Raw genomic sequence first — 52170 nt, 5'->3', positions numbered from 1 at the left:
ACCACCTCTGCCGCAGCACGATGGCGCCGCGGTCATCATGACCCACGAGGTGGAACGAGTTCTTGCCGATATCGATGCCGATCACGGCGATCGCTGCGTTGAGTTTCTGAGACATGGCGTGCTCCTCGTCTTGAGCGCCCCTTGCCAGTTTCTCGTACTGGCAGGGCCGGAGCACGGCCGGACCATTCCATTAGCGGACATTTGCACCTTTGAATTTATTTTTGAGTAACGAACCGATTGTACAACCTAATGTTGTGAGAGGGAGAGGCGAATGCTTTGCTTCGAGGTTTGGAGGAATGGTGAAAAGCTAACGACGGCGGGTGTGTCTGAAGGCGTGGTGTCCGTCATTTTGCACTGGGTAGGCAAAGGACCGGACGCTTCATCAATCGCAGCTTCGTCAGCGGAAGCTATCCCGGGGATTGAGTGTGCGGTGGGTGGAATTGAAGGCGTTACTTCAGTCGACTGGTACGAAACGGATCAGTTGAAGATCGGCGACGAACTCAGGGTACGTTTAATATCGTCCGATCAGTCCGACTCACCAATTCGATCACAAATGGCCCCGCGTGGTAACCCGGATTGGGTCAGAAAACATCGCTCAGAATGATTTCTGATATTAGCCCAAACGGGTTTGAGTTCAGGAAGTGGGCGGGGGAGTTCGACAAGTGGCGGGAAAGCGATCTAAAGCGCCTGAAACGTCGGCAGATGTTCGCGGCATGCCCTTGTCGTGGTTCAATGCCGAGATAAAGCGCTGCTTACAAGGATATGAGACTGGCGGAACTAGCCAAGGGCGTAAAGCCTTCTTCAAGCGTTTAATCTGGACCGAGGCAGAACGCGAACGCAATCACAGCATCGTGGCTCCACGCCGCCGGTTTGGATCATAGTTTTCTCGAAAGGTCTTTCCGAGGAGAATGGGTTCTCGATTATTTCCGTTTATGTGAAGGTTTTCGGACCTCACGCGATGTCCGACTTGGGTCCGGAATGCGTATCAAAGCTGAAGTCCCCAACCACTCCGGATTTAGGGTCACGCCCTGGTTGCCGGTTCCGGCGCTGCGTGATGCCGCTCACGGTGCAGCGTGGTGATGGCGTCCATGATGGCATCCATCGTTTAGCCATTGGAGGACGGACATGGATCAGGCCAAGCGGTTGAAACCGGGCGCCATCGCTTTTACGATCTTCTGGGTCGGCGCAATGCTGTGGTGGAGCGGCGAGCACCATCCCGCCAACATCGTCATTCTGACCATCTGCGGCACCATTGCGGGCTACCTCTGGTATCTCGCGATGCGCCTGACGTTTCAACGCCTGCGCCCGTTTCCGCTGAGTGGCGATCACGGCGCCGGCAGGGACACGACGTGATGACGTGCGTGACCGGCCGGTGACGCCTTCGTCGATTGCTGCTGATTTCCCTCGTACATGATGGACCGGGCAGGTTGGCCATGCGAGCTCTCGCCGTTCTTGCTCTCACCGTTCTTGCATCCGTCTTGATTTCGTCGACGGCCTTTGCCGCGACATCAGAAAGATTCGGCCGGGGCGGCTGGTACAGGGATTTCCAGCCGGAGATCGAGCGCGCCAATTCCAGCGGCGAACTGTTTCGCATCAAGGGCCACTGCCAGTCGAACTGCACGTTGTTCCTGGGCCTGCGCAACGTCTGCGTCGAGCGCAACGCGACGCTGTTGTTCCACGCCGGTCACGACCGCCAGCGCAATATCCATGCGGGCTCCACGCAGCGGATGTTGAGCGCCTACAATGAGAAGCTGCGCAAGTATCTCATCGACAATCACTATATGGACACGCTGGCGTTTCACACCATTCCGGGCAGCACGATCGTCGACCGCTTCGGCTACCGGGAATGTCCGCGCCAGTAGAAGCTCACCGCGATCAGCCCGCATCCCACTTCACCGGCAGGTTGAGCAACCCGCGAAACGCCCAGCCACCGATCTTAACCGGTTCGCGCTCATCCAGCCTCAGGTTCTTCAGCCGCGCAAACGCACTCGGCAGCGCGACGTCGGCCACCATGGCGCGCGAGGCGAACGCGCCGGCGCAGTAATGCGGACCGGCGCCGAAGGCGATGCTCTTCTGGGTATCGCGGGTGATGTCGAACCGATCCGGCTCGGCAAAGCAGGCCTCGTCGCGATTGGCCGAGCCGAACATGAAGAACACGCGGTCTTCCGGCTCGAAGTCGATGCCGCCATATGACCATGGCTTTGCCACCCGGCGCGGCGACATCTGGATCGGCGCGATCCAGCGCGCATACTCCTCGAACGCGTCGAGCCACTTTGCCTTGCCGTCCTGAACCAGCGCGAGTTGTTCGGGATGGGTCAGCAGCGCCCACGTCGCGCCGGCAATCGCATCGCGCGGCTCGTTCTGCCCGCCCGAAATCGCAAGCTTGATGTTGGCGCGGATGCTTTCCATGTTCTGACCTGATGCCAGCAGCACGCTCAGGATCGAGGTGTTCGGGCGTTGCTTCACCACCGGAATCATGTCGTCGATCGCGGCATCGATGCCCGCGGTCGCCGCATGGCAGCGCGCCTCGACTTCCTTGTTGCCGGTGTAATTGGCGATGCCGTCGATCATCGCCTGCGACCACGCGTCCATGTCCTGGTAGCGCATGTTGGTCAGCCCGGTGACGTCCTTCAGGCATTCGGCCGACAGCGGCAGCGCCAGCGCCTTGCAGAGATCGGCTTCGCCTTGCGGCGCCAGCTCGTCGAGGATGCGGTCGGCATGGGCCTGAAACTGGCGGACCCAGGTGTCGCGCACCGTGCGCGGCGACACGGCGGGAAACATCGCCTGCCGCTCGCTCATGTGCGCATCGCCATCCTTGCGCATCATGTTGTGGCCCATCAGCACGTTCATTAGCCCGTTCGGCTGGTGCGAGGAGAACACGTCGATGCGCTTCTCCTGGGTGAAGATGTCGCCGCGGCGGGTGAACACGGTGGAGCCGAGCTGCGGCACGAACGCGATCGGCGCTTCCTTGCGCATCTGCGCAAGCGCGGGATAGGGGTCGGCCCAGAAGCTCGGTACGTCGATGTCGAAATGCGGGGCGTTGGACATGATGCGCTCACACAGCCCGGTAACCGCCGTCGACCATCACGATCGATCCGGAGACGTAGGCCGAAAGATCAGAGGCAAGGAAGATCGCGGGGCCGACGATGTCTTCCGCGGTGCCGGCGCGTCCCAACGGGGTGTGGTCCATGAATGTCTTCACCAGGTCGGGATTGTTGGCGCGGGCATTGGCGTTCAGCGGCGTCGCGATGAAGCCCGGGCCGATCGCGTTGACGCGGACGCCTTCCTTGCCGAGTTCGGCGGCGAGCGCCTTGGTGAAGCCGAGCACGCCGTGCTTGGAAGCTGTATAGGCCGGCGAACTCGGCGTGCGCACATGCACAAAGGACTGGATCGAGCCGATATTGACGATGCGTCCCTTGCTGGCGCGCAGGGCTGCGAGGAACGCATGCGTCACGTTGAAAACGCCCGTGAGGTTGATCGCGATGATGTCTTCCCAGTCGTTGATCACGGCCTCTGCCGCGCCCAGCATGCCGTTGCGGCGGACGATGCCGGCATTGTTGACCAGGATCGAGACCTGCCCGACCTTGTCGGCGATCTGCCTCGCCATCGCGACGCAGTCCTCGCGTCTGGCGACATCGAGCACAAAGCTGTCCGCACTGCCGCCGGCGTCGCGGATCTCCTTCGCGGCCTCGGCTGCCGCCTTCTCGTCCCTGTCGAGCAGGACGACCCGCGCACCCTCGCGGGCATAGCCGACCGCGATGGCGCGCCCGATGCCGGAGCCTGCACCGGTGATGACGGCGATGTGATTCTGGAGAAGGGGCATGTGGCGTTTCCTCTGCTTTTGATTTTGGCGGAGGATAGCAAGCGCTGCAGAGGGCACAAGGTGGTCAGGGCCGCGGTTTTGTAGGTTGGGCAAAGCGACTTGTCCGCCGTAGCTCGAAGAGCGAAGGCGGAAGCGTGCCATGCCGCTCGAAGCAAGAAAGGTGGGCACAGCGCTTGTGCGCCTTTGCCCACCTTACGCAACTACAGCGGCACTTACAGCTTGCAGGTAATGTAGCCCGGATGGAGCGCAGCGCAATCCGGGGACTGGCGTCACGCGCAGGTTCAAAGGCGCAAAGCGTGATGGAATGGCTTAGCGAAATCCCCGCGCGCTGTTATGATTCAGGCCCGGCAGCGGGCGATGCCAAAAGGAGACGAAGCATGATGCACACAGCAACCTCAAGGCGCGGGCTGAGCCTGCGCGGCCGCGCCGGCGCCGTGCTGAGCATGCTGTGCGCGGTAGCCGCATTGTCGTTTCCATCGGGCGGATCGCCGGCCGCCGCGCCGATTGCGGTGGCGGTAGCGGATTTCGATTATTTCGACGCCTCCGGCGAGGTCGCGGACCAGAGCGCGGAGCATCTCGCGCGTGTGGCATCGTTTGCAAAATTGCTGCGCGATAATTTGGCGGCCCAGGGCGATTATCGCGTGGTGACGATCGAATGCCGCGATCAACCCTGCACCGCGACCAGGATGTCGCAGGATGTTTTCATCGCCGCCGCGCGCCGGGCCGGCGCCCGGCTGGTCGTCTATGGCGGCATCCGCAAGATGAGCACGCTGGTGCAATGGGGCGAAATCCAGCTGCTCGATCTCGAAGCCGAGAAATTGTTGATGCAGCGAACGGTGACGTTCCGCGGCGACAACGATGCCGCCTATCGCCATGCGGCGAATTTCGTTGGCGATCAATTGAAGGAAACCATGCCGAAGCCGTAAGGGTTCGTAGGATGGGTAGAGCGCAGCGAAACCCATCAATCGGCTCGCGAGGAAGCGATGGGTATCGCTTCGCTCCAGCCGTCCTACGCCTTCGCCAGCGACGCGACAGCTTCGATCTCGATCAGCATTTTCGGATCGGGCAGCGCCTGCACCACGCAGGTGGTGCGGGCGGGATAGGGCGCGGGCCCGAAGGCGGAGGCATACAGCACGTTCATCGTGGCGACGTCGGAGGCGCGCGTCAGCAGCACGTTGACCTTGACGAGATCGCGAAACGTCGCGCCGGCCTCGCCGAGCACGCGCTTGATGTTGGCGACGACGAAGCCGAACTGCGCCTCGAAACCATCGGCGAGCGCGCCGTTGTCGTCAAAACCCGGAATGCCCGAGACGAACAGCAGGTCGCCTGTGCGCGTGGCGAAGGAGAGCGGCGGGGACTTGATGCCGGCGGGCGGCGCGAAGTGCTGGATCGGGGCCATGGGACACCTTCATGAATGGTTCGGGTGCGTTGAGCCTACAGCATGATCCGGAAAAGTGGATCCCGGTTTTCCGAAAAGATCATGCTCCAATCAAAGAGTTAGAGCGGGATGACGATTCGAAGAAGCGTCATCCCGCTCTAACGCGCCGCTGCCCCGCTGGAAAGGCAGCGGCGCTGGGCTTACGACCCGCCGATAGCTTTGAAGGTCCCGCTTGTCAGTCCAATTCGCTGGACACGAAATAGCGCGACGCGCGCCTCGTTGAAGTAATGCAGTTCACAGTCCGGCTTTTTTTGTTCGTGCATCGTGATGAAATTGTGTCGGACGCGCGGCGCGGGATGCCGTGCGCCGTGTATCGCGCAAACGCCCGAATACACTTTGCCCCTTGCGCCGATCGGTTACAATCCGTTAGTTGCTATTCAATCAGCACTGCAGAGCCCGCCCGACACTTTTCGATTTGCGATACCTCCGGAGATACGATCCATGAAAATGCCATCCGCCATTCGCGCCACCCTGCTTGCGTTTGCGGCCCTGACCGGCGTCACGTTGTCCTCCGCCGCGCGCGCCGACGAGGGTTTTGTGCAGCTCACGATCTACAAGGCGGGATGGATCATCGGCGGATCCGGTGGCGGCGGCGTCTTGAATTTCCACGGGCGCCGTTATCCGCTGTCGACCGGCGGCCTCGACTACGGCCTGGTGTTCGGCGGCTCGAAGACGGTGCTGCGCGGCCGCGTCAGCAACATCTATCGCCCCTCCGACGTCTACGGCGCGGCCGGCGCGGGGCTTGCGGTGGGCCGCGGCGCGCGCGCGATCGTGCTGACCAACCAGAAGGGCGCGGTGCTGGAATTGACCGGCCACCAGGTGGGATTGATGGCGAACGCGGATCTCAGCGGATTAGCGATCACGATGCGGTAGCACTTGCAGGGTGGGTTAGCCGAAGGCGTAACTCACCGCAGTCGATCCGCAAAGACGGCGGATTACGCTATGCTAATCCGCCCTACGGCTGCGGATCAAAATGGTGGACGCTCGCCGATGAACCGCGAACAATTGGCCGCGGCCTACACGTCACCTGGCCGCCACTATCACAACCTCACGCATATCGAAGACTGTCTCGGTGCGCTCGCGCGCGTGGAAAATCTTTCGCCGCTCGATCGCGAAATTCTGTCCGCCGCGATCTGGTGGCACGATGTCGTCTACGACGCGACCCGCGCGGACAATGAAGAGCTGAGCGCGCAGCTAGCCGAACGGCATCTTCGCGAGGACCTTCGTCAGGAGGTCGGCCGCCTGATCCGTCTGACAAAGACGCACGACGTGCAGCCTGACGATCGCCTTGGCGCCATCCTGATCTCGATCGACCTCAGCATCCTGGGTGCGGAGCCCGCGCGATACGACGCGTATGCTGCGGCGATCCGGCGGGAGTTCATCCATGTGCCGGAGCGCGACTATCGCGCCGGCCGCGCCAAGGTGCTCGGCCAGTTCGCCGCGCGGCCGGTCATCTTTCCCGATGCGGCCTTTGCCGCGAGATATGACCGGCAGGCCCGCGAAAACCTCGCGCGCGAACTGGCTTCGTTGCGCGGATAGCGCCGTCGATTACCTCACCCCCATAAAATCCCGCTTGCCGATCTCGACGCCGTTGTGGCGCAGAATGCCGTGGGCGGTGGCGGCGTGAAAATAGAAATTCGGAAACGCAAAATTGACGAGATATTGCTGGCCCTTCATCGTCATGGTGTTGTTCGGGCCGATCGGGAAGGTCACGTCGCGGACGTCGCCCCCTTCGAACTGCGCCGGCTTGAACGACTTCACATAGTCGGTCGCCTTCGCGATCCGCTGCTGCAGCTCCTCAAAACTCTTTTCGGTATCGGGCGTCTGTGGCACCTCGCTGCCGGTGAGGCGCGCGCAGGTCTTTGCGGCGAAATCGCAAGCCGTCTGCACCTGCCGCGTCAGCGGATACATGTCCGGATAAAGCCGTGCATTGAGCAGCACCTCGGGTTGGATGTTCTTCGCCTTGCAATGTGCTTCCGCCTTGGTGAGCAAGCCGGAAAGGCTGCCGAGAATCTGCAGGAAGGCGGGCACGGTGGCGTCGTGGAAAGACATATGATGCTCTTTTCGTGATGTGGAATAACACCTCAGGACGATGAGGTGTTTTGCGAGATGGGGAGGCGAGCGAGGAAATACAACCGTCCAGCGCCGGACCCGTAGCCCGGATGGAGCGAAGCGCAGTCCGGGAAAGTTTATCCGCGCGGCAAGAACCCCGGATTTCGCTGCGCTGCATCCGGGCTACGACAGTTGCCTACCGCGCCGCCGGCATCACCATGCCGGCGGGCTGCGCCTGCACGCCGGGCCCGCGCATCCGCGCCAGCAATTCCGCCGTCGGCCAGGAATCCGCCGGCAAGCCGTATTTCACCTGCATCGCCTTCACCGCCGTGCGGCTCAACTGCCCCATCACGCCGTCGACCTTGCCGACATTGAAGCCCGCGCGCACCAAGAGCTGCTGCAGCTCCTTCAGCTCATTGAACGGCAGTTGCGCGACCGGCACGGATGGCTGCCGCATCGGCGCGGCGCCGGCGATGCGGCTCGCGAGATAGCCCGCGGTGGTCGAATAGATCAGCGAGTTGTTCCACTCGGTGTAGGCGGCGAAGTTCGCATACGCCAGGAACGCGGGCCCGGTGCGGCCCATCGGCAGCAGCAGCGAGGCCGGCATGTCGTCGTTCGGCAACGGTCGTCCATCAGGATAGGTGACGCCGAGCTGCGCGAACTTTGCGCGCGGCAGTTTGATGGTGAGATCAGCCTGGTCCCACGGGAAATTCGCTGGCGGACGCACTTCCTGCAGCCAGGGCTCGCCGCGCCGCCATTTCAATCCGTTGGCAATGTAGTTCGCGGTCGAGCCGATCACGTCGGGTGCGCTGCGCAGCATGTCGCGGTGGCCGTCGCCATCATAGTCCACCGCATAGTTGAAATAATGCGTCGGCAAAAATTGCGCCTGGCCGAGCTCGCCGGCCCATGAGCCGATCATCTCAGCTGGCTTGAGATCGCCGCGGTCGATGATTTTCAAGGCGGCGATGGTCTCCTTCTGGAACATCTCCGAGCGGCGGCAGTCATAGGCCAGCGACACCAGCGACGGCAGGGTATGCAGCTTGCCCAGCTCGGCGCCAAAACTGCTCTCCAGCCCCCAGAACGCGGCGATCACCGCTGATGGTACGCCATATTCCTTCTCGGCGCGGTTGAACGCCGCCGCATGCATCCGGATTCTCGCCTGCGCATTTTTTGCCGCGCCATCGGACGCCCTGTTTCGTGCGAATTCGGTGAACACCTGACCGAATACGCGCTGGCCGCGGTCGCGGTTGACGATGCTTTGGTCGTAGGTGAGGTAGGGTGCGGCCTCGGCAAGCGCGCGCTGCGAGACGCCCTCGGCCACGGCCTGCTGCTTGAGGTCGGCGAGGAAGCGGTCGAACGGCATGCCGTTGTGACAGGCCGCCGCACGGGGCGAGCGCGGAGCGGCGGTCGGCGGCTGCCCCGGTACGACAGCCGGCCGGGCGGGTGCGGGCCTGACAGGAGCGGGGGCCGGTTGGGCGATGGCGAGGGATGACAGTGTCAGGGACGCCGCGGCAGCAAGCAGGAGTCTGTAAAGCGGCATCAATGTCACCGGCCCCATCATGAATCCGAAGGGCCAAGCTTTAGACTGTCGGAGCCGATTAGCCAACGGGCCGGCCGGTCCCGTAGCCCGGATGAGCGAAGCGACATCCGGGGGCGGTGGTCCCGCATATCGCTGCGCTCATGCGGGCCACGGCTCCACTACGGCCTCCCACCTCGGAGCAATCCGGCCCGCAAGCCCCGCCACGCGCATAGGAGCCTGCCGTATCAACCTGATCTCGCAGGCTGTTCCAACCGTTCATCCCCGTGTAGGCTTGGGCCGCACTGCCGGGCCGGCATCATAAGGCCATCGTCCATATGGGGCGGGCAGATAAAGAGGGAGATTGCGGGATCCATGACGGAACTCCGATATCTGGCGCCTGATACGCTTGACGAAGCGATTGGCGCATTTGCGAAAGCCGGCAGCGCCGCGCGCATCCTGGCCGGCGGCACCGACCTGCTGGTGCAGATGCGATCCGGCGTGCTGAGGCCCGGCGTGATCGTCGACATCAAGAAAATCCCCGAGATGACCGCGGTCGAGCAGACGGCCGATGGCGGCTTCCGCATCGGCGCCGCCGTTTCCGGCATGGCGCTCGCGGAACACAAGACGTTCGGCAAGGTCTGGCCCGGCGTGCTCGAGGCCGTCAAGCTGATCGGTTCCAAGCAGGTGCAGGGCCGCGCCTCCGCCGGTGGCAATCTCTGCAACGGTTCGCCCGCCGGCGACAGCGTGCCCGCGATGGTCGCGGCCGGCGCCATCGTCACCGTGCAGGGCCCGGACGGCCGTCGCGAGATGAAGGTCGAGGACGTGCCGGCCGGTCCCGGCCGCACCAACTTAAAGCCCGGCGAGATCCTTGTGAGTTTTGCGTTACCGCCGCGTCCGCCCGGATCGAGTGACGCTTACTTGCGCATGATCCCGCGCACCGAGATGGACATCGCCGTCGTCGGCGTCGGCGTCAGCCTGACGATCAAGGACGGCACCGTCACTGCCGCCCGTGTCGGCTTGGGCGCTGTAGCACCGACCGTGCTGCTGGTCGAAGACGCCGCAAAAGCGCTGATCGGCTCCAAGCTCGATGACGCCGCGCTCGCGAAAGCAGCCAGCGCCTGTTCCGCCGCCTGCCGTCCAATCGACGACAAGCGCGGCACCATCGCCTACCGCACCAGGGTGGCCGGCGTGCTGCTCAAGCGCACCGCCGCGATCGCCGCCAAACGCGCTACAGGGAAATAAGCTTCATGGCCAAAGTTCACGTCACGACCACCATCAACGGCGAGCCGATGGAATTCCTCTGCGAGCCCGGCGACACCATGCTCGACGCCTTGCGCGGAACCTTGAATCTCACCGGCTCCAAGGAAGGCTGCGCCTCCGGCGATTGCGGCGCCTGCTCGATCACGCTCGACGATCGGCTGATCTGTTCCTGCCTGATGCTCGCGGTCGAATCGCAAGATCACGAAATCCGCACCATCGAGGGCCTCGCGAACGGCGAGCATCTGCATCCGCTGCAGCAGAAATTTCTCGAAATGGCGGCGTTACAGTGCGGCATCTGCACATCGGGTATGCTGGTCGCTTCCGACGCGCTTTTGAAGAAAAACCCTGACCCGAGCGAGGAGGAAGTTCGCTTCTGGCTCGCCGGCAATCTCTGCCGGTGCACCGGCTATGACAAGATCGTCCGCGCGGTGATGGAAACCGCCCAGGAACTTCAAAATCAAGAAATGCGCGCGCAATAAATTGCGGGAGACAACCCAATGAACCTCGTCACCAACAACAAGTGGATCGGCCAGCGCACCATCCGTCCCGACGGCATGGACAAGGTGACCGGCCGCGCCCAGTTCGCCGCCGACACCACGATGCCAGGCATGATCTGGGGCAAGGTGTTGCGCAGCCCGCATCCGCATGCCCGCATCAAATCGATCGACACGTCGAAAGCCGAGAAGCTGCCGGGCGTAAAGGCCGTCGTCACCGCGCGCGACATCGTTGACTTCCCGATCGCCAATGGCGCGGTGATGCTCGGCATCCAGGACATGCGCTGGATGTGCCGCAACGTGATGGCGCGCGACAAGGCGCTGTTCCCCGGCCACCCAATAGCGGCCGTGGCCGCGACCACGGAAGCGATCGCGGCCGAGGCCTGCAAGCTGATCGAAGTCGATTACGAGGTGCTGCCGTGGTCGATCGAGATCGATGACGCGATCAAGCCGGATGCAGCGATTTTGCACGAGTTCAACAAGTTCGAAGGCAAGCCGTCCAACATCGCCGGCCGCCTCGAGCACAAGAAGGGCGACATCGCGGAAGGTTTTAAAAAGGCCGACATCGTCATCGAGCGCACCTTCACCACGCGCCCAGTTCACCAGGGCTATATCGAGCCGCATGCCTGCCTGATCTCGGTGGCGCCTGACGGCAAGACCACGATCTGGAGCTCCAGCCAGGGCCAGTTCATGGTGCGCGCGATGACGGCCTATCTCACCGGCATCCCGCAGAGCGACATCCGCGCCATCCCCGCCGAGATCGGCGGCGGCTTTGGTGGCAAGACCATCGTCTATCTCGAACCGCTCGCGACGCTGCTTGCCAAAAAATCCGGCCGCCCGGTGAAGATGGTGATGACGCGCGAGGAGGTGATGCGCGCGACCGGGCCCACATCAGGCTCGAAGAGCACGGTGAAGATCGGCGCGACAAAAGACGGCAAGATCGTCGCCGCGCACGGCACCTTCTATCTGCAGGCCGGCGCCTTCCCGGGCTCGCCGATCCGCGGCGCCGCCGGCTGCAGCTTCACGCCCTACGACATCCCGAACCTGCTCTCGGAGGGGTTTGACGTCTGCTCCAACCGCTCGAAGGTCGCGGCCTATCGCGCGCCGGGCGCGCCGATCGGCGCCTATGCGGTGGAATGCGTGATGGACGAAGTCGCCGAAGCGCTGAAGATGGACCCGCTCGACTTCCGCCTGAAGAACGCCGCGAAGGAAGGGACGAAGGCCGCGCACGGTCCGGTGTTTCCGCGCATCGGCTATATCGAGACCGTGGAAGCGGCGAAGAACTCGGAGCACTACAAGGCCCCGCTCGGCAAGTTGCAAGGAAAACTACAAGGCAGGGGCGTCGCCAGTGGATTCTGGTTCAACGCCGGCGGCGAATCCTCCGCGCAAGTCAACATCACCGAGGACGGCAACGTCGTCGTGACCACGGGCCATCCTGATATCGGCGGCTCACGCGCGGGCATCGCCAACATCTGCGCCGAACTCCTTGGTATTGATTACCGCCGCGTCTCCGTCATCATCGGCGACACCCAGACGATCGGTTTCTCCAACCTCACCGGCGGCAGCCGCGTGCTGTTCGCCTCGTCGATGGTGGTGACGCAGTCGACCGAAAAGATCATCCAGACGCTGCGCGAGCGCGCGGCCAAGATCTGGGAGATCGATCCCGAAGCGGTGAAGTGGGAGCAGGGCGCGGCGCATCCGGTAAGCCCGAACGCCGGCCAGTTCGAACCGCTGACGCTGGAACAGCTCGCCGAGAAGGCGCCCGCGATGGGCGGTCCGATTGGCGCCGGCGTGCAGCTCAACACCGCGGGAGCCGACGGCGGTTTTGGCACGCACATCTGCGACGTCGAGGTCGATGTCGATCTCGGCATCGCGCGCGTCATCCGCTACACCGCCGTGCAGGATGTCGGCCGCGCCATTCACCCCGGCTATGTCGAGGGCCAGCTTCAGGGCGGCGTCGCCCAGGGCATCGGCTGGGCGCTGAACGAGGAATACATCTACACCAAGGAAGGCAAGGTCGATAACCCCGGCTTTCTCGACTATCGCATGCCCGTCTGTTCGGACCTGCCGATGATCGACTGCATCATGGTCGAGATCCCGAACCCGAAACACCCGCAAGGCGTCAAGGGCGTCGGCGAAGTCCCGCTGGTACCCGTGATGGCGGCAGTCGCCAACGCCATCTACAACGCGCTCGGCAAACGCTTCTACGCCCTGCCGATGTCGCCGCCGAAGGTGCTGGAAGTGCTGGAAGCGCCGACGCGAGAGGCGGCGGAATAGGGCGCGGGATTTGTAGGATGGGTAGAGCGCAGCGAAACCCATCAATTGGCGCCAATCGGATGAATTGATGGGTATCGCTTCGCTCCACCCATCCTACGCACTCTTGGCAGGTCGCACTCAGAGGGTCGTAGCGCGGAGCGCCGCAAGCGCCGCCCGGATGAGCGAAGCGATATCCGGGATCTTCATTATCGTTTCCCGCATATCGCTGCGCTCATGCGGGCTACGGGCTAGAGGGGGCAGGGGAGAGGCAACGCCGATGAATGATCTGCTTCCCTATCGTACCATGGCGTACAACAACGCTTGGGCAAACCACCGGCTGCTCACCGCCTGTCTCGGGCTGTCGCCGGAAGAATTCACCGCAAAACGAACCGGCTTCTTTCCGAGCCTGCGCGCCACGCTCAACCACATCCTGATCATCGATCATTTTTATGTCGATGCAATGGAAGGCGGCACGCTCGGCCCGGCCGCCTTCGCGGATCCGGAGCCTTGCGCAACGGTCGCCGCGCTGAAGGAAGCCCAGGCCGCGGTCGATCGGCGCTTGCTCAAGGTCGTCGAAGCGCTCGATGGCACCGGATTGCAGCGCATCGTCTCGGTGCATCGCGGCACCTCCATTCAGCGCGAGCGGATGGATCGATTGCTGCTGCACCTGTTCCAGCACGACGTGCACCACCGTGGTCAGGCCCATGCGATGCTGAGCGGCACGTCGGTGAGCCCGCCGCAACTCGACGAGTTTTTCGCGGTGGGGGAGGCGCCGTTGCGGGCTGAGGAATTAGCGGAGCTGGGCTGGACCGAGGAGAGGATCTGGGGCGGCTCGAATGCCGAGGCTTGAGCTGTCCTGTTGGCTCGTGCAGGCTACTGGCTACGTACCGACCCGATCTTAGCCTGCGAGTGATTTGGCATAGTAGTCAAACAACGCGGAGCAATCGAGTTTATTCTCAATGCGTATGTTGTCGTGCGCGGCATTCGTTGAGTGAACGTGGCCAAATTTCTGCAGTTCACGCGCTTCTATGTCAGGGAAGAAGGCACTAAGCTCGTCAACCACTACACCTACGTCGCTGTCTGACATATTCAACGCTGTTCCGTATATCTGTTTGGTTTCCTGCGAAGGACGGGGCTTCAGGAACGCCATGTTTTGTCTGTGGTATGCGAACCCAAGGAAAACGACGCACTGAGCCTCTTCCAATGCGTTATGCATGCTGTCGATCGTCGACTCTTCCTCTACACGTTCTGTGTACGTCTTGATTGCTTTTGACAATTCGCGAAAATTTTGACGGATCTGATTGCCACCAAAGGCGACCTTGTCGAGTGGTCCAACTGAACCATACGGATGAATAATATTGGCGCGCGCGACTATGTCTGTAGCTTGCTGCTTTTGCATTCCGAACACGAGCTGCAGCGAGTTGATCAAGAAGTGCTCTAAGCAGCGATCATAGTTGAATACAATGAACGACACGTTGTCCAAGACACGCTCAGGATCGGCAGCTTTGTTGCCAGGACCGAGCACTTGCATGAACTTGACCAGCCATGAATCGCGGATATTTCGGACGTCTAGTGTATTGTAAACGTTTGAGGGGTCCACAAAGAGTTTACTCTGGCGTTCGGCGTTAAGAATGGACCGGATGATTGCGGCCTTGCCGACGGTTACAATTTCTTCCGAAGCTTCGTGAATATTAAGGAAGTCATCAATTGAGTTCGCGAGAAGGATGCCGTTACTGATGAGCCGGAATGCATTTGCATACTCATTTATCTTAGGATCACTTCGTTCAAAAAAGCACAACGCGAGTTCGTCGTCGACGGTGCCCGGGCCAATACGTCCGAAGCGATCGAGTACGACCTTCGTCCTACTTGCGATAACTTCGGCAAGATTGCGGCCGACCGGCAGACCAAAGTCATGGCTCGCGCCGGCGCCGACAACAAAAAGAGTTTTGCGATTGAACATGCCATCCTCATTTTCCAATCAACTTCTTGCAAAACACCCTGAGTTGTAATGATAATCGACGAGTCTTAGCAAGCGTAACCCGGATGAGCAGCGATATCCGGGATCTTCATGATCTCGTTCACCGCACATCGCGGAGCCTGTCATCGGGCGCGCATTCGGGCGGGCCCGCGGGCCATGCGGGCTAGCCATCGAATAAGAAAGCAACCGTGAATAACCAAAATCCCCCCTCCACCTCACCCTTCCAATCAATCCGCGCCATCGACTACACCGTCATCCTCGTGCGCGACATGGCGGCGATGCGCCGCTTCTATGAGGGCATCCTTCGCTTTCCGCTGACGCGCGAGTTGTCGGCGGGATGGATCGAATATCAGATCGGCGGCAACACGCTCGCGTTGTCGCGGCCGGGCCGCACCGCAAAGGATGCGCCGACGCCCGCCGGCAGCGCTTCGCTGCAGCTCGCGTTCAAGGTCGAGGCGCCCGACGTCGACCGCTGCGCCGACGAGCTGGTGCGGCACGGTGTCGATCTGCTCGAACCGCCGACGAACCAGTCCTTCGGCCATCGCACGCTGTTCTTCAGGGATCCCGATGGAAACCTGCTGGAAGTGTATGCGGAGATTTGATGTGGAAGAACCGTAGCCCGGATGGAGCCACCGGGTCGCGCAAATGCGCGCCCCGGTGGCTCCATCCGGGCTACTCCAGGCGCTACGCCGCCGGCGTTGCCGAGTTCAGTTTAGCGTCAGCCACACCAGGTTGCCGTCGTGCTGACAGGTATTGCAGTGCGCCGGCTGGTTGAAGGTATTGGCGAGCTGCCATTCCTGCGCCTCGTTGCTCCATTGCGCCGTGGCGTGGCAGATGATGTCGTCGGAACCGCAGGCGGCACAGACCGGCGTGGAACGGGCAGCCCGGTTCACGACCTTCCGCTCGATCGGCTGCGGCCGGTCCTGAGGGACCCGGTCCTGGACGATTTCGAACGGGTTCATCAGTTTAACGCGTCGCAACATCGGGTCCTGCATCCATCCGCGAGTTCTGGGAATCGCTCTTCTCAAACTAGCGAATCGGCTTGGCCGTTCCATCGCAAAATTGCGGAATACCCACGTTTTAAATGTGATCGTCACCAGCGGGACACAGCGGCCTTCCGGTGAGAGAGGGCGGTCCATTGATGCATCGCACTGCACCGATGCGATAGACCTGTAGAAAAGATCGAACCTGCGCGCATGCAAAACGGCCCGGCACCGATGCCGGGCCGTTCTGTCAGATAACTAATACTTCTTTTTGGGCGCGGCCGATCCGGTCGTCGTCGGCTCCGACGCCGCCGGCGCGGTCGAAGCTTTGCTCTTCTGCATCTTGCCCGGTGCCGCGGCTGTCTTGCTCTTCTTCATCTTGTCCGGTGCCACCGCCGTCTTGCTCTTCTGCGTCGTTTGTCCCGCCGAGTACTCAGACGAACCCGGAGATTTCATTTTTTCGCTCTGCGCAAACGCCGTGGTAGCGACCAGCAGGGCGGCGGTTGCGGCTATCAATGTTTTCAGCATTGGTCTCCTCCTATCATAGGCAACCAAGCAAACGTGTCGTTCACGACGAAGTTCCGCTTTTTCCCGACTACGTTTGCGGTTGTCATGCAGATGAACAGGCCTTCATCTTCCGCGTCGCCTGCATCTACGGTATCGTAGCCCGGATGGAGCGCTGCGAAATCCGGGACAGTCTCAACGCGGTGAAGAATCCCGGATTGCGCTGCGCTCCATCCGGGCTACGTGCTGGATCGCTTCGCCCGCAATGACAGCTAGTGCCTCACAACTCCCGTGCATTCGAAAACGCAAACGAGCTCACCCGCCGGGTGTTCTCATCCAGGATCAGCGTTCGCGTGATCGGCGGCTCGGCGCGCTGGGCGCAGTTCTCACGTTCGCATAGCCGGCAGTTGACGCCGATCGGCGTGCCCTCAGCCTTCTCCAGATCCATCCCGGCGGCATAGACGAGTTTGGCCGCATGGCGGATTTCGCAACCGAGACCAATCGCAAAGCGCGGCTGCGGTTGCGGGTGCGGCGCCACGGGACGGCGCACCATCTGCGCGATCGAAAAATAGCGCGTGCCATCGGGCAGTTCAATCACCTGCTTGAGCAGGCGGTCCGGCGTGTCGAAGGTCGAATGCACGTTCCACAGCGGGCAGGTGCCGCCGAATTTCGAGAATGGAAACGTGCCGGAGGAGAATCTTTTGGAGACGTTACCGGCATTGTCGACGCGCAACAGGAAGAACGGCACGCCGCGCGCGTTCGGCCGCTGCAGCGTGGTGAGGCGATGGCACACCTGCTCGAAGCCGGCATTGAAGCGCTGCGCCAGCACATGGACGTCGTAGTTCAGGTTTTCCGCCGCGGCGTGGAATGGCTGGTAGGGCATCATCACGGCGGCGGCGAAGTAATTCGCGAGCGTAATCCGATAAAGCCGCCGCGATGTGTCATCGAGCGGGCCGGCGCGGTTGACGATGGCGTCGATGGCCGCGCCGCATTCGGCCAGGCCAATCTGCAGCGCAAGCTGGAACGCACGGCCCGAGCCATCGACCAGTTCGGAGATCAGCAATTGCCGCCGATGGCGGTCGAACCGCCGCAGCGTCTCGCGCATCACGTCAACCGGCATGATGCGGGTAACGATCGAGTGCTTTTCTCGCAGCCGCGCCGAAAGCGCGGCGAACAGTTCCTCGGCGGAAGCGTTGAGTTCGTCGCGCAGGTTTTCCGCGGCCTGTTCGAGTTCCGGAAAATAATTGCGGTTGGCCTCGATCAGGTCGCGCACGCGCTCGATCGGGTTGGCCTCGAAGCGGGTGCCCTCGTCGCGGTCGGCCATCTGCGCCGCGACCAGCGTCTCGCCGCGGCGGGCCTCAGTATAGGCGGCATACAGGCGCTGCAAGGAGTGTGTGACGCCCGGGCACAATTCGGCGAGATCGCGCAGTTCCTGCTTCGGCAGGTCGATCTGGCGGAACAGCGGATCGGAGAAGATCTCGTTCAGCTCGGCGAAGAACCGGTCCTCGTCGGCGGTCGCGAGATCGCGCAGATCGAGGTCATAGGTCTCCGCCAGCCGGAGCAGGATCTGCGCCGTCACCGGCCGCTGGTTGCGCTCTATCAGGTTGATATAACTCGGAGAAATGCCAAGCCCCCCGGCGATCTGGGTCTGCGACAGCCCGAGCTGCTGGCGGATCCGCCGGAAGCGGGGCCCGACGAAAAGCTTCTTTCCGGAGTCGGTGGCCATGGCAGGTTCCCTGACCTGATTTGTGACAAAATTTACAAAATGACATCTATGACAAGTTCATATGTTACATGACATCACCATTCGAAATCAAGCTATCTATACGAATTGGGAAGTTTAGCGTTTAGCTCTCGGAACGTTTCGCAATGCACTGTCAAGAATGTCGATTGGAGAAGCGGCGAAGACAAACGCTGCAAATCTGTCGTCATCGAAAGGATTACGCACATGAACTACCAGCCACGTGGGATCAGCGACCAGGCTATCCAGGGACCGGCTTCCTATCTGAGCGAGGTCGGAGCTGCCGAGGCGCTCCTCAAGACCCAGCCGACCTGGAATGGCGTCACCGCCGAAGCCGTGGCGCGCATGCGTCTGCAGAACCGCTTCAAGACCGGCCTGGACATCGCCCGGTACACCGCGGCGCTGATGCGCAGCGATATGGCCGCCTATGATGCGGACACCACAAAATACACCCAGTCGCTCGGCTGCTGGCACGGCTTCATCGCGCAGCAGAAGCTGATTTCGGTGAAGAAGCATTTCGGCACGACCGATCGCTGCTATCTGTACCTCTCCGGCTGGATGATCGCAGCACTTCGCTCCGAGTTCGGACCGCTTCCCGATCAGTCGATGCACGAGAAAACGTCTGTGCCGGCGCTGATTGAAGAGCTCTACACCTTCCTGCGTCAGGCGGACTCCCGTGAACTCAACGACATTTTCCGTGGCCTCGACGCGGCCCGCAAGGCAGGCGACAAGGCGAAGGAAAAGGCGCTGATCGAAAAGATCGACACCTTCCAGACCCATGTCGTGCCCGTGATCGCCGATATCGATGCCGGCTTCGGCAATGCAGAGGCAACCTATCTGCTCGCAAAGAAGATGATCGAAGCAGGTGCGTGCGCCCTGCAGATCGAAAATCAGGTCTCTGACGAAAAGCAGTGCGGCCATCAGGACGGCAAGGTGACTGTGCCGCACGAGGTGTTCCTGGCGAAAATTCGTGCCTGCCGCCACGCCTTCCTCGAACTCGGCGTCGAAGACGGCATCATCGTGACCCGCACCGACTCGCTCGGCGCCGGTCTCACGCAGCAGATCGCCGTGAGCCACAAGCCGGGCGACATCGGTGACCAGTACAACAGCTTCCTGGATTGCGAAGAGGTGACGGCCGCCAACGCCAGGAATGGCGACGTCATCATCAACCGGAACGGCAAGATGATGCGTCCGAAGCGGCTTGCCAGCAACCTCTATCAATTCCGCGCCGGCACCGGCGAGGACCGCTGCGTGCTCGACTGCATCACCTCGCTGCAGAACGGCGCCGACCTGCTGTGGATCGAGACCGAGAAGCCGCATATCGAGCAGATCGCCAAGATGGTCGACCGTGTTCGCGAGGTGATCCCGAACGCGAAGCTGGCTTACAACAACTCGCCGTCGTTCAACTGGACACTCAACTTCCGTTGGCAGGTCTACGATGCGATGAAGGAAGCCGGCAAGGATGTCAGCAAGTACAATCGCGCCGAGCTGATGAAGGCGGAATACGACGGCACGCCGCTGGCGATCGAGGCCGACGAGCGCATCCGCACCTTCCAGGCCGATTCAGCCAAGCGCGCGGGCATCTTCCACCACCTGATCACGCTGCCGACCTATCACACGGCGGCTCTGTCGACCGACAATCTCGCGAAGGAATACTTCGGCGAACAGGGTATGCTCGGGTATGTGAAGAACGTTCAACGCCAGGAAATCCGGCAGAGCATCGCCTGTGCAAAGCATCAGAACATGGCCGGCTCCGACATCGGCGATGATCACAAGGGATACTTCGCCGGCGAGGCGGCCCTGAAGGCGGGCGGCGCCCACAACACGATGAACCAGTTCGACTAACGCTGGAAGGAGACTGACAATGACCAAAGGCAGCAATTTCTGGGTGATCGGCGGTGAGTTCGGCTCGATGAACTTCCACAAGCTCGTGGAAGGCTCGGCCCAGGTTCAGGGTCCGTTCAAGACCCGCAAGGAAGCCGAGGACGCCTGGCGCGTCGTTTCGGAAGAGAACCGCCACAAGGCCGGCGTACGCTTCTCCATCGTGGAAGAGCCGTCGCGCGTCTCGGCCTAAAGCGCCTGCTGCCAACAAGATCTAGGGAAACGGCCCAAGGACAAGCGGCCCCATCCGGAAAACCGGGTGGGGCCGTTTGCGTATTCCAAGGCACCGGGGAGAGGCCGGGGCGGGGCTCCCGCCGCACACTCAGAACCCGGTGGACCGCTAAGCTATTGCAAACAAACAGCCATTGCGCGCAACATAGTTACTGATAGGTTAACCGGGCTTACTTCCTCAGGATAAAGGCGGCAACCGATGTCAAACGCGCAAAACACCGGCAACGAAGCCCGCGACATGAGACCGACGCGGCTGCGCGATGCGCTCCGCCAGGCCCGCATCGAGGCTGCCGACCGCACCGGCGTCGTGGTCGAACTGCGCGATGCCGAAGTCGCCCGGCTCGAGATCCTGAACGAGGCGCTCGATCCGCTGTTTGCCGAGGTGCCCGAGCAGATCGACCTGTTCGATCGCGGCGTCAGCCAGGGCGAGACGCCGCGGCTGTGGATCGACGTGGTGGCGCATGTGGTGATGGGGCGCGACAAGCGCATCTACCGCTTCGTGCAGGACACGCGCTTCGGCCGCATCGTGATCGCCGAGTCGCATGACGTTCCTGTCATCGTCGATGCCGTCACCGGCTATGTCGCGCGCCGAATGATCGAGCGCGAACATGCGATGATGGTAACGAAGGCGGCCGAGCCGGCCGTGGAAAAAAAGCCGCGCCGCCGCGGCTTCGGCATGTTCGTGCTCGGCTTCCTGTTGGGCGCGGTGGCGCTGTTCGGATTGGCGCTGTATGCGAGCTTGAAGAATATCTAGCCAGAGTTGGCGGCTCAGGCATTCGGGGGCATCGTGGCAGCCGCTTCATCCATACCGTTGTTCGCCCTGCTTGTCGGCGCGCTGTTCGGAACCTCCTGGCTGTACGGCAAGTGGCGCACGCTGCGCCGCGCCGAATTCATCCGCACCTTTCACTGGCCGCGCGGACTGCTCGAGCGGCTTGAGAAGCATCATCCCGGCTTTGCGCGCAAGGACAGCGCGCTGGTCTCGCGGGGCCTCCGGCAATTTTTCCTCGCCTATCTGATGAGCGGCAAGCGCCACGTCTCGATGCCCTCGCAAGTCGCCGACGACCTCTGGCACGAATTCATCCTGTACACGCGCGACTACGACGCGTTCTGCCGCCGCGCCTTCGGCGGCTTCCTCCACCACACCCCCGCCGTCGTCCTCAGCGAGCATCGCAAGAGCAACGAAGGCCTGCGCCGTGTCTGGTGGTATTGCTGCAAATACGAGAACATCGATCCGGTCCGCCCCACACGCCTGCCGCTGTTGTTTGCGCTCGACAGCAAACTCAACATTGCAAACGGGTTCGTCTATCACCCCGACTGCGAAGAGCTGCGCAAGAACGGCAGCGGAGCGGCGTATTGCGGTGGCGATTTCGCAGATACGTCGTTCGACGGTAGCTCGGACGGGTTTGGCGATACCGGCAGCGACGCAAGCGGTGATAGCGGCGGCGACGGCGGTGGTGGCGGCGACGGGGGCGGCGGCTGCGGCGGCGGGGATTGAGGATTTCGCTAGAGCAGCGTCGTCTGCTTGATCTGCTTGACGCGGAAGTCGGCGTCGATGGCGCGCACGGTGTGCACGCAGCGCCATTGGTTGCCGTCGCGCGTGATCGAAAACAGATTATACGCCGCGGCCGGATAATGCCGGTGTGCCAGCGCCGACGCCGACGGCACGCCGACAGCGGGAATCTGGCGATCGGCGCCTTCGAGCCACATCGTCGAATGGATGTGATCGTGCCCGTGCAGGACCAACTCCACGCCGTGCCGCTTCAATACCGCACGGAGAGCCTTCGAATCGGTCAGCCGCTTCATCCGCGAACTCGAATGCAGGGGATGATGCACCAGCAGCACCCGGAACGCGTCATCGGCGGACATCTCCGCCAGATGGCGATCGAGCGCATCGAGCTGCGCGCGGCCGAGCCGGCCGGTTGCCATCAATGGCAGCGTCGGCACCGCCGAGGACACCCCGATCAGCGCCAGCGGCCCGCGCCGGCGCACGAATGGAAACCGCGTGTCGTCCGCCTCGGCATCGCCGCGCACATATTTGTCGAACGTGCCGGCGAAATGATGCCGCGTCGCCCACACATAGGCGTCGTGATTGCCGGGCACGATGGTGACATGCTCCGGCGTGCCGACGCTTTCGAGCCAAGCCTGGGCCGGAGTGAATTCCGCCTCCAGCGCCAGGTTGACGAGATCGCCGGTCACCGCGATATGGTCCGGCCGCTGCGCCTGCATGTCGGCGACCAGTGCGTCCAGCACCTCGCGGCGGTGATATTTGTGGCGGTTGCGGGTCCAGTTGAGATAGCCCAGCGCACGCTTGCCCGCGAGATCGCGAAGCTGCGCCTTGGGCAGGGGCGGCAGATGCGGATCGGACAGATGCGCCAGCGTGAAGGTATCGGTCATCCGCGCTCCGCTGCACTCGCTGTGATATAGAGCCGTCGCACGATCATACCGGCGATATAAGGATCAAACGTGATAGCTGTCCATCCGAGGTTTGCGTGACGGCGCTGCAGCACTTGCGAAAACATCTCGAACCGCAATTGCGGCGGGCCTTCCACCTCTATTGGCGGATGGCCCGCGGCATGACGCTCGGGGTCCGCGGCGTCGTGCTCGACGGCGACGACAAGGTGTTCCTGGTCAGGCACAGCTATGTCGCCGGCTGGCACCTGCCGGGCGGCGGGGTTGAGGTCGGCGAAACCTTTCTCGAGGCCCTGCGGCGGGAATTAGTGGAAGAGGGGCGGATCGAACTGACCGGGGAGCCGGTTTTACACGGCCTGTTCCTCAACGCCCACGTGTCGCGCCGCGACCATGTTGCGGTCTATATAGTCAGGCAATTCCGGCAAGACCGCTTGCCGGAGCCCAACTACGAGATCGTCGAGTGCGGGTTCTATGCGGTGGGTGCGCTGCCGGCCGAGACGACCACGGGCACGCGCCTGCGAATCGCGGAGGTACTTGACGGCGTGGCGCCGATCGCGACGTGGCGGTGACGTTAGCCTGGTTGCTTGCTGCGCCTGCAACGAATAGAAGCGGAGAAACGGGGCGGGGTTCGACATGGGCAGGATGGGGATCCTGAAGTTGCTTTGCGCCATCGGCTTCCTGGTGGTGCTGGCCAGCAACGTCTGGAACATTTCGCGCTGGAGCGAGAGCCGCGGCGTCTATGACGACATCTGCTACTTGCGGCAGGCGCATCTGTTCGAGAGGTTCGGGCTCCGCGGCATCGATACCGACGTCACCTTCGACGACGATCATTACCTCAAGAGCAGCCTGAAGGCGATCGGCTACGCGGAATGGCATGACGTGAAGCGTGCTCCCTGCCACCCCTTCATTCCAGCGGTGGACAAGCATGTGCTGCAGTATCCGCCGGGGACCGGCTTTGTCCTCTCGCTGTTTCCTGCTGGATTTCGGGTGGCCCCGCTCTACGTATTAACGTCGATCGTCGCAGTTGGTTTTTCGCTTCTCGCCTTGACCTATGCGTCTACGCTTTACCGGCTGATACTGGTTGCCGCGTTCGGCGACTGCGCGATCTATCTGATGATCAATCCGACCAAGGCCAGCTATTCGATGGCGCCGACCATGATTGTATGCGCGCTGGCCGGTTTTCTAACGGCGAAGATCTTCATGGACGGGCCACGGCGCCGGCTGGTCTTGCTGGCGCTGGTCGGGCTGCTGATCGGGCTCTCCGTCAATTTCCGCTTGCCCAACGTGTTTCTGGCGGCGGGGTACTGCCTCTACCTTGCCGGCGCCTTCGCGCTGGCGCGGAGCAGGGACACATTCCTGCAAGGACTCTTGTTCGGTGTCGCGTTCGTGCTCGGAATGGCTCCGACGCTGATTGCGAATGCGATCAATGCGGGAAGTCCGTTTGCGACGACCTATGGCAGCGTCGACGCTGTGCCGCCGGAGCTGAGTGCAAGCGTCTTGTTAAGCTATCTCGTTGACGTGCAGTTTACCTTGCTGGCGATATCCGCCGCATGGACTGCCTGGCTGTGGCGCTTCGATCAGGGGCGCGCCAAACGCGTTGCAATTCTGGTCGCGGCAAACATCGCCGTGAACGCGATTTTCTTCATGACCCATCCGATATTTACGCCATATTATATCATTCCGATCGACATGCTCTCGCTCTGGACTTTGCTGTTCGCAACGCTCGATCTGCGCGGCGAACGGGCCGCCGAAGGTGCGGCCTTCCCTCAACCGGCCAACGCCTGATTGCGGTATGACGCGCCATGGACGGATTTAATTCGGTGAGCGTGCGATGACGGGACCTGCGCTGCGGATTGCGGTTCTGGTGCCGTGCTTCAATGAGGAAGCCGCGGTCGCCACCGTGGTCTCCGACTTCCGCAAGGCGCTGCCGACGGCTGAGATTTTCGTCTACGACAATAATTCCAGGGACCGCACCGTCGAGGTGGCGCGCGGAGCCGGCGCCATCGTGCGCAGCGAGCGCCGCCAGGGCAAGGGACACGTGGTGCGGCGCATGTTCGCCGATGTCGATGCCGACGTCTATGTGCTGGTCGACGGCGACGCGACCTATGACGCGCCGAGCGCCTCGCGCATGATCGATGCGCTGGTGAACGACCACCTCGACATGGTGGTGGGTTTTCGCGTCGACCAGTCGGTCGCCGCCTACCGGCCCGGCCACCGCACCGGCAACTGGATGCTGACGAGCTTCCTTTCCACGGTGTTCGGCCAGGCGTTCAAGGATATCCTTTCCGGCTACCGCGTGTTCTCGCGCCGCTTCGTCAAGTCCTTTCCGGTGCTGTCGGACGGTTTCGAGATCGAAACCGAACTCAGCGTGCATGCGCTCGAACTGGCGCTGCCGGTGGTGGAAATCGAGACGCCTTATTATGCCCGCCCCGAGGGCTCGTTCAGCAAGCTGAACACCTGGCGCGACGGTTTCCGGATTCTCGGCACCATCCTGAAGCTGTACCGGTCGGAAAAGCCGCTGCGGTTTTTCACGGTCATCGGCATCTTCCTGATGCTGATCTCGATCGGCCTCGCGATCCCCGTGGTCGTCACCTTTCTCGAGGAAGGTGTCGTGCCGCGGCTGCCGACGGCCGTGCTGTCGATGGGCCTGATGATCGTGGCGGTGCTGTCGGTATCTTCGGGGCTGGTGCTGGATACGGTGACGCGCGGCCGCCGCGAAATGAAGCTGCTGGCCTACCTGTCCCAGCCGGCCATCAAAAGGGATTAAGGCAATACGGGGATTGCCGCCGCCGGCAATGGACCGCGCCGCCGCCAGATGCTATCCCGCGCCCCATCATGAGCGAACTTGACGTCACCATACTGGCTGAAACTCCAAAGGACGCGCAGGCGATCGAACGCCTGCACGAGCGCACATTCGGTCCCGGCCGTTTCGTGCTGAGCGCCTACCGCCTGCGCGAGCATGTCGATCACCTGCTTGAGTTGTCGTTCACGGCGCGGATCGGCACATTGCTGGTCGGTTCGGTACGGCAATTGCCGATCTGCATCGGCGACACGCCGGCGCTGATGCTCGGGCCGTTGACGGTCGAGCCGCCGTTCCGAAAGCGCGGCGTCGGCCGCATGCTGCTCGATCGCTCACTGCAGGACGCCAAGGCCAAGGGCCATCGCCTGGTCATTCTGGTCGGCGACGAGCCCTATTACGGCCGCGTCGGCTTCAAGGTGGTGCCGAAGGGGCGTGTGATCATGCCGGGCCCCGTCGATTACAGCCGCCTCCTGGTAGCGGAACTGGTCGAGGGCGCCTTCGAAGGCGTCTCCGGCGATATCCGGCCGGACTGGAGCAAGGCGCGGTAGCGTAGCGCATCGGTGGGGTTCTCAAGGTCAGCACGGCGGCTTCCGTTTGACGCCGGCCGTCTCTCCGGCAGGCCGGGTACCTCCCGCGGCCTGCTGCAATTCGTGCCGGAATTCCTCGCGCTTTTCGTGGATGGACGCGACGACCGGCCCCATTGCCATGCCGAGGCCGATCAAGGCTGCTTCTGACAACAACAAGCTTGCTTCGATGGTCTCGGGGACGGCGTCGGTAACGCCGATCTGATAGAGATGCCGCGCATGCTCCGCGTCGCGGGCGCGCGACACCACCAGCATATCTGCCCTGAGCGCGCGGACCTGGGCTACGATTTCGTCGATGCCCTTGGCTTCGCCGATGGTGACGATGACCGCCGCGGCCTCCATGAGGCCGCAGCTCTTCAAAAACTCCGGATTGGTCGCGTCACCGTAATAAACGGTGCGTCCCTGCCGACGCTGCTCCGGCACGGCTGCGGCGTCATTATCGACGGCAATGTACTGGAATTTGTGCCGATCGAGCATGGAGCAGACGACCTGTCCCACCCGGCCATGTCCGATCACAATGGCATGGTTGGCGCCTCCGCTTGGTGCAACGGACAACTCGGGATCGAGCGGCTTGTCTTCGCGTATCATTGGCGCCAGCCGCCGCGCCACATGGGAAAGCGCAGGAATGAGCAGCATGGTCAGCGACGTCAGCGCGACCGTGAAGCTCGACACCTTGGCATCGATCAGGCCGAGCGTTGTCGCCATGCCGATGACGACGAAGGCGAACTCGCCGCCCGGGCCGAGCAGGAGGCCGGTTTCGATGGACGCTCGCCAGGAAAGGCGAAACAGCCGGGCAAGGACGATGAGGATAATGGATTTCACGGCAACGAGCGCGATGGCGCTTCCAAGCAGCCAAACCGGATCGCGGGCAAGCTCGCGGAAGTCGATGTTCATACCGACCGTAAAAAAGAACAGGCCCAGCAGGAGTCCCTTGAAAGGATCGATGGCGGTCTCGATCGCCTTGCGGAATTCGGTCTCGGCGAGCAGCAGGCCGGCGATGAAGGCGCCAAGCGCCATCGAGAAGCCGGCCGCGGCGGCGGCCACCCCGGCTGCGACGATCACGAACAGCGTGGTGGCCACGAACAGGTCGCTCATGCCCACGGATGCGACCAGACGGAACAGCGGCCGCATCACCACGCGGCCGGCGACGACGATCACGCCGAGCGCGATGGCGGCGTTGGCGAGCGCCAGCGCGAGTGTGCCGGCAACCGAACCGGATTCGCCGGTGCCGAAAATCGAGATGAACAGCAGGAGCGGCGCCACCGCCAGGTCCTGCGCCAGCAGGATCGCGAAGCTGGCGCGGCCAGCGGTCGTGGTCAGCCGTCCCTGCCTGGAAAGCACTTCGACGACGATGGCGGTCGACGACAGCGCCAGGCAGGCACCGACGATGAGCGGCACCGGCGGCTTGCCGCCCGCAAGGATCACCACTGCGCCGATGGCGGCTGCGGAGAACACGATCTGCAGGCTGCCCAGTCCGAAAACCAGGCGGCGCATCGTCTTCAACCGCTCATAGGACAGTTCCAGGCCGATCAGGAACAGCAGGAACACGATGCCGAGCTCTGCGATACCGGCGACGTTCCTGGCGTCAACCACGGTGAACCAGTACAGGAACGGGAATTGGCCGATAAACGAACCGAGTCCCAGGGGACCGAGGATCGCGCCCGCTACGAGATAGCCGAGGACGGGATTGAAGCCGAACCGGCGTACCAATGGAATGACGATGCCCGCAGTGCCGAGCAGGACGAGGGCATCGCTGTAGACGGGAATGTTGATCGGCGAGGGCATCTATCCGTGTTCGTCAGCTCGCATCGGGCAAGGCATATCCTTCAACGGTGCGATAATCCGGTATCCACCGTCATCCATGCCGACGTTAGCTGGTACTACCAGCCAACGCCACCCGTCAGCGTCTGACCTAGAACTTCAGATTGGCAAACGCGCGCACGCCGATGCCCGGCAGCAAGACCTGGTCCTTGTTGAAGGAAGTCGAATTGCGGATGTTCTCGTTCAACAGGTTGTTGCCGACGAGGCCGACCATCATCTCGCGTGCGCCGAACCAGGAAGGATCGAGCTTGGTCTTGTAGCTGACCTCCGCCTTCAACAGGTTGTAGCCTGCGGTTGGCGTCTCGCCGATCGGGGCGATGTCGTTCTGAGCGAAGGCATGCAGCAGGTTGATCCGCGTCAGCCAATTGGCATCGCGCCAGAACAGGCCGCCGCCGACTCGCACCGGCGGAATTCGCGGAACATTGGTGCCGTCGTTGAAGGTCGCGCGCACCACATCGAACTGGTTCTCGACGCCCCAGATGCCGCCGTTGAGCGGCCCGACGTCCAACTGGCTCTGAAACTCGCCGCCGCGGAAGGTGGCGTCGCGTTGTGAATAGATCGCCTGGTTCAGCTCGAGCGGAAAAGCCGGGTCGGCAGGACCGACGCAGGCGACATCCTCGCAGGTGTTGCCGGTAAGGCGACGGAAAATGAAGCCACTGAACTTCGTATAGTAAGCCGTCACCTCGAACCTCAATGGTCCAGTCGCCCGTCGCAATCCGATTTCGATCGACTTGGCGGTTTCGATGCCGAGATTGGGATTGCCGATATCAAACGTCGCGGTCGCATCGTGCGCGCCGCGCGAAAACAGTTCGGCCGGTTTGGGTGCGCGCTCGACGTATTGCCCGGTAATGCTTGCGACAAGACCCCATGGCAAATCCTGGAGCAGACCGACGCTCACACTTTTCGGCGTGAAGTTCAGGTTGCGCGGTGTGGCAGGACCAATGGCGGCAGGGTCGACGTTGAGGTCGAACAGCTCCGGAACAAATGCGGGCGTCGTTCCGCTGAGACTGACATGTTCGATACGGCCGGCGATCTGCGCCTTGGTTGAGTCAGAGAACTTGAACTCGTTGAAGACGTAGCCGGCGACCCTGTTATTCTTGTTAGGATCAAACAACCCGTTGAGCGGGCTGGTTGGATCGTCCGGACTCGGCGCCGTCAGTTCCTGATGCCCGGCCTGCAGACCGAATGCTGTCGTGACGGCGGCAAACCGCGCGTTGAACGGGGCCATCTGCACCTCGACGCGCCCTTCCTGCTCCTTGTTCGTGAAGCTCTGCCGCACGCCGAGGGACGAGAGGTCGGCGGGATCGGCCAGTCCGATCTCGTCGTGCTTGTAGTTGGTCGCGCCCGCCCAGAATCTGACGGCATCGATCGCCGCTGCATCGGGCCGGTATTCGCCCTTGGCCGTGAATTTGGTTTGGCGCGCGTCGATGCGGGTCTGGTGATCGGCGCCGTCGATGCCGGGGATCCGGTAGAGCGTGTCGTTCTGCGTGATCGCCGCGCCGATAAATCCGCCATCGAAGATGTAGGAGCCGCCAATCGATGCACCAGCCGCCTGCATCGCCGAATTCGGCTGCCGGCCGTTGACCGGGCGGGTCTGGTCGAACAAATACGGATAGCCCGGAATGCTGTAATCGCTGGCCTTGCGGCCATAGGCGTCGGCATGAACAGCGAAATTGCCACCGCCGGCATCGATCAGGATGCCGCCATCGACACCGCGGTCGACCGAACTGACGGCCGTTCGGGTTTCGACCGTGACGCAGGAAGGTGATCCCACGTTTGCGAGCGGCGCTTTCGCCGGCAGTCCGTAGGTCTGGAACGGTGCGGCCGCGCATGTCGGCAAGGTATCCGGGATGCGATTGTTGGTCGCGCTGACGACGCCGCCGATCGATGTCGATCCGTAGCGCATCGCCGCCGGACCGCGGATGACTTCGACCTGGTTTGTCGCCAATGGATCGACCGGCACGAAATGGTCTTCGCCGAGATCGGAGGCGCCGCCGGCGTTGGTGCCGTTCTCGACGATGCCGACGCGATTGACGTCGAGGCCCCGGATGATCGGCCGGCTCGCGGCACCGGGCGCGAAGGTGGAGCCGGTAATGCCGGGCTTCGAGAACAGGAGATCGCCAAGTTGGGCGGTGCCTTGGCGGCGGATCTCCTCGTTCGGCACCACTGTGACCGTCGCAAATTGATCGGTGACGATGGGGAGCACGCCCTGCTGGGGTGCGGCCGCGACAGGTGCGGCTTGCGGTTCTGCCGCGCGTTGCCGGTTTTGGCCGGGCGCGGTGCGGGCGACGCGCACCGGCGTGCGCGAAGGCACAACGGCTCGCCGCCGCACAATCGGGCTCGGCGCCGTCACGGTGATTTCAGGTAGTTGTGTCGATGAGGATGGCGCTGCGTCCTGCGCCAGCGCGCCGTCCGCCACCGCGCATAGCAATAGCCAGCTTGCTCCACCGAAATGGAACGCCCGTTTCTTCTTGAATGTCATTGTCCCGATCCTGATTCCGTCGATGTGCGACGGATCGATTCCGATTTTCCCTCGGTGGATCAGCCGCGTGGCGCGGCGATCCCCTTGGAGAGTGCATCAATCAATCGAGGTCAGGAGACGGGAGGTGCGCGGGACCGGAATGCGGGATGAAGCGAGCCGAGATGCGCGAACTCGGCGCCGGTGGTGAGGTGCAGAAGCTTGACTGCCTGCGGCAGCTCCAGCAGCGGTGGTGTGGCGAACAGGAAATTGTTTGCAAGCGAAACGACGGCGCAGATTGCACAGGCGTCGGCCGGGTGCCGGTCGTTATCGTGATTGGAGGGCTGCTGCTGCTGAACCGTGTCGCTGGCGGCATCAAGCGCGGTGTGGTCCGCGGCGTAGGTAAGACGGGCATCCGAGAGACCGATCTGGACGTTCTGCGCGGCGGCGGCCCCGTGGCAATGCCCGAACGACAGCGCAAACTGGATCGCGAGCGCGAACAGCGCCAGCCGCGCGCCAGTTCTGACGTTGGTTCGAAACCATTTCACAATGACGCACGCCTTGCCCCGGGGCGACCAAGTCTCTCGGCCGTCCCAATGTAATATTATAACATCGGAGGGGCATCGCGATGTCAACGCGGTGCAAGTGCGTTCGGACGAATCCCCAAACGCTGTGTGATTACTGCAACGGACGCAGGCCCCGAGCCTTCAGCATGACAAAAGTCTGCTCGCGAGAAATCTTTCCCGATTGACAAAGGTAGCCGCCCAGTATGTTATGTTATAACATTACATCAATCGGAGTCCCGCGATGCTTCCCCGCTCTCGTTCGGGATTCCGCGCACTGCACAGGTTGTTTGATCTCCATGCGAAAACTCCCCGTCACCGTCTTGTCCGGCTTCCTAGGGGCTGGAAAGACAACTTTGCTGAATCACGTCCTCAACAATCGCCAGGGCCTGAAGGTGGCGGTGATTGTGAACGACATGAGCGAGGTGAATATCGATGCCGACCTGGTGCGCGATGGCGGTGCGAATCTTTCCCGGACGGATGAAAAACTGGTCGAGATGACGAATGGGTGCATCTGCTGCACGCTGCGTGACGATCTGTTGAAGGAAGTCCGAACGCTCGCTGAGGGCGGCAAATACGACTATCTTCTGATTGAATCGACGGGCATTTCGGAGCCGCTTCCGGTTGCCGCGACGTTCGATTTCCGAACCGAAGAGGGCGACAGTCTTTCCGACGTGGCATTGCTCGACACCATGGTGACGGTGGTCGATGCCGTCAACTTGTTGCGGGACTATGCCTCGACCGACTTCATCAGGGATCGCGGCGAATCGCTCGGTGCCGAAGACAAGCGGACGATGGTGGACCTGTTGGTGGAGCAGATCGAATTCGCCGATGTCATTGTGCTGAACAAGATCAACGATGCGTCCATCAGCCAGTTGGACGCGGCGCGCAAGATCATCCGCGCGCTCAACCCGGCCGCCGATATCGTGGAGACTGATTTCGCCAGAGCTCCGTTCGAGCGCATCCTTGACACCGGCCGCTTCGACTTCGCGCGGGCGCAGCAGCATCCGCTCTGGTTCAAGGAACTCTATGGCTTCGGCGATCATACGCCCGAGACCGAACAGTACGGCGTCGGCAGCTTCGTCTACCGCGCGCGCCGGCCGTTCGAGCCCACAAAACTCCATCAGTTCCTGCGGGAAAGCTGGGCCGGTGTGATCCGGGCGAAGGGACATTTCTGGATCGCTACGCGTCCACAATGGCTCGGTGAGTTGAGTCAGGCAGGTGCGATCGTCCGCACCGAAGGCCTCGGGTTTTGGTGGGCCAACGTGCCCGCTGACCGCTGGCCCGACGATCCATTCTGGCGGAAATCGCTCAAGAAGAACTGGAACGAAGTCTATGGCGATCGCCGACAGGAGATCGTTTTCATCGGCACCGACATGGACGAGGAGGCTATCAAGGCGCGCCTCGATGCGTGTCTTGTCCCGGGTAAACCGGGAATGCACATCAAGGAATGGGCCGGGTTGGCCGATCCGTTCCCCAAATGGCTGCGCGCCGACGAGGCAGCATAAGGTTCCCCGCAATAAGACTGAATTATCGACGTCGCGCTCAGCGCCCCTCGCGCACCCAAGTCGCCGCGAACGCACCGAGCAGCAGCAACAGCCCGACCAGCCCTGCGAACATCGGCAGCACGCCGACGCCTTTCACGACGCTGGCGTCGCGCATCTTGACGCCCATCCAGCCGTCGCCGTGGAAGATGCCGGAGGCGCGCACCGGAACCACGCGCGGGAGATCGATGCTGCCGCCGTCGGCCACGCGGCGGGCGTCGCCGCCGGTCGCCTGCGCCAGCGGCTTCAGCATCTCGGTCGTGGAGGTGACTTCGGAAAATTCCTTCGGGTTGGTCGGCCCGACATTGATCAGGGCTTTCAGCGCGCCGTCCGTTGCCTGCCACAGCCCGAGTTCGTTGGCGGGGAGGGTGGAGCGCCAGGTGCCGGGCTCGCTTGCGGTCAGCGTGAGTTCCTTGGTGGCGCCGCTCGGTGACGTCACGGTCACCGGCGGCACGTTGTCGGCCATGGTCTGGCGCAGCACCACGAGGTCTTTGCCCTGGATCTGCAGGCGCAGCGCCTCTTCGTCCAGATCAGGCTGCTTCATCAGCCAGTGCGATGTCCGCCGCAGCAGATCCAGATGCGGCCCGCCGCCTTCATAGCCGCGCGCCCACAGCCAGATGTGGTCTGACAATAGAAGCGCGACGCGGCCTTCGCCGAAGCGCGACAGCAGGAGCAGCGGCTTGCCGTCGGCGCCGGTCATCACGGGCGCGCCGATCGCGTTGCGGGTATCCACGGTGCGGAAGAAGCGGCTCCAGCGCGGCGGCTCGCTGGCGGAGCCTTCGAGGCCGCGCGTCACCGGATGGCGCTTACCGGCGTCGCTCAGATGCGCGTAGAACGGTTTTTCAGTGACGCCGACCGGCTCTGCCGGCAACACCGTATCCAGGGGCGTGCGCCAGATGCTGGTGGTGGAGGCATAGTCGGGGCCGGCCGACACCAGCACCGCGCCGCCGGCGCGGACATAGCGCGCGATATTGTCGAAATAGGCGATCGGCAGCACGCCCTGGCGGGCGTAGCGGTCGAAGATGATCAACTGGAATTCGTTGATCTTCTGCTGGAACAATTCGCGTGTCGGAAACGCGATCAGCGACAATTCGTTGATCGGCGTGCCGTCCTGCTTCTCCGGCGGGCGCAGAATCGTGAAATGCACGAGGTCGATGCTGGCGTCCGACTTCAGCAGATTGCGCCAGGTGCGTTCGCCGGAATGCGGCTCGCCTGATACCAGCAGCACGCGGAGCTTGTCGCGCACGCCTTCGATCGCGACCACGGCGCGGTTATTGACCAGCGTCAGCTCATTCTCGAGCGGCGAGGCTTCGATCTCGACGATGTTCGACCCGGCATGCTTGATGTCGACCTCGACATTGGAGGTCTGGCCGCTCAGGAGCGTGCGCTCGCTGATTACTTCGCCGTCGCGGCGCACCACGACCCTGGCGCGCTGGCCGGTGACGCCCTGGTCGTCGAGCCGGTAGGTGATGGTCTGGGGCTGCCCGACGATGCCGAACCGCGGCGCGGCCGAAATCGCGATGCGGCGATCGCGCTCGTCCTTGCGTCCGGTGACGAGCGCGTGCACCGGCGCCTGGAAGCCGAGGGCCGCGGCGTTGGCCGGAATGTCGTGCACCCGGCCATCCGTGATCAAAAACGCGCCGGCGACGCGGTCGACGGGAACGTCCGACAGCGCCGAGGACAGCGCGCCGAACAGTTTGGTTCCGTCGGTTTCGCCGTCGGCCTGTCCGGCCTCGACGACGCGCACTTCCAGCCCCTTGATCTTCTTCAGCGTATCGACCAGCGCCTCCTGCGCCTTGGCGGTTTCCTGGTTGCGGGTGCCAAAGTTCTGACTCGGGCTCTTGTCGATCACGACGGCAGCGACCGACGACAGAGGCTCGCGGTCTTCGCGGGTGAAGGAGGGATTGGCGAGCGCCAGCAGGATCAGCGCCAGCGCCGCGACGCGCACGGCGGCACCGCGCGAGCGCCCGAGCAGCAATAGCACCGAGATCGCGACGATCGCGGCCAGCGCGATCCAAAGCACGATGGACGGAACGAGGGGAGTGAACGCGATGCCGTAACTCATGGCCTATTGCCCCAACCGCTCGATCAGAGCCGGCGCGTGAACCTGATCGGCCTTGTAGTTGCCGGTCAGGGTGTACATCACGATGTTGACGCCGGAGCGGAACGCGAATTCGCGCTGGCGCGGCTCGCCCGGCGTCAGCGGCAGCATCGGCTGCCCGTCCGGGCGGTGCGCCCAGGCGCCGGCAAGATCGTTCGAGGTGATGATGATGGGCGAGACGCCGTCGCCGCCGCGCGCCGGGCGCGAGGCTGCATCGTCGTCTTCCTCGCGCGGCAGGGTCTCGACCCAGGTCTGGCCCGTGTTGAAGCGGCCGGGGAAGTCGCGCAGCAGGTAGAACGTCTTGGTCAGCACGTGCTCGCGCGGCACCGGCTCCAGTTCAGGCACGTCGAGGGAGGAGAGAATTTCGCGCAAGGTACGCATGCCCGGCGTCTGCGCCGCGCCGTTCTCGCCGGGCGGCGCCTCGACGGCGTCGCGGGTATCGAACAGCACCGTGCCGCCCTGCTTCATGTAGGCGTCGATGCGGTTGATGGCATCCTGCGGCGGCTTCGGCGCACCCGGCACGATCGGCCAGTAGATCAGCGGAAAGAACGCCAGTTCATCGCGCGCGGGATCGACGCCGACGGGATCGCCGGCCTCCAGCGCGGTGCGCTGCGCCAGGAACAGCGTCAGTCCCGCCATGCCGGCCTTGACGATGGAATCGACGTCGGCATTTCCGGTGACGACATAGGCGAGGCGCGTCTGCGACACCGACTTGATGGCGAATTCGTCGTTGCTCTGGGCACGCGTCGGCGACGGTGCGATCGAGGTCGCGGACAGGATCAGGGCCAGCAGAACGGCGGCAGCCGCCGTGCGTCGCCGCCACAAGGCGGCCAGGCCCGCACCCAGCATCGCGACCACGATCGCGTCGATCAGGAACAGCACCAGCGACGACGACAGCAGGATGCCGCGCAGATCGCGCGGTTCGGCGTTGGTGTAGCTGGCGCGTTGCGCGCGCAGGGAAGATGTATCGAGCGGCGCGATGCGATCGGCCGGGGCCAGCGTGTTGACCGCGATCGGGCCATCGGCCGGGCCGTAGAAGCCCGGCGGATGATCTGACGTGGCGCGGTCGCGATAATCCGCCGGCATCGGCTTGGCGGTCGAAGGCGGCGGTCCGAATGCGCCGAAGCCGTCGAGGGTGCGCAGCGGCGCCACGGTCTCGACATTGGTCGCCTCGCTCGCAACGCCCGCGCCGGGCTTCGAAGTGTAGCCGGACATGTCGACCATCCGCCGCAGCATCTCGACGAAGCTGCCGGACATCGGCAGGTCCGACCAGCGCGAGTCGGCGCCGACATGGAACAGGCTGATAACGCCCTTGCCGCGATGCTCGCCGGTCACCAGCGGCGTGCCGTCTTCCAGCGACGCCCAGGTCTTGGTGGCGAGCACCGCGTCCGGCTCGGCCAGCACCTGCCGGTTCACGGTGATGTCCTTGGGCACGGCGAGGCCCGCGAACGGACCGTCGGCGGCGAAGGAAGCCAGATGCTGCGGCTTTTCCCAGGTCAGGCTGCCGCCGAGAATTCGGCCGCCGCGACGCAGTTTCACCGGCACCAGATCGTCATCGGCCTGCGCCAGGCGAGGGCCTGCGAAACGCACCAGCACGCCGCCCTGATCGATCCATGCGTTCAGCCGCTCGCGGATTTCCGGCGACAGCGTGCCGACATCTGCGAGCACGATCATCGGCAGGCGCTGATCGAGGAACTGCGCGATCACCTGTTGCGCAGCGCCGCGATCACCCAGCCGTATGTCGGCGAATGGCGACAATGCGCGGGTGAGATAGAAGGTCGACGCCAACAGCGGCTGGGCGGTGTCGCTGGTAGCGCCGGTAACGACGCCGACGGCGCGCCGGCGCCAACGCTTGTCGAGCAATTGCACAGCACCTGCCGATCGTTCGCCCGATATTTCCAGCCGCGAAATGTCGTTGCGCAGTTCGACCGGCAGATCGAACGCCGCTTCGCTCTCGTGATCCTGCATGCCAAACGCGTAGCGCGCCTCGCCGATCGGCGAGCCCTTGGCGTCGATCGCGCGAACCACGCCGGCTGCGACGCCGCCGGTGGTGCGCAGCACCTTGACCGTCATCTTCGCCGCGGCGTTTTCGGCGGCGACCAATGCCTGCGCCGGGGCCGCGCCGCCCTCGAACACCGTCAGCTTGCGATCGCCGATGGTCTTGCCGAGATTTTCGACGAATTCAGCGCCGCGCCCGGTGTCGACGCCGTCGGACAGCCACGCGATCTCGGCATCACCGGTCGCCTTCAGGAAGCGGTCGAGCGCGCCAAGCGTGTCGACGCGGTCGACCGAATAGGGTTTTGGCGCAATCTGACGCAGTGCGACCCGCGCGGTGCCGGCCGGCATCAGCGTGATGTCGCGCGCGGTCTCGGAAAGCGGAACGAGTGCAATGCCGCGGCGGTCATTGTCGGCGTTGGCGATCAGCTCGTCAGCGGACTTGATCCTTGTGTCCCAGCTTGCAGCCGCGCTCCAGCCGTCGTCGAGCAGGATCACCAAGGGCGCATTGCTGCCGCCGACGCCGGTTTGCGGATTCCAGATCGGGCCTGCGGCGGCAAGGATGACCAGTGCGGCGGCGGCAAGCCGCAGCAAGGTCAGCCACCACGGCGTCCGCGACGGGGTTTCTTCCCTGGGCCTGATGTCGAACAACAGCCGCGTCGGCGGAAACTCGATCCGCCGCGGCCGTGGCGGCATGACGCGCAGCAGCCACCACAGCACCGGCAGGCTCAACAGGCCCAGCAGCAGCAGCGGTTGCGCAAAGGTTAAGGGGAGGCCCGCGATCATGCGCTGCGCCCCGCCTTGACGGTTGAGCCGCGCACGCTTCCCTTGGCTGCCATCATGCCCGAATGCAGGAACAGCAGGAGTTCGGCGGCGGAACGACTGGTGGTGTGGGTCGAGAACAACCAGTCGAGCTTGTTGGTCTCGCTGCGGATCTCGTCGCGATGCAGTGCGACGCGCGCGACATAGTCGCTGGCCCAGCTCTCGGCGCGGCCGGCGGTGATGACGCCAAATCCTTCCGGCTCGACGAATTCGACCCGGCCGGCATAGGGAAAGGTTTCTTCGGCGGGATCGACGACCTGGATCAAGGAACCATGGGCGCCGGAGGCCGAAAGCCCTGCGAGCATCACCCTGATCTCGCTCATCGGCGACCACAAATCCGACAGCACGACAATTTCGGCCAGCGCCGACGGGACAAAGGACGGCGGCAGGCTCGCGCGTACCGCATCGTCGTGCAGCATCGCCTGCGCCATCTTGTCGATCACGTTGCGGCTTGCGGTCGGGTTCATCAGGCCGGGAATGCCGACGCGCTCGCCGCCCGAAACCAGGAGTTCAGCAAGCGCGAATGTAACGATCAGCCCGCGTTCCAGCTTGCTGTCGCGCGCACCCTTGGAAGCAAACGCCATCGACGGCGAACGGTCGGGCCACAGCCACACCGTATGCGCAGCCTCCCATTCCTGCTCGCGGACATAGAGATGATCATCACGCGCCGAGCGCCGCCAGTCGACATTCTGCGACGGCTCGCCGGAGACGAAGCGGCGGTATTGCCAAAAGCTCTCGCCGGCGCCGGCGCGGCGCCTGCCATGCAGGCCATGGATGACGTTGGCGGCGATACGCCGGGCTTCGAGCACGAGACGGGGGAGCGAAGCGGCGAGCGTTCGGCTTTCGCCATCGGCACGTCGGATTGCTACAAGCTCCCTGGTCTCGTGGGTGGTCTCTGCGGCCATCAACCGATCCGCGTCTTCAATTGTCTGATTACGTCGGGAATGGTGCGGCCTTCCGCGCGCGCCGAGAACGTCAGCGCCATGCGGTGCTTGAGAATGGGTTCGGCGAGATCGAGCACGTCGTCGATCGAGGGCGCGAGGCGGCCGTCGAGCAGCGCGCGGGCGCGAACCGCCAGCATCAGCGACTGGCTGGCGCGCGGACCCGGTCCCCAGGCAATCAGCTTGTCGCCGCCGTCTTCGGAACTCGGGCGCGCCGCGCGCACCAGCGACAGGATCGCCTCGACGACGCTGTCGCCGACCGGCAGGCGCCGTACCAGTCGCTGTGCCGCGATCAGGATTTCCGCATCCATCGAGGCCTTGGCGAGCGTCTGTTCCGCGCCGGTCGTTTCAAACAGGATGCGGCGTTCGGCGTCGCGATCGGGATAATCGACGTCGATCTCCATCAGGAAGCGGTCGAGCTGCGCTTCGGGCAGCGGGTAGGTGCCTTCCTGCTCCAGCGGGTTTTGCGTGGCGAGCACGTGGAACGGTTTTGGGAGGTCATGCCGCGCGCCTGCAACGGTGATGTGCTGTTCCTGCATGGCTTGCAGCAGCGCCGATTGCGTACGCGGGCTGGCGCGGTTGATTTCGTCGGCCATCAGGAGCTGCGCGAACACCGGTCCGGAGATGAAGCGGAACGACCGCTTGCCGGAATTGCTCTCGTCCAGCACTTCGGCGCCCAGAATATCCGAGGGCATCAGGTCCGGTGTGAACTGGATGCGCTTGGCGTCCAGCCCGAGCGTGATGCCCAAGGTTTCGACCAGCTTGGTCTTGGCGAGGCCGGGAACGCCGATCAAGAGCGCATGGCCGCCGGACAGGATCGTCACCAGGGTGTTTTCAATCACCCGGTCCTGGCCGAAGATGACGGTGGAGATGGCTTCCTTCGCGGCGCGAATCTGGCCGGCGACCTGCTCCGCCGACCGGACGATCGCATCCTCGAGTTTCTCGACACCGTCTGCATTCGCCATGTCTGTCTCCTTCGACCGTATAACCGCTTCATGACACCGCTGGTTGCGTCGTCATGCCACGAACCTCATGCTAAACCTGTGCAAAGGCCATGTATTCGCTGAATTAAAGTATCCCCACATTATCGGTATTTCGGGGTATGAACGGCATCACGATATGGCGACCCATCCGCATTAGTACGGACACCAATCGTCGGGAACACATATCTCGGTATACGTGCACCAATCGTGCCAGATGAGGCGCCGAGACTCAGGGCAAACAATGGCAAAGCAAGGGCAAACCGGCACTCAGGGCCTCGAAGGACTTACTGTCGCTGCGAGGGAAGCCGCCAACGCCACCCCGGCCAGCAAGGGGCTTCCTCCGGTGCATCTGTGGAATCCGCCGTTCTGCGGCGATCTCGACATGCGAATCGCCGGTGACGGTACGTGGTTCTACATGGGGACGCCGATCGGACGGCCGGCATTGGTGCGGCTGTTTTCGACCATTCTCAAGCGCGAGGACGGCAAGCACTTTCTCGTGACCCCGGTCGAGAAGGTCGGCATTCGAGTCGACGACGCGCCCTTCCTCGCGGTGGAGATGCAAAAGGAGGCTGATGATCGCGGCCGTCTATTGCGCTTTCGCACCAACGTTGACGACTGGGTGCCATGCGATTCCGGACACCGCCTGCGATTCGAGATGGCCGCCGATGGCGGGCTGACGCCCTATCTGCACGTCCGCGCCGATCTGTGGGCGAAAGTGACCCGCGCGCTCTATTACGATCTGGTTGACATGGGGGAAGAGCGGGTGGTCGATGGTCAGCCGATGTTCGGCATCGAGTCCGGCGGCGAGTTCTTTGCGATGGCGGATGCGAAGCAGGTGAGGGACGCGGTTTGAACGAGCCGATACTGAAAAAGATGGAAGCGGCTCCGATCAGCTCGGCGGAGTTTTTCACGCGGAGCCAGGCGCGGTTGAGCTTCGACGTGCCGCCCGGCCTGGTCGATCCCGATATCGTTCCGAAAACCGGCGACGCGGGTAACGACCGCATGCTCGAGATCGTGGCGCGCGAGCAGCCGGTACGGCCGGCGGCGGTGCTGATCCCGGTGGTCGATCACCGCGAGCCGACCGTGTTGCTGACGCAGCGCTCGCCGCATCTGTCCAGCCACGCCGGCCAGATTTCCTTTCCCGGCGGCAAGATCGACGCCACCGATGCTTCCCCGCTCGACGCCGCACTTCGCGAGGCGGAGGAGGAAGTCGGCCTAAAGCGTGACTTCATCGAGCCGATCGGCTATCTCGACCTCTATGGAACCGCGTTCGGGTTTCGCATCCTGCCGACAGTGGCGCGGGTGAAGCCCGGCTTCAAGCTGACGATCAATGAAGGCGAGGTGGTTGACGCCTTCGAGGTGCCGCTGGCGTTCCTGATGAATCCCGAGAACCATCAGATCCATTCCAAGGAATTCCGCGGCATGGAGCGCTCCTATTACGCCATGCCGTTCGCCGAGCGTTACATCTGGGGCGCGACCGCAGGGATTCTGCGCGTGCTGTATGAGCGGATTTATCTCGCATGATCCGTCCGGTTCTGACCGAGGTCGCGATTTTCCTGATCCCGTTCGCGGCCTATGCGCTGTTTCTGATTGCCACCCGTTCCGGAGTGTTGGTGTCGTCCTCGTGGCCGGCGCATCTTGTCGCCAAACTGTTGCTGGGATCGCTGCTGCTGGTCGTGATCAGTTTCGTTTTTCTCGCGCAATTCTCCGGCGCGCCGCCGGATTCGACCTACGTTCCCGCGCACATGGAAGACGGCAAGCTGGTTCCCGGAGTCGAGAAATGAGCGAGGCCCGCGTGCTGTCGGACGCGCCCTGGCTCAGATCCGGTCCGGCCGCGCGCGTGCTTGCGTTACTCAACGGCGATGGCGAGGAAGCCCGCGTGATCGGCGGCGCCGTGCGCAATGCGCTGCTGAAAATTCCTCTGGGCGACATCGACATTGCGACCACCGCTCTGCCTGACGAGGTCGTCCGGCGCGCCAAGGCGGCCAGCATCAAATGCGTGCCGACGGGCATCGACCACGGCACGGTTACGCTGGTCGTCGAATCGCATCCGTTCGAGGTCACGACCTTGCGCGAGGATACCGAGACCTTTGGCCGCAAGGCCAAGGTTGCGTTCGGGCGCGACTGGGTTCGCGATGCGGAACGGCGCGACTTCACCATCAATGGGCTTTCCGTCGATGCCGACGGCATCGTGCATGACCATGTTGGCGGGCTTGCCGATATCGAAGCCAGACGCGTGCGCTTCATCGGCGATGCCAGCCAGCGCATCGCCGAGGATTATCTGCGCATCCTGCGTTTCTTCCGCATGCATGCCGCCTATGGGGAGGGCGAGCCCGACCGTGCCGGATATCTCGCCTGCATCGACGGGCGCGCGGGACTTTCGAGCCTTTCCGCCGAGCGCGTGCGCATGGAAATGATGAAGCTGCTGATCGCGGAAGGGGCCGCGGTTGCGGTGCAGGCGATGGCGGATGCCGGGCTGCTGCTGCCGATCTTCGGCGGCGTCGCCTACACCGGAACGTTCGCGGCGATGATCGCGGCTGAACGCGCGCTGGGGCTGCCGCCGAACGCCGTGCGCCGGCTCGCCGCGCTCACGGTCGCGGTCACCGAGGACGCCAGGCGCGTCTCGGCGCGGCTTCGGCTTTCCAACGCGGAAACCAAGGCGCTGGACTCGATGGGTCATCGCTGGTGGCGGTTCGCCGGCAAGGACGGCGCGCGGGCGCGGCAGCTTCTCTACCGGCTCGGCGAGGACCCCTACCGCGACCGGGTGATGCTGGCGTGGGCACGGGCAGGCGGCATCGGCAATGGCGCCGCCCGCTGGCACGAGCTAGCAACCTTGCCGCAGCGCTGGAGCGCGCCGAAATTTCCGCTGAAGGCGGCCGATTTCATCGCGCGCGGCATTGCCGAGGGCCCCGCGCTCGGTCACGTGCTGATGCTTGCGGAAGACGCCTGGCTGGCCGCGGATTTTCCGCTGGATGCATCCGCGCTGGCCGCGATCGCCGACCAGACCGCCGCCCGTTTCACCCGCGATCACCGGCTGTGAGTATTCTCGCCGGCTTCGCCGACATTTCGCTCGGCCAACTCGTGCTGGTTGGCGGCATGGCGTTGTTTGCGTCCATCATCGGCGGTCTTGCCGGTTACGGCACTGGCGCATTGATGCCGCTGGTGCTGGTGCCGATGGTCGGCGCCGAGCCGGTGGTGCCGATCATCGCGATATCGGCGATCATCACCAATATAAGCCGCTTCGTGGCCTATTTCCGTTACGCCGACCGGCGGCGCGCGCTGATCGTGATCGGGGCTGCCGCACTGACCACCGCGCTCGGCGCCTACGGCTATACGCGGCTCACCAGCACCGGCGCGGCGCTGGTGATCGGCAGCATGCTGATGCTGAGCGTGCCGCTGCGCCGGTTGGCCAGGAAGCGCGATATCAGGATTGGCGATACCGGCCTCGGTGCGAGCGCGGTGGGGTATGGCGTGCTGGTCGGGGGCACGTCAGGCTCCGGCGTGATCCTGCTGTCGCTGTTGATGGCGTCGGGGCTCGAGGGTGCGGCGGTGATTGCCACCGACGCCGTGATCTCGGTCGTGACCGGCCTCATCAAGATTTCGGTATTCGGCCTGGCCGGCGTCGTCACCGCGCAGGTGCTGGCCTTTGCCCTCCTGATCGGCGCGATCGCGATTCCCGGCGCGTTCCTCGCAAAGGCCTTCGTGGAGCGCATGCCGGTGCAAATCCACACCGCGATCCTCGACGCCGCCGTGATGGTCGGCGGCACGATGATGATCGCGGCGGCGCTGCGGCACTGACGCGCTCTATCAGCGCTCGCGGGGCAGCAGTTCCGTCAGCGAGCGGATGATGCGATCGGGCTTCACGGTGGAGTCCGTGGGCAGGCCGTCGCCATGCACGTCGATCCAGATCGCGTAGATGCCGAGCCGCTGCGGCGCCACGACTTCCCATTCCAGATTGTCGCCGATCATCCAGGTCTCGGATGCGGTGACGCCCAGCGTCTGCATGGCGTGCAGATAAGCGCGCTCGTCCGGCTTGCCGAAGCCGTGCTCGCCCTCGATCTGGATGTGATCGAAACGGTGCGACAGCGCAAAGCGTTCGACCTTGGCGCGCTGGGCGCCGGCGGCACCGTTGGTCACCAGCGCCAGCTTGACGCCGCGCGCCTTCAATTCGTCGATGGCGTCGTGCGCGCCGGGGAACACGAACATTTCCTCTTCGCGGTAGGCGGTGAAGCGGTCGGCGAGCCGTACCGCAAGATCCTCGGGCAGCGTATGGCCGCCGGCGGCAAGGGCGGCAAATCCGCGTGTGACGGTTATGCGCCGCGCCTCATCCAGCTTCAGCCGCCATTCGGCGCCGGCGACCGCCCAGAATTTGCGCGCGGAATCCAGGACGGCGGTGGCAACCTGTTGCGAGGTCAACGGCCCGAACTCGGTGGCGAATTCCGCGGCGACATTGTGCCAGGCGATTTCCGGGCGGCCATAGGCCGACAGGATGGTGTCGTCCATGTCGATCAGCATGGCACGGGGCAGGTGGGTCATCGTTTCACGGCCATTTCGCTTCCAGCGCTGTCGACCGCGGGAAGCGGCGGTCGACTTGCCGCGAATATCAGATCCCCCGCACGGGGTCCAATTCAAGGAAACGACGTCGCCGGGCTGTGGATGCCGGGCGACGCCGAAATTCCCCTAGGCGACTTTGGCGTGCTCGTCCTCTTCGTCTTCGTCCTCATCGTCTTCTTCGTCGTCCTCCTCTTCGTCATCCGAAGTATCGGCGAGTTCAAGGACGGCTAGTGGCAGCGTCTCGCGAAAGAGATCGCCTTCATTACCCATCCACACACACGCAACATTACCCTCGTTGACTTCCACCACGCTAAGCGGATGGCCGCCGGACTTCAGAATGACGACGTCGCCTGGTTTCAAATCCATGATCTGCTCCTTGAAATGCATGACGCGATTCGCATTCTAGCGATCGGTCATGACAAGCCGATCATGACAGTCAAATCATGGCCACTTTACCTCCGGCGGCATCGACGAGAGAATGGAATCCACATTGCCGCCGGTCTTCAGCCCAAAAATTGTGCCGCGGTCGTAGAGCAGGTTGAACTCGACATAGCGTCCGCGCCGGATCAACTGCTCCTCGCGGTCGGCGGCGTTCCAGGGGAGGGCGAAATTGCGGCGGACGAGCTCGGGATAAATTTTCAGGAAGGCGCGGCCGACGTCCTGGGTAAAGGCGAGGTCGGCGTCCCAATCGCCTGAGTCGTGCCAGTCGTAGAAAATGCCGCCGATGCCGCGCGCTTCCTTGCGATGCGGCAGATAGAAATATTCGTCGCACCATTTTTTGTATTTGTCGTAGTCGGCGACGCCGTTCGCTCCGCTGCAGGCTTCCTTCATTGCCTGGTGGAAGGCCAGCGTGTCCGGGTCCTCCTGGGTGCGCCGCCGGTCCAGCACCGGCGTCAAGTCAGCGCCGCCGCCGAACCACGCCTTGGTGGTGACGACGAAGCGGGTGTTCATGTGCACCGCCGGCACGTTCGGATTGCGCAGATGCGCAATCAGCGAAATGCCCGAGGCCCAGAACCTGGGATCGTCGGCCGCACCCGGAATCTGCGCCCGGAATTCGGGCGCGAACTCCCCGTGCACGGTGGAACAGTGCACGCCGACCTTCTCGAACAGCCGCCCGCGCATGATCGACATCACGCCGCCGCCGCCGGGCGCGCCGGTGTGGTCGGTGCGGTTCCAGGGCGTGCGCTCGAAGCGTCCGGCGCTGCCTGGATAGAGCGAAGCCGGGGCGTCGTCTTCCAGCCGCTCAAAGGCCGCGCAGATGTCGTTGCGCAAGGCTTCGAACCAGGCTCTCGCGCGCGTCTTGCGATGCTCGATCAGCGACATGTCCATGCGGTCGATCCATATATTCCATATATTGCTGTCATTGCGAGCGTAGCGAAGCAATCCATCGTGTCACAGAAAGAATGGATTGCTTCGTCGCTTCGCTCCTCGCAATGACGGTAAGATGCATTTCTAGCCCTGTGGTCCAAAGTACGTGCAGCTCTCGTTGCAACTGTCGCGATGAACGCTGACGCGGGTAATCTCGCCGGCGTGCTGGAGGCGTTCGAAGATGTAGCGCGAAATGTTTTCCAGCGTCGGCGTTCCCAGCGCCTCGACCTTGTTCAGGAGCTTGTGGTCGAGGGTCTTGCGGACCTCTTCCATGCTGCGCTCCAACAGGCCGAGATCGAGCACCATGCCGGTTTCCGGATCGGGCGTGCCGCGCACGCTCACCTCGGCGCGAAACGAGTGGCCGTGAATTTCCTCGCTGGCCGCGCCGAAGGTCGTCCCCTTCAGCGAATGCGCGGCTTCGAAGCGAAATGATTTCGTCAGTTCCCACATCTTGAAAATCTGGTTCCTATCTGATGCCAAGTGCTTATCTGATACCGAGTGTCTTGTGCGTCTGCAGGCTGAGCCGCCATTGCGGATGGCGCAGGCAGTAGTCGACCGTGCGCGCGGTGTTTTCGATCACGTCGGGTCCGTCCATCGGCTGCAGCGAAAAACGTTCGAAATCGAGCCCCGCAAAATCTTCCGGCGCGGCGCCGGCCTGCGGATAGACCAGCTTCAATTCGTGGCCGCGGCGCACCACGAGTCCTGCGCCGGCCTTCGGGCTGACGCAGACCCAGTCCATCCCGTCGGGCGGTTCGATCGTCCCGTTGGTCTCGATGCCGATGGCGAAGCCGCGCGCATGCAGCGCATCGATGAAGGGGCGATCTACCTGCAGCAGGGGCTCGCCGCCGGTCAGGACCACATAGCGGTTGGTATTCTCGCCGGTCCATTGCCGGGCGATGGTGTCGGCGAGTTCGTCCGCGGTGGCGTAGCGGCCGCCCAGCGTGCCGTCGGTGCCGACAAAATCAGTATCGCAGAACTTGCAGGTGGCGGTGGCACGGTCCTGTTCGCGGCCGCTCCAGAGGTTGCAGCCGGAAAAACGGCAAAACACCGCCGCACGGCCGGCATGCGCGCCTTCGCCCTGCAAGGTCAGGAATATCTCTTTGACCGCGTAACTCACTATCTCTCCTCGGACCGCATCTCGCCCGTCATCGCGGAACCCGTCTGCCGCTGCGCCTCGCCCAATGCCATGGCCGCCGCCATGGCCACATTGAGCGAGCGCAAGTCCGGCCTGATCGGGATCACCAGCCGCGCATCGGCAGCGGAGGCGACTTCATCGGGTACCCCTGCCGATTCCCGCCCGAACAGCAGGACATCGTCCTGCCGGTAGCTGAAATCCAGATAGGAACCGGCCCCCTTGGTTGTAAACAGCACCAGCCGGAAACCCGCTTCGTTACGCCATTGCTCGAATTTTTGCCATGAGTCATGGCGGGTGAGGGCGACATGATCGAGGTAGTCCATTCCCGCCCGGCGGAAATGCCGGTCCGAGATCGGAAATCCGGCCGGCTCGATGATGTGGGCAGCCGCGCCCAGGCACGCACACAGGCGCAGAATCGTTCCCGTGTTCTGGGGAATGTCGGGCTGGAAAAGCGCGATGTGCATTGGTGTCGAGGCTTCGGAAGCGTGGGTGAAATGTATTGAATAAATCACGGCCGGGCGCGGATTTAGTGCATTGCACGCTTGCGAGCCGATAGCGGGCTTGCGCTCTCACGGCAAGGGTGCCAATAGAACGATTCTGGACTGCTTGTTCCGCCAGGATTGGGGGAGGAAAGGCGGTTTTTCTGCCGCCGCGGGGGCCGCGGGCGCCGGCAGCCTCTTTCGGGTCGCGCTTTCGGCGCCCCCGGGGCGGTTCCGCTGGCTGCAGATTAAGAAAGGGCTTGGAACGTGACGACAGCGTCTTCGGCGGACCATCCGACACGCCGTGATTTCCTTTTTGTTGCAACGGGAGCCGTCGCCGCCGTAGGCGCGGCTGCTACGGTCTGGCCGCTGGTTTCCCAGATGAACCCGGACGCCTCGACGATCGCGGCCGGTGCGCCGATTGAGGTCGATCTGACCCCGATCGCCGAGGGACAGGACATCAAGGTGTTCTGGCGCGGCAAGCCGATCTACATCAGCCACCGGACCAAGAAGCAGATCGATGAGGCCCGCAAGGTGCCGGTTGCGAGCCTGCCCGATCCGCAGAGCGATGAGGCTAGAGTCAAGCCGGGGCATGACCAATGGCTGGTCGTGGTCGGCATCTGCACGCATCTCGGCTGCATCCCGATCGCCCATGAGGGCGCTTACGACGGCTTCTTCTGCCCCTGCCATGGTTCGGTGTACGACACCTCGGGCCGCATCCGGCAGGGACCCGCGCCGACCAACCTGGCCGTGCCGCCCTACACCTTTGTTTCCGACACCAAAATCCAGATCGGCTAAGGGCTCGGGCGCCAGTCCGAGACCCTTAATCCGTATCCGTCGCGTCGTTTTACTTCCTCAGGATCGCATCAATGAGCGGACCATCCGATTTCCAGCCGACCAATCCCGCCTTGAAGTGGATCGAACGGCGCCTCCCGATCATGGGACTCATGCACTCCTCGTTCGTGGCGTATCCGACGCCGCGTAACCTGAATTACTGGTGGACGTTCGGCGCCATCCTTTCGTTTATGCTGGGTGTGCAGATCCTGACCGGCGTGATCCTGGCGATGCACTACACGCCGCATGCCGATATGGCGTTCAAGTCCGTCGAACTCATCGTCCGCGACGTCAATTACGGCTGGCTGCTGCGCAACATCCACGCCTCTGGCGCCTCGATGTTCTTCTTCGCGGTCTACATCCACATGTTCCGCGGCCTCTATTACGGGTCGTACAAGGAACCGCGCGAGGTGCTGTGGATCCTCGGCGTCATCATCTATCTCCTGATGATGGCGACCGGCTTCATGGGCTACGTGCTGCCGTGGGGCCAGATGAGCTTCTGGGGCGCCACCGTCATCACCAATTTGTTCTCGGCCGTGCCCTATTTCGGCGAGAGCATCGTGACGCTGCTGTGGGGCGGCTATGCCGTCGGCAATCCGACGCTGAACCGCTTCTTCTCGCTGCATTACCTGCTGCCGTTCGTGATCGCCGGCGTCGTCGTCCTGCACATCTGGGCGTTGCACGTCGCGGGCCAGAACAATCCGGCCGGCGTCGAGGCGAAGACTGAAAAGGACACGGTGCCGTTCACGCCCTACGCGACCATGAAGGATGCGTTCGGCGTTTCCTGCTTCCTGCTGTTCTTCGCCTGGTTCATCTTCTACATGCCGAACTATCTCGGCGATCCCGAGAACTATATCCCGGCCAATCCCGCCGTGACGCCTGCGCACATCGTGCCGGAATGGTACTACCTGCCGTTCTACGCGATCCTGCGCTCGATCCCGAACAAGCTTGCCGGCGTTATTGCAATGTTCGGTGCAATCCTCATCCTGGCGTTCCTGCCCTGGCTCGACAGCGCCAAGACGCGGTCGTCCAAATACCGGCCGCTCGCCAAGCAGTTCTTCTGGATGTTCGTCGTGGTCTGCATCGGGCTCGGCTATCTCGGCGCGCAGCCGCCGGAAGGCATCTATGTTATCGTCGGCCGCATCCTGACTTTCCTCTACTTCGCCTACTTCCTTATCCTGTTGCCACTGCTCTCCCGGATCGAGAAGCCACGTCCGGTGCCTAACTCGATCGCCGACGACGTGCTCGCGAAGTCGGGCGGCAAGGCTGCGTCGATGGTGTCGAGCATGATTGCCCTGATGGTCGCCGGCGGCTTGCTGTTGGGCGGTGCCGAGAGCGCCCGCGCTGCCGAAGGTAGTACCAAGCCGCCAGCGCAGAAGTGGTCGTTCGCCGGCCCCATCGGCAAGTTCGATCGCGGCGCATTGCAGCGCGGCCTGAAGGTCTACAAGGAGGTCTGTTCGTCCTGCCACGGCCTGTCCTTTGTCGCATTCCGAAACCTCGCCGAATCCGGCGGTCCCGGTTATTCGGTGGCCCAGGCCCAGGCGTTCGCCTCCGAATACAAGGTCAAGGACGGCCCCAACGATCAGGGCGATATGTTCGAACGGCCGGGCCGGCCTGCCGATTATTTCCCGTCGCCGTTCCCGAACGAGCAGGCGGCGCGCGCGGCCAACGGCGGCGCCTTTCCGCCCGACCTGTCGCTGATCACCAAGGCGCGTTCCTACGGCCGCGGCTTCCCGATGTTCCTGATCGACTTCTTCACCCAGTATCAGGAGCAGGGCCCGGACTATGTGGCTGCGCTGCTGCAGGGCTATGAGGACAAGCCGCCGGCCGGCGTCACGCTGCCGGAAGGCTCCTACTACAACAAATATTTCCCCGGCCACGCCATCAAGATGCCGAAGCCGCTGAACGACGGCCAAGTCACCTATGACGACGGCTCGCCGGCAACGGTTGCCCAATACTCGAAGGATGTCACCACGTTCCTGATGTGGGCCGCGGAGCCGCACATGGAGGCGCGCAAGGCGCTCGGCCTGCAGGTGTTCGTGTTCCTGATCCTGCTCACCGTGTTGCTGTACTTCACCAAGAAGAAGGTCTGGGCCAACGTCCACTGATCAAGGTGCAAGCGATTTCGGAAAAAGCCCCTGCGGGGGCTTTTTTTGTTGCCCTGACCTGACGCGGGCGCACGGATCGGGCGATTGCGTTCGGAACGCACTGCGGACAAAATGCCGATCAATCATCCAGAAATCAGCGCGGAGGAACCCATGGGTACCAGCATCACTTTCAAGCGGCCCGACGGCAAGGATGCCAGCGGCTACCTCGCCAACGCTGCGCGCGGCAATGCGCCGGGCGTGGTCGTGATCCAGGAATGGTGGGGCCTGCAGGACCAGATCAAGGGCCTGTGCGACCGCTTCGCGGTGGCGGGCTTCGATGCGCTGGCGCCCGATCTCTACAAGGGCACGGTGGTGCCGTATCACGACACGGATGCGGCCGGCAGAGAAATGAACTCGTTGGATTTCATGGATGCCACCACGCAGACCGTGCGGGGCGCCGTACAGTATCTGTCGCGCAACGGCGCCAAGGTCGGCTTGACCGGCTTCTGCCTCGGCGGCGCGGTGACTATCATCGGCGCCGCCAAGATTCCGGAACTTGCGGCCGGCGTTGTGTTCTACGGCATTCCGCCGGAGCAGGCGGCAAAGCCCGCGGACGTGAAGATCCCGCTGCAGGCCCATTTCGCCAACACGGACGACTGGTGCACGCCGCAGGTGGTCGATGCCTTTGAGCAGGGCATGAAGGCCGCCGGCAAGTCGCTGGAGCTGTTCCGCTATGACGCCGAGCATGCCTTCGTCAACGAGCAGCGGCAATCCGTGCATGACCGGCAGGCCGCGGAACTCGCCTGGGGCAGGGCGACGGAGTTTTTCAGGAAGCATCTCGGGTGAGATGCGCGTCGCAATCGGTCTTATGTCCTGGATGCACCGGCCATCGCCGGCTTCATCGCGACGGTCGGGTTCTGGGTGTGCTGACAAATCGCCGCGCGGCATGACCACTGAGGAATGGAAATGAAAATCTTCTGCACGGGCGCATCGGGCTATATCGGCGGCTCGGTTGCAGCGCATCTCATCGCCGCCGGACATCAAGTGACCGGATTGGTTCGCTCGCCCGAGAAAGCCGAGGCAGTTCGCGCGCGGGGCATCCAGCCAGTGCTGGGAACGCTCGATGACGGAGAAACTCTGGCGCAAGCGGCGCAGGCTGCCGACATCGTCGTCAATGCGGCGAGCGCCGATCACAGGGGCGCGGTCGAAAGCCTGCTCGGCGCGCTTGCTGGTAGCGGCAAGCCGTTCATCCATACATCGGGATCGAGCATCGTCGGCACGCGCGCCAGGGGAGAGCGGTCGGATGCGATCTTCGACGAAGATGCGCCGATCACACCATCGCCTGCGCGCGCCGCGCGGGTCGCGCTGAACGAGTTCATTCTCTCCCACCGCGACAAAGGCTGCCGACCGGTCATCATCTGCCCGAGCCTGATCTATGGGCTCGGTCATGGCGCCAATCCGGACAGCGTGCAGGTGCCGTTGCTGATCAAGCTCGCCCGGAAGCGCGGCAACGCGGCGCACGCCGGACCTGGCGAGAACATCTGGTCGAACGTGCATATCGACGATCTCGTGACGCTCTACGCGCTAGCGATCGAAAAGGCGCTGGCGGGCGCGTTCTATTTCGCCGAGAACGGCGAGAACTCGATGCGCGAAGCGTGCGAGGCGATCAACCGCATGCTGGGTTTTGCGGGACCGCCCGCGGCGATGTCGATGGCGGAAGCCGCCGCCGAATGGGGCGAGGGCACGACAGAGGATACGATGGCATCCAACAGCCGGGTGCGCGCCAAGCGCGCGCGGCAGCTTGGCTGGAAGCCGAACGCGCGCGAGCTGATCGAAGAGATCGAGCAGGGGTGTTACCGGGAGCAGGCGGGCAGACCATAGCAACCGCATTCGCATGCAGCGAGAGTACCCCATCTCGCAATTCATCTCGAGTTGATATAGATTGCCCCAATGACCAAGGTTCTCGAAGACGCCATCGAAAAGGTGCGCAAGCTCCCTGAGGATCGGCAAGCCTATGTCGCTGAAGTGCTGGAGCAGATTGCTGCGGCCGGGAGCGATCCGTTTATTGTGCCCGAGGCCCATCGCGCCGCGGTACTTGAAGGTCTCGGACAGGCCACGCGCGGGGAGTTCGCGAGCGATAAGGAAATGGCTGACCTCTGGAAAAAGTGTGGCCTGTGAGACTGCGGTACGCTCCGCGTGCCCGCACTGATATCGCGGAAATCTACCAGTATATAGCGCAACACAGCCCGCGCGCGGCAACTGCCGTTTCGGCTCAAATACGCGCCACGAGCCGCCTGTTGGCGGAATATCCTGGTTTGGGGCGAGAGACGGACATCTCCGGTGTTCGGGTGTTCCCGACGGCCCACTATCCTTACCTCGTCTACCACAGCTTTCGAGGGGACGACCTAGACGACCGATTCCATGAAACCCGCGTGCTGCAGCAGGCTGGATTGATGGAACGGACGGGTTGTTGGCGGATTCCTCGTTTGCGGTCGGCGAAACGAGGAGCTGTATCATGGCAGGATGGCGGCG

The 52170-nt window shown here is 63.2% G+C and carries 54 protein-coding genes and 1 pseudogene; 31 read left to right on the top strand and 24 right to left on the bottom strand.

Annotated elements, in window-relative coordinates:
* Positions 1 to 115, bottom strand: a pseudogene (locus C7G61_RS36590) (IS110 family transposase); the annotation flags it as partial.
* A 156-nt stretch (positions 116 to 271) separates the two neighbouring features.
* Here C7G61_RS36590 and C7G61_RS44180 point away from each other — a divergent pair.
* The 3 genes from C7G61_RS44180 (at position 272) to C7G61_RS36580 (ending at position 1862) form a co-directional block, all read left to right on the top strand.
* Positions 272 to 604 (top strand): hypothetical protein, encoded by a 333-nt coding sequence (locus C7G61_RS44180; RefSeq protein ID WP_145963752.1) that lies wholly within the window; start codon positions 272 to 274, stop codon positions 602 to 604.
* 521 nt (positions 605 to 1125) lie between these two features.
* On the top strand, positions 1126 to 1353 hold the full coding sequence (locus tag C7G61_RS36585; protein ID WP_108522554.1) for a hypothetical protein: 228 nt from the start codon (positions 1126 to 1128) through the stop codon (positions 1351 to 1353).
* An 80-nt stretch (positions 1354 to 1433) separates the two neighbouring features.
* On the top strand, positions 1434 to 1862 hold the full coding sequence (locus C7G61_RS36580) for a hypothetical protein (protein WP_108522553.1): 429 nt from the start codon (positions 1434 to 1436) through the stop codon (positions 1860 to 1862).
* 13 nt (positions 1863 to 1875) lie between these two features.
* Here the strand turns inward: C7G61_RS36580 and C7G61_RS36575 are convergent, their stop codons facing one another.
* Positions 1876 to 3048: a cytochrome P450 gene (locus C7G61_RS36575; protein ID WP_108522552.1), complete on the bottom strand. Its 1173-nt coding sequence runs from the start codon at positions 3046 to 3048 to the stop codon at positions 1876 to 1878.
* Between the two features lie 7 nt (positions 3049 to 3055).
* Complete coding sequence (locus C7G61_RS36570) at positions 3056 to 3823, bottom strand: SDR family NAD(P)-dependent oxidoreductase (protein WP_108522551.1); 768 nt, start codon at positions 3821 to 3823, stop codon at positions 3056 to 3058.
* A 377-nt stretch (positions 3824 to 4200) separates the two neighbouring features.
* On the opposite strand from C7G61_RS36570, the gene C7G61_RS36565 reads away from it, so the two are divergent.
* Positions 4201 to 4749 carry a DUF2380 domain-containing protein gene (locus tag C7G61_RS36565; RefSeq protein ID WP_190242134.1) on the top strand — a complete coding sequence of 183 codons (549 nt, stop codon included), beginning with the start codon at positions 4201 to 4203 and terminating at the stop codon, positions 4747 to 4749.
* 83 nt (positions 4750 to 4832) lie between these two features.
* On the opposite strand, the gene C7G61_RS36560 is transcribed toward C7G61_RS36565, so the two are convergent.
* A complete protein-coding gene (locus C7G61_RS36560) occupies positions 4833 to 5222 on the bottom strand; it encodes a RidA family protein (RefSeq protein WP_108522549.1) in 390 nt (129 codons plus the stop codon).
* 480 nt (positions 5223 to 5702) lie between these two features.
* Between C7G61_RS36560 and C7G61_RS36555 the strand changes: the two genes are divergently transcribed.
* A complete protein-coding gene (locus C7G61_RS36555; protein WP_108522548.1) occupies positions 5703 to 6134 on the top strand; it encodes a hypothetical protein in 432 nt (143 codons plus the stop codon).
* 117 nt (positions 6135 to 6251) lie between these two features.
* Complete coding sequence (locus tag C7G61_RS36550) at positions 6252 to 6800, top strand: HD domain-containing protein (protein ID WP_108522547.1); 549 nt, start codon at positions 6252 to 6254, stop codon at positions 6798 to 6800.
* Positions 6801 to 6809: 9 nt separating this feature from the next.
* Here the strand turns inward: C7G61_RS36550 and C7G61_RS36545 are convergent, their stop codons facing one another.
* Together C7G61_RS36545 and C7G61_RS36540 are read right to left on the bottom strand one after the other, a co-directional pair.
* Positions 6810 to 7313 carry a DUF1993 domain-containing protein gene (locus C7G61_RS36545; protein ID WP_108522546.1) on the bottom strand — a complete coding sequence of 168 codons (504 nt, stop codon included), beginning with the start codon at positions 7311 to 7313 and terminating at the stop codon, positions 6810 to 6812.
* Between the two features lie 196 nt (positions 7314 to 7509).
* Positions 7510 to 8853 carry a lytic murein transglycosylase gene (locus C7G61_RS36540; RefSeq protein WP_108522561.1) on the bottom strand — a complete coding sequence of 448 codons (1344 nt, stop codon included), beginning with the start codon at positions 8851 to 8853 and terminating at the stop codon, positions 7510 to 7512.
* Positions 8854 to 9204: 351 nt separating this feature from the next.
* On the opposite strand from C7G61_RS36540, the gene C7G61_RS36535 reads away from it, so the two are divergent.
* From C7G61_RS36535 to C7G61_RS36520, 4 genes are all read left to right on the top strand, one after another.
* The gene (locus C7G61_RS36535; RefSeq protein ID WP_108522545.1) at positions 9205 to 10074 is read left to right on the top strand and encodes an FAD binding domain-containing protein; all 870 of its coding nucleotides are present in this window, start codon (positions 9205 to 9207) and stop codon (positions 10072 to 10074) included.
* A 5-nt stretch (positions 10075 to 10079) separates the two neighbouring features.
* Positions 10080 to 10571, top strand: coding sequence for a (2Fe-2S)-binding protein (locus tag C7G61_RS36530; RefSeq protein WP_108522544.1), 492 nt, complete (start codon positions 10080 to 10082; stop codon positions 10569 to 10571).
* Positions 10572 to 10589: 18 nt separating this feature from the next.
* Positions 10590 to 12863 (top strand): xanthine dehydrogenase family protein molybdopterin-binding subunit, encoded by a 2274-nt coding sequence (locus tag C7G61_RS36525; RefSeq protein WP_108522543.1) that lies wholly within the window; start codon positions 10590 to 10592, stop codon positions 12861 to 12863.
* A gap of 256 nt (positions 12864 to 13119) precedes the next feature.
* Positions 13120 to 13692, top strand: a complete 573-nt coding sequence (locus C7G61_RS36520) for a DinB family protein (RefSeq protein WP_108522542.1) — start codon at positions 13120 to 13122, stop codon at positions 13690 to 13692.
* Positions 13693 to 13740: 48 nt separating this feature from the next.
* Here C7G61_RS36520 and C7G61_RS36515 read toward each other — a convergent pair whose 3' ends face one another.
* Positions 13741 to 14802, bottom strand: a complete 1062-nt coding sequence (locus C7G61_RS36515; protein WP_108522541.1) for a hypothetical protein — start codon at positions 14800 to 14802, stop codon at positions 13741 to 13743.
* Between the two features lie 206 nt (positions 14803 to 15008).
* On the opposite strand from C7G61_RS36515, the gene C7G61_RS36510 reads away from it, so the two are divergent.
* Positions 15009 to 15422: a VOC family protein gene (locus tag C7G61_RS36510; RefSeq protein ID WP_108522540.1), complete on the top strand. Its 414-nt coding sequence runs from the start codon at positions 15009 to 15011 to the stop codon at positions 15420 to 15422.
* 105 nt (positions 15423 to 15527) lie between these two features.
* Here C7G61_RS36510 and C7G61_RS36505 read toward each other — a convergent pair whose 3' ends face one another.
* The 3 genes from C7G61_RS36505 to C7G61_RS36495 all read right to left on the bottom strand — a co-directional run bounded on the left by C7G61_RS36505 (position 15528) and on the right by C7G61_RS36495 (position 18033).
* Positions 15528 to 15803 (bottom strand): hypothetical protein, encoded by a 276-nt coding sequence (locus C7G61_RS36505; RefSeq protein ID WP_145963751.1) that lies wholly within the window; start codon positions 15801 to 15803, stop codon positions 15528 to 15530.
* A 258-nt stretch (positions 15804 to 16061) separates the two neighbouring features.
* Positions 16062 to 16331: a hypothetical protein gene (locus C7G61_RS36500; RefSeq protein ID WP_108522538.1), complete on the bottom strand. Its 270-nt coding sequence runs from the start codon at positions 16329 to 16331 to the stop codon at positions 16062 to 16064.
* Positions 16332 to 16587: 256 nt separating this feature from the next.
* Positions 16588 to 18033: a helix-turn-helix domain-containing protein gene (locus tag C7G61_RS36495; protein ID WP_108522537.1), complete on the bottom strand. Its 1446-nt coding sequence runs from the start codon at positions 18031 to 18033 to the stop codon at positions 16588 to 16590.
* A 222-nt stretch (positions 18034 to 18255) separates the two neighbouring features.
* Between C7G61_RS36495 and C7G61_RS36490 the strand changes: the two genes are divergently transcribed.
* The 4 genes from C7G61_RS36490 (at position 18256) to C7G61_RS36475 (ending at position 21655) form a co-directional block, all read left to right on the top strand.
* Positions 18256 to 19893, top strand: coding sequence for an isocitrate lyase (locus C7G61_RS36490; RefSeq protein WP_108522536.1), 1638 nt, complete (start codon positions 18256 to 18258; stop codon positions 19891 to 19893).
* 19 nt (positions 19894 to 19912) lie between these two features.
* Positions 19913 to 20122, top strand: coding sequence for a DUF4170 domain-containing protein (locus tag C7G61_RS36485; RefSeq protein WP_108522535.1), 210 nt, complete (start codon positions 19913 to 19915; stop codon positions 20120 to 20122).
* Positions 20123 to 20359: 237 nt separating this feature from the next.
* Complete coding sequence (locus C7G61_RS36480; protein WP_108522534.1) at positions 20360 to 20914, top strand: hypothetical protein; 555 nt, start codon at positions 20360 to 20362, stop codon at positions 20912 to 20914.
* A gap of 33 nt (positions 20915 to 20947) precedes the next feature.
* Positions 20948 to 21655 (top strand): glycine-rich domain-containing protein, encoded by a 708-nt coding sequence (locus tag C7G61_RS36475; RefSeq protein WP_244608626.1) that lies wholly within the window; start codon positions 20948 to 20950, stop codon positions 21653 to 21655.
* Positions 21656 to 21663: 8 nt separating this feature from the next.
* Here the strand turns inward: C7G61_RS36475 and C7G61_RS36470 are convergent, their stop codons facing one another.
* Positions 21664 to 22554, bottom strand: a complete 891-nt coding sequence (locus C7G61_RS36470; protein ID WP_108522533.1) for a metallophosphoesterase family protein — start codon at positions 22552 to 22554, stop codon at positions 21664 to 21666.
* Positions 22555 to 22649: 95 nt separating this feature from the next.
* Here C7G61_RS36470 and C7G61_RS36465 point away from each other — a divergent pair, with 95 nt between their 5' ends.
* From C7G61_RS36465 to C7G61_RS36450, 4 genes are all read left to right on the top strand, one after another.
* On the top strand, positions 22650 to 23138 hold the full coding sequence (locus C7G61_RS36465) for an NUDIX domain-containing protein (RefSeq protein ID WP_244608625.1): 489 nt from the start codon (positions 22650 to 22652) through the stop codon (positions 23136 to 23138).
* A gap of 64 nt (positions 23139 to 23202) precedes the next feature.
* Complete coding sequence (locus C7G61_RS36460) at positions 23203 to 24354, top strand: hypothetical protein (protein ID WP_108522532.1); 1152 nt, start codon at positions 23203 to 23205, stop codon at positions 24352 to 24354.
* Positions 24355 to 24400: 46 nt separating this feature from the next.
* Positions 24401 to 25336, top strand: a complete 936-nt coding sequence (locus C7G61_RS36455; RefSeq protein ID WP_108522531.1) for a glycosyltransferase family 2 protein — start codon at positions 24401 to 24403, stop codon at positions 25334 to 25336.
* Positions 25337 to 25404: 68 nt separating this feature from the next.
* Positions 25405 to 25917 carry a GNAT family N-acetyltransferase gene (locus tag C7G61_RS36450; RefSeq protein ID WP_108522530.1) on the top strand — a complete coding sequence of 171 codons (513 nt, stop codon included), beginning with the start codon at positions 25405 to 25407 and terminating at the stop codon, positions 25915 to 25917.
* Positions 25918 to 25944: 27 nt separating this feature from the next.
* Here C7G61_RS36450 and C7G61_RS36445 read toward each other — a convergent pair whose 3' ends face one another.
* The 3 genes from C7G61_RS36445 to C7G61_RS36435 form a co-directional block, all read right to left on the bottom strand.
* Positions 25945 to 27738, bottom strand: a complete 1794-nt coding sequence (locus C7G61_RS36445; protein WP_108522529.1) for a cation:proton antiporter domain-containing protein — start codon at positions 27736 to 27738, stop codon at positions 25945 to 25947.
* Positions 27739 to 27865: 127 nt separating this feature from the next.
* On the bottom strand, positions 27866 to 30256 hold the full coding sequence (locus C7G61_RS36440; RefSeq protein ID WP_108522528.1) for a TonB-dependent receptor: 2391 nt from the start codon (positions 30254 to 30256) through the stop codon (positions 27866 to 27868).
* A 110-nt stretch (positions 30257 to 30366) separates the two neighbouring features.
* A complete protein-coding gene (locus C7G61_RS36435; RefSeq protein ID WP_108522527.1) occupies positions 30367 to 30780 on the bottom strand; it encodes a DUF2946 family protein in 414 nt (137 codons plus the stop codon).
* Between the two features lie 314 nt (positions 30781 to 31094).
* Between C7G61_RS36435 and zigA the strand changes: the two genes are divergently transcribed.
* Positions 31095 to 32303, top strand: coding sequence for a zinc metallochaperone GTPase ZigA (gene zigA / locus C7G61_RS36430; RefSeq protein ID WP_108522526.1), 1209 nt, complete (start codon positions 31095 to 31097; stop codon positions 32301 to 32303).
* 37 nt (positions 32304 to 32340) lie between these two features.
* Here zigA and C7G61_RS36425 read toward each other — a convergent pair whose 3' ends face one another.
* The 4 genes from C7G61_RS36425 to C7G61_RS36410 are packed head-to-tail and all read right to left on the bottom strand — an operon-like array spanning position 32341 to position 39163.
* Positions 32341 to 34404, bottom strand: a complete 2064-nt coding sequence (locus tag C7G61_RS36425) for a hypothetical protein (protein WP_108522525.1) — start codon at positions 34402 to 34404, stop codon at positions 32341 to 32343.
* 3 nt (positions 34405 to 34407) lie between these two features.
* Entirely contained in the window at positions 34408 to 37218 is a 2811-nt protein-coding gene (locus C7G61_RS36420) for a DUF4159 domain-containing protein (protein ID WP_108522558.1), read from the bottom strand.
* A complete protein-coding gene (locus C7G61_RS36415; protein WP_108522524.1) occupies positions 37218 to 38162 on the bottom strand; it encodes a DUF58 domain-containing protein in 945 nt (314 codons plus the stop codon). The genes C7G61_RS36420 and C7G61_RS36415 overlap by 1 nt, the downstream gene beginning before the upstream one ends.
* Positions 38162 to 39163 carry an AAA family ATPase gene (locus C7G61_RS36410; protein ID WP_108522523.1) on the bottom strand — a complete coding sequence of 334 codons (1002 nt, stop codon included), beginning with the start codon at positions 39161 to 39163 and terminating at the stop codon, positions 38162 to 38164. The genes C7G61_RS36415 and C7G61_RS36410 overlap by 1 nt, the downstream gene beginning before the upstream one ends.
* A gap of 259 nt (positions 39164 to 39422) precedes the next feature.
* On the opposite strand from C7G61_RS36410, the gene C7G61_RS36405 reads away from it, so the two are divergent.
* Genes C7G61_RS36405 through C7G61_RS36385 form a run of 5 tightly spaced genes read left to right on the top strand, consistent with a single transcriptional unit; the run spans position 39423 to position 42979 of the window.
* Positions 39423 to 40034 (top strand): DUF1285 domain-containing protein, encoded by a 612-nt coding sequence (locus C7G61_RS36405; RefSeq protein ID WP_108522522.1) that lies wholly within the window; start codon positions 39423 to 39425, stop codon positions 40032 to 40034.
* Positions 40035 to 40054: 20 nt separating this feature from the next.
* Positions 40055 to 40705 carry a CoA pyrophosphatase gene (locus C7G61_RS36400; protein ID WP_420836826.1) on the top strand — a complete coding sequence of 217 codons (651 nt, stop codon included), beginning with the start codon at positions 40055 to 40057 and terminating at the stop codon, positions 40703 to 40705.
* The gene (locus tag C7G61_RS36395; protein ID WP_108522520.1) at positions 40702 to 40965 is read left to right on the top strand and encodes a DUF6111 family protein; all 264 of its coding nucleotides are present in this window, start codon (positions 40702 to 40704) and stop codon (positions 40963 to 40965) included. Before C7G61_RS36400 ends, C7G61_RS36395 begins: the two co-directional genes overlap by 4 nt.
* A complete protein-coding gene (locus tag C7G61_RS36390) occupies positions 40962 to 42221 on the top strand; it encodes a CCA tRNA nucleotidyltransferase (RefSeq protein WP_108522519.1) in 1260 nt (419 codons plus the stop codon). Before C7G61_RS36395 ends, C7G61_RS36390 begins: the two co-directional genes overlap by 4 nt.
* Positions 42218 to 42979 carry a TSUP family transporter gene (locus C7G61_RS36385; protein ID WP_108522518.1) on the top strand — a complete coding sequence of 254 codons (762 nt, stop codon included), beginning with the start codon at positions 42218 to 42220 and terminating at the stop codon, positions 42977 to 42979. Before C7G61_RS36390 ends, C7G61_RS36385 begins: the two co-directional genes overlap by 4 nt.
* Positions 42980 to 42988: 9 nt before the next feature.
* On the opposite strand, the gene C7G61_RS36380 is transcribed toward C7G61_RS36385, so the two are convergent.
* The 6 genes from C7G61_RS36380 to C7G61_RS36355 form a co-directional block, all read right to left on the bottom strand.
* Entirely contained in the window at positions 42989 to 43717 is a 729-nt protein-coding gene (locus tag C7G61_RS36380) for an HAD family hydrolase (RefSeq protein WP_108522517.1), read from the bottom strand.
* A gap of 144 nt (positions 43718 to 43861) precedes the next feature.
* Positions 43862 to 44101, bottom strand: coding sequence for a YodC family protein (locus tag C7G61_RS36375; RefSeq protein WP_108522557.1), 240 nt, complete (start codon positions 44099 to 44101; stop codon positions 43862 to 43864).
* 75 nt (positions 44102 to 44176) lie between these two features.
* Entirely contained in the window at positions 44177 to 45064 is an 888-nt protein-coding gene (hemF, locus tag C7G61_RS36370; protein ID WP_190242133.1) for an oxygen-dependent coproporphyrinogen oxidase, read from the bottom strand.
* A gap of 123 nt (positions 45065 to 45187) precedes the next feature.
* The gene (locus C7G61_RS36365; RefSeq protein WP_108522516.1) at positions 45188 to 45553 is read right to left on the bottom strand and encodes a 6-pyruvoyl trahydropterin synthase family protein; all 366 of its coding nucleotides are present in this window, start codon (positions 45551 to 45553) and stop codon (positions 45188 to 45190) included.
* A 34-nt stretch (positions 45554 to 45587) separates the two neighbouring features.
* Positions 45588 to 46220 (bottom strand): 7-carboxy-7-deazaguanine synthase, encoded by a 633-nt coding sequence (gene queE, locus C7G61_RS36360; RefSeq protein ID WP_108522515.1) that lies wholly within the window; start codon positions 46218 to 46220, stop codon positions 45588 to 45590.
* Complete coding sequence (locus C7G61_RS36355) at positions 46220 to 46702, bottom strand: tRNA (cytidine(34)-2'-O)-methyltransferase (RefSeq protein ID WP_108522514.1); 483 nt, start codon at positions 46700 to 46702, stop codon at positions 46220 to 46222. Before C7G61_RS36355 ends, queE begins: the two co-directional genes overlap by 1 nt.
* 282 nt (positions 46703 to 46984) lie before the next feature.
* Between C7G61_RS36355 and petA the strand changes: the two genes are divergently transcribed.
* The 6 genes from petA to C7G61_RS47625 form a co-directional block, all read left to right on the top strand.
* On the top strand, positions 46985 to 47515 hold the full coding sequence (petA, locus tag C7G61_RS36345; RefSeq protein ID WP_108522512.1) for a ubiquinol-cytochrome c reductase iron-sulfur subunit: 531 nt from the start codon (positions 46985 to 46987) through the stop codon (positions 47513 to 47515).
* Between the two features lie 71 nt (positions 47516 to 47586).
* Positions 47587 to 49659: a cytochrome c1 gene (locus C7G61_RS36340; RefSeq protein ID WP_108522511.1), complete on the top strand. Its 2073-nt coding sequence runs from the start codon at positions 47587 to 47589 to the stop codon at positions 49657 to 49659.
* Between the two features lie 150 nt (positions 49660 to 49809).
* Entirely contained in the window at positions 49810 to 50484 is a 675-nt protein-coding gene (locus C7G61_RS36335; RefSeq protein WP_108522555.1) for a dienelactone hydrolase family protein, read from the top strand.
* Between the two features lie 120 nt (positions 50485 to 50604).
* A complete protein-coding gene (locus tag C7G61_RS36330) occupies positions 50605 to 51519 on the top strand; it encodes an NAD-dependent epimerase/dehydratase family protein (RefSeq protein ID WP_108522510.1) in 915 nt (304 codons plus the stop codon).
* A 69-nt stretch (positions 51520 to 51588) separates the two neighbouring features.
* Positions 51589 to 51816 carry a hypothetical protein gene (locus C7G61_RS36325; protein ID WP_108522509.1) on the top strand — a complete coding sequence of 76 codons (228 nt, stop codon included), beginning with the start codon at positions 51589 to 51591 and terminating at the stop codon, positions 51814 to 51816.
* Positions 51804 to 52170, top strand: a 367-nt coding sequence (locus C7G61_RS47625; protein ID WP_420836825.1) for a type II toxin-antitoxin system RelE/ParE family toxin, incomplete at its 3' end; no start/stop codon positions are given. The genes C7G61_RS36325 and C7G61_RS47625, both read left to right, overlap by 13 nt.

The sequence above is a fragment of the Bradyrhizobium algeriense genome (genome assembly GCF_003062295.1).
Lineage (GTDB): Bacteria > Pseudomonadota > Alphaproteobacteria > Rhizobiales > Xanthobacteraceae > Bradyrhizobium > Bradyrhizobium algeriense.
Note: the sequence above shows the minus strand (reverse complement) of the source record. Positions and strands in the feature narration are given on the sequence as shown.

Excerpts from the sequence above, each read along its gene's own strand:
- C7G61_RS44180 (WP_145963752.1), top strand. The coding sequence starts at position 272 with ATGCTTTGCTTCGAGGTTTGGAGGAATGGTGAAAAGCTAACGACGGCG.
- C7G61_RS36585 (WP_108522554.1), top strand. The coding sequence starts at position 1,126 with ATGGATCAGGCCAAGCGGTTGAAACCGGGCGCCATCGCTTTTACGATC.
- C7G61_RS36580 (WP_108522553.1), top strand. The coding sequence starts at position 1,434 with ATGCGAGCTCTCGCCGTTCTTGCTCTCACCGTTCTTGCATCCGTCTTG.
- C7G61_RS36575 (WP_108522552.1), bottom strand. The coding sequence starts at position 3,048 with ATGTCCAACGCCCCGCATTTCGACATCGACGTACCGAGCTTCTGGGCC.
- C7G61_RS36570 (WP_108522551.1), bottom strand. The coding sequence starts at position 3,823 with ATGCCCCTTCTCCAGAATCACATCGCCGTCATCACCGGTGCAGGCTCC.
- C7G61_RS36565 (WP_190242134.1), top strand. The coding sequence starts at position 4,201 with ATGATGCACACAGCAACCTCAAGGCGCGGGCTGAGCCTGCGCGGCCGC.
- C7G61_RS36560 (WP_108522549.1), bottom strand. The coding sequence starts at position 5,222 with ATGGCCCCGATCCAGCACTTCGCGCCGCCCGCCGGCATCAAGTCCCCG.
- C7G61_RS36555 (WP_108522548.1), top strand. The coding sequence starts at position 5,703 with ATGAAAATGCCATCCGCCATTCGCGCCACCCTGCTTGCGTTTGCGGCC.
- C7G61_RS36550 (WP_108522547.1), top strand. The coding sequence starts at position 6,252 with ATGAACCGCGAACAATTGGCCGCGGCCTACACGTCACCTGGCCGCCAC.
- C7G61_RS36545 (WP_108522546.1), bottom strand. The coding sequence starts at position 7,313 with ATGTCTTTCCACGACGCCACCGTGCCCGCCTTCCTGCAGATTCTCGGC.
- C7G61_RS36540 (WP_108522561.1), bottom strand. The coding sequence starts at position 8,853 with ATGCCGCTTTACAGACTCCTGCTTGCTGCCGCGGCGTCCCTGACACTG.
- C7G61_RS36535 (WP_108522545.1), top strand. The coding sequence starts at position 9,205 with ATGACGGAACTCCGATATCTGGCGCCTGATACGCTTGACGAAGCGATT.
- C7G61_RS36530 (WP_108522544.1), top strand. The coding sequence starts at position 10,080 with ATGGCCAAAGTTCACGTCACGACCACCATCAACGGCGAGCCGATGGAA.
- C7G61_RS36525 (WP_108522543.1), top strand. The coding sequence starts at position 10,590 with ATGAACCTCGTCACCAACAACAAGTGGATCGGCCAGCGCACCATCCGT.
- C7G61_RS36520 (WP_108522542.1), top strand. The coding sequence starts at position 13,120 with ATGAATGATCTGCTTCCCTATCGTACCATGGCGTACAACAACGCTTGG.
- C7G61_RS36515 (WP_108522541.1), bottom strand. The coding sequence starts at position 14,802 with ATGTTCAATCGCAAAACTCTTTTTGTTGTCGGCGCCGGCGCGAGCCAT.
- C7G61_RS36505 (WP_145963751.1), bottom strand. The coding sequence starts at position 15,803 with ATGTTGCGACGCGTTAAACTGATGAACCCGTTCGAAATCGTCCAGGAC.
- C7G61_RS36500 (WP_108522538.1), bottom strand. The coding sequence starts at position 16,331 with ATGCTGAAAACATTGATAGCCGCAACCGCCGCCCTGCTGGTCGCTACC.
- C7G61_RS36495 (WP_108522537.1), bottom strand. The coding sequence starts at position 18,033 with ATGGCCACCGACTCCGGAAAGAAGCTTTTCGTCGGGCCCCGCTTCCGG.
- C7G61_RS36490 (WP_108522536.1), top strand. The coding sequence starts at position 18,256 with ATGAACTACCAGCCACGTGGGATCAGCGACCAGGCTATCCAGGGACCG.
- C7G61_RS36485 (WP_108522535.1), top strand. The coding sequence starts at position 19,913 with ATGACCAAAGGCAGCAATTTCTGGGTGATCGGCGGTGAGTTCGGCTCG.
- C7G61_RS36480 (WP_108522534.1), top strand. The coding sequence starts at position 20,360 with ATGTCAAACGCGCAAAACACCGGCAACGAAGCCCGCGACATGAGACCG.
- C7G61_RS36470 (WP_108522533.1), bottom strand. The coding sequence starts at position 22,554 with ATGACCGATACCTTCACGCTGGCGCATCTGTCCGATCCGCATCTGCCG.
- C7G61_RS36460 (WP_108522532.1), top strand. The coding sequence starts at position 23,203 with ATGGGCAGGATGGGGATCCTGAAGTTGCTTTGCGCCATCGGCTTCCTG.
- C7G61_RS36455 (WP_108522531.1), top strand. The coding sequence starts at position 24,401 with ATGACGGGACCTGCGCTGCGGATTGCGGTTCTGGTGCCGTGCTTCAAT.
- C7G61_RS36450 (WP_108522530.1), top strand. The coding sequence starts at position 25,405 with ATGAGCGAACTTGACGTCACCATACTGGCTGAAACTCCAAAGGACGCG.
- C7G61_RS36445 (WP_108522529.1), bottom strand. The coding sequence starts at position 27,738 with ATGCCCTCGCCGATCAACATTCCCGTCTACAGCGATGCCCTCGTCCTG.
- C7G61_RS36440 (WP_108522528.1), bottom strand. The coding sequence starts at position 30,256 with ATGACATTCAAGAAGAAACGGGCGTTCCATTTCGGTGGAGCAAGCTGG.
- zigA (WP_108522526.1), top strand. The coding sequence starts at position 31,095 with ATGCGAAAACTCCCCGTCACCGTCTTGTCCGGCTTCCTAGGGGCTGGA.
- C7G61_RS36425 (WP_108522525.1), bottom strand. The coding sequence starts at position 34,404 with ATGAGTTACGGCATCGCGTTCACTCCCCTCGTTCCGTCCATCGTGCTT.
- C7G61_RS36415 (WP_108522524.1), bottom strand. The coding sequence starts at position 38,162 with ATGGCCGCAGAGACCACCCACGAGACCAGGGAGCTTGTAGCAATCCGA.
- C7G61_RS36410 (WP_108522523.1), bottom strand. The coding sequence starts at position 39,163 with ATGGCGAATGCAGACGGTGTCGAGAAACTCGAGGATGCGATCGTCCGG.
- C7G61_RS36405 (WP_108522522.1), top strand. The coding sequence starts at position 39,423 with ATGGCAAAGCAAGGGCAAACCGGCACTCAGGGCCTCGAAGGACTTACT.
- C7G61_RS36400 (WP_420836826.1), top strand. The coding sequence starts at position 40,055 with ATGGAAGCGGCTCCGATCAGCTCGGCGGAGTTTTTCACGCGGAGCCAG.
- C7G61_RS36395 (WP_108522520.1), top strand. The coding sequence starts at position 40,702 with ATGATCCGTCCGGTTCTGACCGAGGTCGCGATTTTCCTGATCCCGTTC.
- C7G61_RS36390 (WP_108522519.1), top strand. The coding sequence starts at position 40,962 with ATGAGCGAGGCCCGCGTGCTGTCGGACGCGCCCTGGCTCAGATCCGGT.
- C7G61_RS36380 (WP_108522517.1), bottom strand. The coding sequence starts at position 43,717 with ATGACCCACCTGCCCCGTGCCATGCTGATCGACATGGACGACACCATC.
- C7G61_RS36375 (WP_108522557.1), bottom strand. The coding sequence starts at position 44,101 with ATGGATTTGAAACCAGGCGACGTCGTCATTCTGAAGTCCGGCGGCCAT.
- hemF (WP_190242133.1), bottom strand. The coding sequence starts at position 45,064 with ATGGACATGTCGCTGATCGAGCATCGCAAGACGCGCGCGAGAGCCTGG.
- C7G61_RS36365 (WP_108522516.1), bottom strand. The coding sequence starts at position 45,553 with ATGTGGGAACTGACGAAATCATTTCGCTTCGAAGCCGCGCATTCGCTG.
- C7G61_RS36355 (WP_108522514.1), bottom strand. The coding sequence starts at position 46,702 with ATGCACATCGCGCTTTTCCAGCCCGACATTCCCCAGAACACGGGAACG.
- C7G61_RS36340 (WP_108522511.1), top strand. The coding sequence starts at position 47,587 with ATGAGCGGACCATCCGATTTCCAGCCGACCAATCCCGCCTTGAAGTGG.
- C7G61_RS36335 (WP_108522555.1), top strand. The coding sequence starts at position 49,810 with ATGGGTACCAGCATCACTTTCAAGCGGCCCGACGGCAAGGATGCCAGC.
- C7G61_RS36330 (WP_108522510.1), top strand. The coding sequence starts at position 50,605 with ATGAAAATCTTCTGCACGGGCGCATCGGGCTATATCGGCGGCTCGGTT.
- C7G61_RS36325 (WP_108522509.1), top strand. The coding sequence starts at position 51,589 with ATGACCAAGGTTCTCGAAGACGCCATCGAAAAGGTGCGCAAGCTCCCT.